General features: G+C 73.4%; 47 protein-coding genes, 2 tRNA genes and 1 pseudogene (1 of these 50 running past the window's edge). 9 read left to right on the forward strand and 41 right to left on the reverse strand.

Annotation, left to right across the window (positions count from 1 at the left end):
- From AOM04_RS02880 to manA, 24 genes are all read right to left on the reverse strand, one after another.
- The coding region (locus AOM04_RS02880; RefSeq protein WP_062461939.1) for a PDDEXK-like endonuclease domain-containing protein at positions 1–3,914 on the reverse strand (3,914 nt) is incomplete at its 3' end.
- Positions 3,915–4,135: 221 nt separating this feature from the next.
- A complete protein-coding gene (locus AOM04_RS02885; RefSeq protein WP_228373594.1) occupies positions 4,136–5,446 on the reverse strand; it encodes an MFS transporter in 1,311 nt (436 codons plus the stop codon).
- A 218-nt stretch (positions 5,447–5,664) separates the two neighbouring features.
- The gene (locus tag AOM04_RS02890; RefSeq protein ID WP_062461946.1) at positions 5,665–6,963 is read right to left on the reverse strand and encodes an MFS transporter; all 1,299 of its coding nucleotides are present in this window, start codon (positions 6,961–6,963) and stop codon (positions 5,665–5,667) included.
- Between the two features lie 80 nt (positions 6,964–7,043).
- Positions 7,044–8,342 carry an MFS transporter gene (locus AOM04_RS02895; RefSeq protein ID WP_062461949.1) on the reverse strand — a complete coding sequence of 433 codons (1,299 nt, stop codon included), beginning with the start codon at positions 8,340–8,342 and terminating at the stop codon, positions 7,044–7,046.
- A gap of 236 nt (positions 8,343–8,578) precedes the next feature.
- On the reverse strand, positions 8,579–9,589 hold the full coding sequence (locus tag AOM04_RS02900) for an amidohydrolase family protein (protein WP_062461952.1): 1,011 nt from the start codon (positions 9,587–9,589) through the stop codon (positions 8,579–8,581).
- Positions 9,586–10,494, reverse strand: coding sequence for an NAD(P)-dependent oxidoreductase (locus AOM04_RS02905; RefSeq protein WP_062461956.1), 909 nt, complete (start codon positions 10,492–10,494; stop codon positions 9,586–9,588). The genes AOM04_RS02900 and AOM04_RS02905 overlap by 4 nt, the downstream gene beginning before the upstream one ends.
- Positions 10,491–11,510, reverse strand: coding sequence for a VOC family protein (locus AOM04_RS02910; RefSeq protein ID WP_082104307.1), 1,020 nt, complete (start codon positions 11,508–11,510; stop codon positions 10,491–10,493). The genes AOM04_RS02905 and AOM04_RS02910 overlap by 4 nt, the downstream gene beginning before the upstream one ends.
- 13 nt (positions 11,511–11,523) lie before the next feature.
- Positions 11,524–12,576, reverse strand: a complete 1,053-nt coding sequence (locus AOM04_RS02915) for a 4-oxalomesaconate tautomerase (RefSeq protein ID WP_062461959.1) — start codon at positions 12,574–12,576, stop codon at positions 11,524–11,526.
- Positions 12,573–13,268: a 4-carboxy-4-hydroxy-2-oxoadipate aldolase/oxaloacetate decarboxylase gene (locus tag AOM04_RS02920; protein ID WP_062461962.1), complete on the reverse strand. Its 696-nt coding sequence runs from the start codon at positions 13,266–13,268 to the stop codon at positions 12,573–12,575. Before AOM04_RS02920 ends, AOM04_RS02915 begins: the two co-directional genes overlap by 4 nt.
- A gap of 1 nt (position 13,269) precedes the next feature.
- Positions 13,270–14,148: an ABC transporter ATP-binding protein gene (locus tag AOM04_RS02925; RefSeq protein ID WP_082104308.1), complete on the reverse strand. Its 879-nt coding sequence runs from the start codon at positions 14,146–14,148 to the stop codon at positions 13,270–13,272.
- Positions 14,149–14,934: an ABC transporter permease gene (locus AOM04_RS02930; protein WP_062461965.1), complete on the reverse strand. Its 786-nt coding sequence runs from the start codon at positions 14,932–14,934 to the stop codon at positions 14,149–14,151.
- A complete protein-coding gene (locus AOM04_RS02935; protein ID WP_082104309.1) occupies positions 14,931–15,767 on the reverse strand; it encodes an ABC transporter permease in 837 nt (278 codons plus the stop codon). Before AOM04_RS02935 ends, AOM04_RS02930 begins: the two co-directional genes overlap by 4 nt.
- A gap of 73 nt (positions 15,768–15,840) precedes the next feature.
- Entirely contained in the window at positions 15,841–16,863 is a 1,023-nt protein-coding gene (locus AOM04_RS02940; protein ID WP_082104310.1) for an ABC transporter substrate-binding protein, read from the reverse strand.
- Positions 16,864–16,995: 132 nt separating this feature from the next.
- On the reverse strand, positions 16,996–17,622 hold the full coding sequence (locus AOM04_RS02945; protein WP_062462381.1) for a GntR family transcriptional regulator: 627 nt from the start codon (positions 17,620–17,622) through the stop codon (positions 16,996–16,998).
- A gap of 297 nt (positions 17,623–17,919) precedes the next feature.
- Positions 17,920–19,224, reverse strand: a complete 1,305-nt coding sequence (locus AOM04_RS02950) for an ROK family protein (RefSeq protein ID WP_062461970.1) — start codon at positions 19,222–19,224, stop codon at positions 17,920–17,922.
- Between the two features lie 77 nt (positions 19,225–19,301).
- Positions 19,302–20,480, reverse strand: a complete 1,179-nt coding sequence (locus tag AOM04_RS02955) for a lycopene cyclase family protein (protein WP_062461973.1) — start codon at positions 20,478–20,480, stop codon at positions 19,302–19,304.
- Positions 20,481–20,482: 2 nt separating this feature from the next.
- Complete coding sequence (locus tag AOM04_RS02960) at positions 20,483–22,786, reverse strand: heavy metal translocating P-type ATPase (protein WP_062461976.1); 2,304 nt, start codon at positions 22,784–22,786, stop codon at positions 20,483–20,485.
- A gap of 57 nt (positions 22,787–22,843) precedes the next feature.
- Positions 22,844–22,919, reverse strand: a tRNA-Arg gene (locus AOM04_RS02965).
- Between the two features lie 107 nt (positions 22,920–23,026).
- A complete protein-coding gene (locus tag AOM04_RS14205; protein ID WP_082104311.1) occupies positions 23,027–28,816 on the reverse strand; it encodes a discoidin domain-containing protein in 5,790 nt (1,929 codons plus the stop codon).
- A 377-nt stretch (positions 28,817–29,193) separates the two neighbouring features.
- Positions 29,194–30,180 (reverse strand): aldo/keto reductase, encoded by a 987-nt coding sequence (locus tag AOM04_RS02975; protein ID WP_062461979.1) that lies wholly within the window; start codon positions 30,178–30,180, stop codon positions 29,194–29,196.
- Positions 30,181–30,452: 272 nt separating this feature from the next.
- The gene (locus AOM04_RS02980; RefSeq protein WP_228373595.1) at positions 30,453–31,205 is read right to left on the reverse strand and encodes a C40 family peptidase; all 753 of its coding nucleotides are present in this window, start codon (positions 31,203–31,205) and stop codon (positions 30,453–30,455) included.
- 151 nt (positions 31,206–31,356) lie between these two features.
- Positions 31,357–32,040: a metal-dependent transcriptional regulator gene (locus AOM04_RS02985; protein ID WP_062461987.1), complete on the reverse strand. Its 684-nt coding sequence runs from the start codon at positions 32,038–32,040 to the stop codon at positions 31,357–31,359.
- Positions 32,037–33,365 (reverse strand): UDP-glucose dehydrogenase family protein, encoded by a 1,329-nt coding sequence (locus tag AOM04_RS02990; RefSeq protein WP_062461990.1) that lies wholly within the window; start codon positions 33,363–33,365, stop codon positions 32,037–32,039. The genes AOM04_RS02985 and AOM04_RS02990 overlap by 4 nt, the downstream gene beginning before the upstream one ends.
- A gap of 27 nt (positions 33,366–33,392) precedes the next feature.
- Entirely contained in the window at positions 33,393–34,607 is a 1,215-nt protein-coding gene (manA, locus tag AOM04_RS02995) for a mannose-6-phosphate isomerase, class I (RefSeq protein WP_156160574.1), read from the reverse strand.
- Positions 34,608–34,650: 43 nt separating this feature from the next.
- Between manA and serC the strand changes: the two genes are divergently transcribed.
- Both serC and AOM04_RS03005 read left to right on the forward strand, forming a co-directional pair.
- The gene (gene serC, locus AOM04_RS03000; RefSeq protein WP_062461997.1) at positions 34,651–35,775 is read left to right on the forward strand and encodes a phosphoserine transaminase; all 1,125 of its coding nucleotides are present in this window, start codon (positions 34,651–34,653) and stop codon (positions 35,773–35,775) included.
- The gene (locus tag AOM04_RS03005; RefSeq protein WP_082104312.1) at positions 35,772–36,593 is read left to right on the forward strand and encodes a CAP domain-containing protein; all 822 of its coding nucleotides are present in this window, start codon (positions 35,772–35,774) and stop codon (positions 36,591–36,593) included. Before serC ends, AOM04_RS03005 begins: the two co-directional genes overlap by 4 nt.
- A 13-nt stretch (positions 36,594–36,606) precedes the next feature.
- Here the strand turns inward: AOM04_RS03005 and AOM04_RS03010 are convergent, their stop codons facing one another.
- Genes AOM04_RS03010 through AOM04_RS03020 form a run of 3 tightly spaced genes read right to left on the reverse strand, consistent with a single transcriptional unit; the run spans position 36,607 to position 39,090 of the window.
- Positions 36,607–37,776 carry an MFS transporter gene (locus AOM04_RS03010; protein ID WP_156160575.1) on the reverse strand — a complete coding sequence of 390 codons (1,170 nt, stop codon included), beginning with the start codon at positions 37,774–37,776 and terminating at the stop codon, positions 36,607–36,609.
- Between the two features lie 31 nt (positions 37,777–37,807).
- The gene (locus tag AOM04_RS03015; RefSeq protein WP_062462006.1) at positions 37,808–38,710 is read right to left on the reverse strand and encodes a DUF3027 domain-containing protein; all 903 of its coding nucleotides are present in this window, start codon (positions 38,708–38,710) and stop codon (positions 37,808–37,810) included.
- Positions 38,710–39,090: a cold-shock protein gene (locus AOM04_RS03020; protein WP_062462009.1), complete on the reverse strand. Its 381-nt coding sequence runs from the start codon at positions 39,088–39,090 to the stop codon at positions 38,710–38,712. Before AOM04_RS03020 ends, AOM04_RS03015 begins: the two co-directional genes overlap by 1 nt.
- Positions 39,091–39,305: 215 nt before the next feature.
- Here AOM04_RS03020 and AOM04_RS03025 point away from each other — a divergent pair, with 215 nt between their 5' ends.
- The 3 genes from AOM04_RS03025 to AOM04_RS03035 all read left to right on the forward strand — a co-directional run bounded on the left by AOM04_RS03025 (position 39,306) and on the right by AOM04_RS03035 (position 40,684).
- Complete coding sequence (locus tag AOM04_RS03025) at positions 39,306–40,016, forward strand: HD domain-containing protein (RefSeq protein ID WP_062462012.1); 711 nt, start codon at positions 39,306–39,308, stop codon at positions 40,014–40,016.
- 87 nt (positions 40,017–40,103) lie between these two features.
- Positions 40,104–40,391, forward strand: coding sequence for a WXG100 family type VII secretion target (locus AOM04_RS03030; protein ID WP_062462015.1), 288 nt, complete (start codon positions 40,104–40,106; stop codon positions 40,389–40,391).
- Positions 40,392–40,417: 26 nt separating this feature from the next.
- Entirely contained in the window at positions 40,418–40,684 is a 267-nt protein-coding gene (locus AOM04_RS03035; RefSeq protein ID WP_062462018.1) for a DUF4031 domain-containing protein, read from the forward strand.
- Positions 40,685–41,111: 427 nt separating this feature from the next.
- On the opposite strand, the gene groL is transcribed toward AOM04_RS03035, so the two are convergent.
- The 3 genes from groL to AOM04_RS03050 all read right to left on the reverse strand — a co-directional run bounded on the left by groL (position 41,112) and on the right by AOM04_RS03050 (position 43,901).
- On the reverse strand, positions 41,112–42,737 hold the full coding sequence (groL, locus tag AOM04_RS03040) for a chaperonin GroEL (protein WP_062462020.1): 1,626 nt from the start codon (positions 42,735–42,737) through the stop codon (positions 41,112–41,114).
- Between the two features lie 248 nt (positions 42,738–42,985).
- Positions 42,986–43,600, reverse strand: a complete 615-nt coding sequence (locus AOM04_RS03045) for a LytR C-terminal domain-containing protein (protein ID WP_062462023.1) — start codon at positions 43,598–43,600, stop codon at positions 42,986–42,988.
- 22 nt (positions 43,601–43,622) lie between these two features.
- On the reverse strand, positions 43,623–43,901 hold the full coding sequence (locus tag AOM04_RS03050) for a DUF3263 domain-containing protein (protein WP_062462026.1): 279 nt from the start codon (positions 43,899–43,901) through the stop codon (positions 43,623–43,625).
- Positions 43,902–44,009: 108 nt separating this feature from the next.
- Between AOM04_RS03050 and AOM04_RS03055 the strand changes: the two genes are divergently transcribed.
- Positions 44,010–44,681 carry a uracil-DNA glycosylase gene (locus tag AOM04_RS03055; RefSeq protein WP_062462028.1) on the forward strand — a complete coding sequence of 224 codons (672 nt, stop codon included), beginning with the start codon at positions 44,010–44,012 and terminating at the stop codon, positions 44,679–44,681.
- Positions 44,682–44,701: 20 nt separating this feature from the next.
- Here the strand turns inward: AOM04_RS03055 and AOM04_RS03060 are convergent.
- The 4 genes from AOM04_RS03060 to AOM04_RS03075 form a co-directional block, all read right to left on the reverse strand.
- Positions 44,702–44,777, reverse strand: a tRNA-Thr gene (locus tag AOM04_RS03060).
- Between the two features lie 84 nt (positions 44,778–44,861).
- Complete coding sequence (locus AOM04_RS03065; RefSeq protein WP_062462031.1) at positions 44,862–45,692, reverse strand: DsbA family protein; 831 nt, start codon at positions 45,690–45,692, stop codon at positions 44,862–44,864.
- A 55-nt stretch (positions 45,693–45,747) separates the two neighbouring features.
- Positions 45,748–46,257: a MauE/DoxX family redox-associated membrane protein gene (locus tag AOM04_RS03070; protein ID WP_082104314.1), complete on the reverse strand. Its 510-nt coding sequence runs from the start codon at positions 46,255–46,257 to the stop codon at positions 45,748–45,750.
- Between the two features lie 107 nt (positions 46,258–46,364).
- On the reverse strand, positions 46,365–47,957 hold the full coding sequence (locus AOM04_RS03075) for a serine/threonine-protein kinase (RefSeq protein ID WP_062462034.1): 1,593 nt from the start codon (positions 47,955–47,957) through the stop codon (positions 46,365–46,367).
- Positions 47,958–48,217: 260 nt separating this feature from the next.
- Between AOM04_RS03075 and AOM04_RS03080 the strand changes: the two genes are divergently transcribed.
- Positions 48,218–49,381, forward strand: a complete 1,164-nt coding sequence (locus AOM04_RS03080) for an ABC transporter ATP-binding protein (protein ID WP_062462037.1) — start codon at positions 48,218–48,220, stop codon at positions 49,379–49,381.
- Between the two features lie 223 nt (positions 49,382–49,604).
- Positions 49,605–50,816, forward strand: a pseudogene (locus AOM04_RS03085) (DUF4032 domain-containing protein); the annotation flags it as partial.
- A gap of 436 nt (positions 50,817–51,252) precedes the next feature.
- Here AOM04_RS03085 and rlmB read toward each other — a convergent pair.
- The 5 genes from rlmB to AOM04_RS03110 form a co-directional block, all read right to left on the reverse strand.
- A complete protein-coding gene (rlmB, locus tag AOM04_RS03090) occupies positions 51,253–52,218 on the reverse strand; it encodes a 23S rRNA (guanosine(2251)-2'-O)-methyltransferase RlmB (RefSeq protein WP_062462042.1) in 966 nt (321 codons plus the stop codon).
- Positions 52,219–52,417: 199 nt separating this feature from the next.
- Positions 52,418–53,842, reverse strand: coding sequence for a cysteine--tRNA ligase (gene cysS, locus AOM04_RS03095; protein ID WP_062462045.1), 1,425 nt, complete (start codon positions 53,840–53,842; stop codon positions 52,418–52,420).
- 199 nt (positions 53,843–54,041) lie between these two features.
- Positions 54,042–54,452, reverse strand: coding sequence for a 2-C-methyl-D-erythritol 2,4-cyclodiphosphate synthase (gene ispF, locus AOM04_RS03100; RefSeq protein WP_267127737.1), 411 nt, complete (start codon positions 54,450–54,452; stop codon positions 54,042–54,044).
- A gap of 56 nt (positions 54,453–54,508) precedes the next feature.
- Complete coding sequence (ispD, locus tag AOM04_RS03105; RefSeq protein ID WP_156160576.1) at positions 54,509–55,192, reverse strand: 2-C-methyl-D-erythritol 4-phosphate cytidylyltransferase; 684 nt, start codon at positions 55,190–55,192, stop codon at positions 54,509–54,511.
- Complete coding sequence (locus AOM04_RS03110; RefSeq protein WP_062462055.1) at positions 55,189–55,671, reverse strand: CarD family transcriptional regulator; 483 nt, start codon at positions 55,669–55,671, stop codon at positions 55,189–55,191. The genes ispD and AOM04_RS03110 overlap by 4 nt, the downstream gene beginning before the upstream one ends.
- A gap of 218 nt (positions 55,672–55,889) precedes the next feature.
- Here AOM04_RS03110 and AOM04_RS03115 point away from each other — a divergent pair, with 218 nt between their 5' ends.
- Positions 55,890–56,351: a hypothetical protein gene (locus AOM04_RS03115; protein ID WP_062462058.1), complete on the forward strand. Its 462-nt coding sequence runs from the start codon at positions 55,890–55,892 to the stop codon at positions 56,349–56,351.
- Positions 56,352–56,555: 204 nt separating this feature from the next.
- Here the strand turns inward: AOM04_RS03115 and pstB are convergent, their stop codons facing one another.
- On the reverse strand, positions 56,556–57,335 hold the full coding sequence (gene pstB, locus AOM04_RS03120; protein WP_062462061.1) for a phosphate ABC transporter ATP-binding protein PstB: 780 nt from the start codon (positions 57,333–57,335) through the stop codon (positions 56,556–56,558).
- A 13-nt stretch (positions 57,336–57,348) separates the two neighbouring features.
- On the reverse strand, positions 57,349–57,671 hold the 3' portion of the coding sequence (pstA, locus tag AOM04_RS03125; protein WP_062462064.1) for a phosphate ABC transporter permease PstA. 655 nt of this gene lie beyond the right edge of the window; only the last 323 of its 978 coding nucleotides appear in the window; its start codon lies beyond the right edge, outside the window — the gene reads right to left on this strand; its stop codon occupies positions 57,349–57,351.

The raw sequence follows: 57,671 nt of genomic DNA on the forward strand, positions 1-57,671 counted from the left end.
GGGGCGGGCGTCTCGGGGTCGTCGTTCATGGGCTCATCGTCCGCCTCGGCGGCGGTCGCGTCCAATTCGAGCTCGGCCTGCACCGCGAGGGCGCGGGTCTCGACCTTGTCCGCGAGGATCTGCTCGGCGAGCATGACCGAGATGCCGAGCGTGACGTCGGGGGCCTCGACCGGCGCCGGCTCGGGCTCGGGCAGGTGCTCCTCGACGCGCAGCGCGGTGGTCGCGCCCGTGACCTCGGCGACGGCCTCGAGGTCGAACGCCTCCTCGACGGGCACCCGGATCTCGGACGTCTCGACGCCCAGGTCGAGCGTCGGCTGCTCCCACACGAGCGGCGCCCGCTGCCCTTCGACCGCGTCGACGATCGCGGCGACGGCAGCCTCGGGGTCCATGAACACGTCGAGCGTCCACAGCGACACGACGGTCCAGCCGAGCGCCTCGAGGCTCGCGTACTGGCGGCGCATGCGGTCGCGCACGCTGACGGAGCCGCCGTGGGCGGCCTCGTCGGTGACGACGGCGACGCGGAAGCCCCGGTCGTGGCGGCCGCCGACCACGAGCGGGATCGCGTCCGCGCCCGCACCGTAGCGGACGTGGACGGCGAAGCCCTGGGCGCGGAGTCGACCCGCGATGTCCGCGAGCAGCCAGTCCCCCGGCGCGGGCTCGGGGCGCTCGGGCGGCACGGGGGCGGCCGCGACCGCGACCACCAGCTCGCGCAGGCCGTCGACCCCGTCGCCCTCGGTGCCCTCGGCGATCGCGGCGAGGTCGTCGGCGCCGAGCGCGGTGACCACGGTGAGCCGCTCGTGGCTCGCCACGACGGCCTGGGCGAGCGCGTGCGCGCCCCACTCCTCGGACAGCACGCCCAGGCGCGCGGGCAGGGTGCCCTCGGCGTCGCGCGCGTAGCCGGGCGACAGGATGACCTCGTCGGCGTCGATGCCCGCGGCGTTGCCGAGCGTCACCACGGCGACGGATTCGGCCAGGCGCGCGCCCCGCTCCTCGAGGGCGTCGCGCAGGCGCGCGGCGTGGAGCTCGTTGCCGGCGGCCACCACGACGGTGCGGCGCGGCAGCGCGTGGACGATGCGGTCGGCGTGCTCGACGACGGCGGCGACCTCGGCGCGCGTGGACTCCACGGCGCGGGTGCCGGCCACGGCCGCGCCGCGCGCGTCGAGCACGGTGACGTCGAGTGCGTGCGGCTCGCCGGCCGAGGGCAGCGAGCTGAGCGCGCGGCCGTAGGCGAGGGAGCCGAGCACCCCGCTCACGCGCGGGTCGCGCGGCTGGGGCAGGGCGTGCAGCGGCACGCGCGGCAGCATGCGCGCGAACACGGACACGGCGGAGCGGGTCGCGGACTCCGCGTCTCCGACCACCACGATCTGGCGGGCGCGGGCGAGCGCGGGGACGGTCTCGGCGAGCGCGAGCGACTCAGCGCCGAACACGACCGCGAGGTCCAGGCAACGCGACGGCGGGGCGAGCCGCGACACCTGCTCGGCGGTCGCGAGCGTGATCGGGCGCAGCGCGCTCACGAGCGGCGCGTGGTCGCGCCACAGGTCGCGGTAGGGCGCGTCGGCGCCCTCGACCAGGGTCGCGAACAGGTCGCGCGCGAAGTCGGGGTGGCGGGCGATCGCGATGCGGCGGCGCTCCGCGACGGCGCGCATGAGCGGGCCCACGCGCGCGGCGGCGAAGTCGCGGTCGCGTGCGAGGAACTCCTCGACCACGCGGCCGACGGCGCCCTCCTCGGTCAGGCGCGGGTCGGCCGACACGATCGCGTCGAACGCCGAGGCCCACCACGCGAACTCGAGGTCGCGGCGCACCTGCTCGGCGGACGCGTCGCGCGCGGCGAGCTCGGCGAGCAGCGGGCCCAGGCCTGCGGCGTCGAGGTCGCGCTCGACGGGCACCTCCTCGGCGGCCTCGAGGGTGCCGGGCACGCCCTCCGCGAGGCGCTCGAGCACCTCGCGCACGCGCTCCCACGGCTGGTCGAGCAGGTCGGCCTCGCCCGACACCTGCGCGACGGGCCCGGCGATGCGCGACCACAGGCGCAGCACGTTCTCGATGCGGTCGGCGTAGAGGTCGAAGTCGTCGGGCACCACGGGCCAGCCGCCGGCGGAGCAGTGGGCGCGCCAGCGCAGCGCCTGCGCGTGGGCGGCGGCGAGGTTCTCGTGGAGGTCGTCCTTGGTGCGGCCGGGGCGCAGCAGCTCGACGGCGCGGCGGCGCAGCGCGCGACGGTCGCGGCGCGCGAGCTCGCCCGCCTGCGGCGTGCCGGGCGGCGCGGTGGCGGCCACCAGGTCGTGCAGCGAGCGGTGGAACACCGCGGGCGAGAAGATCTCGAGGGTGTCGCGCAGGTCGGTGAACAGCCCGACCTGCTCGGCCCACGCGGTGATGGTGCGGGCCTCGTCCATGCCGGTCTCGTGCGCCGCGATCTGCGCCTCGGCGCGCATCTTCGGCAGGTGCCGCACCACGAGCGTCGCGAGCGCCTCGTCGAGGCGCGCGCCCTCCGCGGGGTCGGACGTGACCTCGTGCCACCAGGGCACGAGCACGACGGCGGCGGCCTCGGGCGCCGGCGCCTCCTCGTCCGCGGGCGACTCGGGCCGCAGCCGCTCGACCATGGCGAGCGTGACGGACGCGAAACCGTGCTCGGCGACCAGCGCGGCCGCCTCGGCGCCCAGCCGCAGCTGCGTCTGCGGCGCGGGCGCGGTGGAGATGAGCCGCACGACCGCCTGGACGGCGTCGTACGCGCTCACGTCCCAGGGACGATGCGGGCGGTGGAGCGCGTCGAGGCGCGCCTGGAGCTCGTGGCGGGCGTGGAGCAGGCCCTCGCCGGCCCGGCGCAGGTCCTCGTCGTCGACGTCCTCGACGCCCATGGTCATCGACGTGAGCAGGCGGCGCCGGGCGGTCTCGTTCCACGAGGCGACCGCGCCGGAGACGTACGCGTCGGACGCGCCGACGTGGTCGAGGCGCCGGGCGACGGACCGCACCGACTGCTCGGTGCCGCCGACGGCCATGACGGCGCGGCCGGACGCGGCGGCGTCGGCGACGATGGCGGCGACGGTGCCCATGGGGTCGGACCCGGGCGGCGCCTGGAGGAACACGGAGCGGCCGGTGGCGATGAGGTCGAGCGCCGCGAACTCGGCGTCGTCCAGGTCACCGACGCCGCGCTCGGCGAACGGGTCGCGGTCGCCCTGCGGGAACGCCGGGAGCGGCTGCGCGAGCATCGCCTGGGCGTCGCGGTCGCCCGCGGTCGCGGCGAGCACGTCGGAGGCGCCGATGACGGCGTCCATGTCGTCCAGGTCGTCGAGGAGGCGCTGCTCCGGGTCGTCGAACGCGCCCACGAACAGCCGGTCGGCGACGTCGATGCCGGGGAACGCCTCGTCGAGCGTGCGGACGTGCTGCCACAGGGGGCGGGGGTCGAACTCGAGGCCCGGCCCCGCCTGCGGGGCCACGGCGGCGAGCCCGGCGTCGACGCCGCGGGAGCGGGCCTCGGACAGGAACACGGGGTTGACGGCGACGGCGTCGAGCATCGTCAGCAGCATGTCGCCCTGGCGGCCGGGCTCGAAGTGCACGGGCCGCATGACGAGCGGCATCTCGCGACGGCGGGAGTCCTCGTCCCACGCGACGGTGCCGACCACCATCGATGCGGTCCACACGCCGGTCGCGGCCTTGACGCGGTCCGCGCTCTCGCGGATCACGCGCAGGCGGTGCAGGGCCTGGGCGTAGTGCTCGGGGTCGCGGACGAGCGCGGCGAGCGAGGTGGGGCGGCCCGCGAAGAGCGGCGCGAGGCCGCCGGGGTGCGAGCCGCGCAGGTCGACGACGGTGGTCTCGCTCAGCGCGAGGTCCCGCAGGGGCGACACGGTCGCCAGCTGCTGGAGCTGCTCCCGCCATTCGCGAAGGGCGTCCGCGACGAGCGCGCGCCCGATGTAGTCGACCACCGTCCTACGGTAACGGTCGGGTCACGGTGCGAGGGGCCACCACGCCGCCTCGCCGGGCACCGGGAGCGCGCCGCGATCCACGCGAGCCGGACACTCCGGAAAAAGGGACAGTGCGCGCCGACTTTCGCAGCCGACACGCACTGTTGGGAGGATTCTGGGACCCCACCGGGCCCCGCGTCAAACCGGTGGACGAAACCCGATGTTAACGCCCGCATCGTCCCCTATCGGGGGCGACGCAGCGCCTCCCGCAGGGGCGGGACCACCACGCCGGCGGCGGCCATGTCGGCGCGCGCCAGGCGCCGGTTGCGCAGCACCCCGGCGACCCCGATCGCCCACGGGATGAGCAGGGTCGCGAAGGCGACGCGGTAGGCGTCCAGGGAGTAGTCGGTGACGCCGGCGGGCGAGACCGCCTGGAGAGTCACGCCGACGAGCACGATGCCCGCGATGGTCGACACGAAGCCGCCGACGTTGACGAACCCGGTCGCGGCGCCCATCGCCTCCTCGGGGCCGAACGTGCGGGCGTAGTCGAGCGCGATGAGCGACACGGGCCCGCCCGCGCCGATCACCGCCATGAGCACCCCCAGCTCCCACACCGGCCGCGGCGTGTCCGGGACCAGGATCGCCACCCACGCGAGAAGCGTCGCGACGGCGGACGCGAGCACCAGCCAGCTGCGGCGCAGCGGGTGGCGCGCCGTGAACGCGCCCGCGAGCGGGCCGGCAGCCATCTTGGTGAGCGTGATGACCATGAGCAGCGCGCTCGCCTGGCCGAGCGTGAGCCCCTGCGTCGACACGAAGAACGGCACGCCCCACAGCAGCGCGACCGTGTTCGCCGAGCACAGCGACAGGAAGTGCGTCCAGAAGCCCAGGCGCGTACCCGCCGGGCGGGCGGCCGCGCGGATGGACGCGCGCAGGGACGATGCGGGGGCCGGGCCGGGCGACGCGGGCGGCTGGGCGGCGGGCACCCCGATGGCTCGCGCCGCGAGCGCGCCGACCGCGAGCGTCACCGCGGCGAGCACCGCGAAGGTGGCGTCCCAGCCGAGGCCGTGCAGCAGCCAGGCGACCGGGATCGAGGTCGCGAGCTGGCCGGCCTGGCCCACGAGCCCCGTCACCTGCACGAGCACGGGCACGCGGCGCGCGGGGAACCACAGCGGGATGAGCCGGCACGCCGAGATGAAGATGGGGGCGTCGCCCGCGCCGATGAGGACGCGCGCGAGGATCGCGAGCGGGAGCGACGTGGTGACGGCGAGCAGCGCGGTGCCGACGGTCATGAGGACGGCGCCCCCGACCATGAGCCGGCGCGCTCCCCACCGGTCGAGCAGCGCGCCCGAGGGGAGCTGGAGCGCGGCATAGGTCGCGACCTGCGCGACCGCGAGGATCGACAGCCACGCGGCCTCGATCCCGAAGCGGTCGAGCGCGTCCACGCCCGCGACGCCGAGCGCGGTGCGGTTGACGATCGCGACGAAGTACAGCGCCATGCCCGCGACGAGCACGAGCCAGGCGGCACGCGGCGCGCGGTCGGGCGGTGCGGTCACGGGTCCTCCCAGGCTCGCCTCAGGCTAGGCGCGGCGCGGACCGGGCGCGCCGGACCTCGGTCCCGTGCCCCCGTGGCCCCGCCCCCGCCCCCGCCCCCGATTCGCTCAGCACGGTCCCCATGCGGACACGCCGGCCTGGACACGCTCACATGCTCACGGTGCCCGCGTGTCGCGGGTCAGACCGTGCGCAGCAACGCGGCGGGCGGGCGCGCGGCGTGTCAGCCGCGCCGGCGGCGCAGGGACTCGCGCAGCGGCGGGACCACCACGCCCTCCCCCGCCATCGCCGCGCGCGTGCGCCGCCGCGAGGACAGCACGCCCGCGACGCCGACGGCCCACGGGATCACCAGCACGCCGAACGCGAGCCGGTACTCGTCGAGCGAGTACACGGTGGCGCCCGCGGGCGAGGCCACCTGCAGCACGAGCCCGACGGTGAGGACCGACAGGATGGTCGCGCCGAAGCCGCCGACGTTGACGAACCCGCTCGCGGTGCCCATGCGGCGGCGCTCGGTGAACGTGCGCGCGAAGTCGAAGCCCACGGCGGACGCGGGCCCGCCGAGCCCGATCGCGAGCGTGAAGAGCACGAGCTGCCACATGGGCCGCGGGGTGTCGAACGCGAGGAGGGTCGCGAAGGCGACGAACGTGAGCGACGCCGAGCCGAGCACCAGCCACGAGCGCCGCAGCGGGTACCGCCCCGTGAGCCACCCGATGACGGGGCCGCCCGCCATCGCCGACAGGGTGAGGCACGTGAGCAGCAGGCTCGCCTGGGCGGGGGTCTTCTCCTGCGCGGTGACGAAGAACGGCACGCCCCACAGCAGCGCGAGCGTGTTGACGGGGAACAGGGTGACGAAGTGCGCCCAGAAGCCCAGCCGCGCGCCCGAGACGCCGACCGTGCCGCGCACCGCCGCCCACATGCCCTCGGGGGCGTCCGCCGGGCCGTCGGCGGGCGGGTTGCGCAGGCCCAGGCCCGCCGCGACGCCGACCGCGACGCTCACGGCCGCGATGACGGAGAAGGTGGTCGACCAGCCGACGGAGTGCAGCAGGGCGGCCACCGGGATCGCGGTGGCGAGCTGGCCCCCCTGGCCGATGAGGCCGGTCACCTGGACCAGGATCGGCACGCGTCGCGCGGGGAACCACAGCGCGATGAGGCGCGTGGCCCCGATGAAGATGGGCGCGTCGCCGGCGCCGATGAGCACCCGCGCGAGGATCGCGAGCGGCAGCGCGTGGGTGAACGCGAGCGCGGTCTGGCCGAGCGCCATCACCACGAGGCCCGCGGACATGATCGCCCGCGCCCCGTACCGGTCCATGAGCCGGCCCGCCGGCACCTGCAGCACCGCGTACGCCGCGACCTGGGCCACGGACAGCACCGCGAGGCCGGTCGCCTGGATCCCGAAGCGGTCGAGCGCCTCGACGCCCGCGACGCCCAGCACCGTGCGGTTGACGATCGCCACGAAGTAGGCGACCACGGCCGAGCCGTAGACGATCCACGCGGCGCGCGGCGCGCGCTCGTCAAGGCTCATGCGGGTCTCCTCGTGGGGGCGCGGGTCACGCGGCCCGCCGGGTCAGTATCCACCCGGCCGGCGCATCGTCCGGGGACGCGTCAGCCGCGCACCCGCTGGAGCGCCTCGCGCAGGGTCGGCACCACGATGCCGTCGCGCTCGAGGTCGCGGCGCGCGAGGCGGCGGTGGTGGATGACGCCCCACAGCCCGACCGCCCACGGCACCACGAGCAGGGAGAACGCGATCCGGTACTCGCCGAGCGTGTACGTCGCCGCGCCGGGAGGCGACACCGCCTGGAGCGTGAGGCCCACGGTGAGCACCGCGACGATGGTGGCGACGAAGCCGCCCATGTTGACGAAGCCGCTGGCGGTCGCGAGGCGATCCTTCTCGGTGAAGGTGCGCGCGAAGTCGATGCCGACGATGGACACGGGGCCGCCGATGCCCGTCGCGACCATGAGGAGCGCCAGCTGCCACAGCGGCCGCGGGGTGTCGAAGGCGAGCACGGCGGCCCACGCGACCGCGGTGGTGATCGCGGAGCCGAGCACGAGCCACGTGCGCCGCAGCGGGTGGCGCGCGGCGAAGATGCCGGCGATCGGGCCGCTCGCCATCGCGGACACGGTCAGCACGCTCAGCAGCAGGCTCGCCTGCTTCGCGGACACGCCCTGGCCGTCGACGAGGAACGGCACGCCCCACAGCAGGGCGACCGTGTTGGCCATGAACGGCGTGACGAAGTGCACCCAGAAGCCCAGGCGCGTGCCGGCGGGCCCGGTCGCGCCGCGCACGGCGGCCCACAGCCGCTCGCGCTCGAGCTCCTCCTGCGTGGCGGGCGGCCTGCGCAGCCCCAGGCCGGCGCCGACCGCGACCACCACGCCCGCGGCGGCGAGGATCGAGAAGGTCGCCGACCAGCCGGCCGCGTGCAGCAGCGCCGCGACGGGGATGGCGCTCGCGAGCTGGCCGGCCTGGCCGATGAGGCCGGTCACCTGGACCAGCACGGGCACCTGGCGCGGCGGGAACCATTCGCTGACCAGGCGGCTCGCGCCGATGAAGATGGGCGCGTCGCCCGCGCCGATGAGGACGCGCGCGACGATCGCGAGGCTCAGCGAGTGCGCGTGCGCGAGGACCAGCTGGCCGGCGGACATGACGAGCAGCCCCGTCACCATGACCGCGCGCGGGCCCAGCTTGTCGATCAGCCGTCCCGCGGGGATCTGCATGAGCGCGTACGCGCCGATCTGCGTGACGGAGAGCATCGCGAGGCCCGTGGCCTCGATCCCGAAGCGGTCGACGGCCACGGGGCCGGCGACGCCGAGCGCCGTGCGATGCACCACGGCGACGAAGTAGGCGGCCACCGCCGCGACGAACACGATCCAGGCGACGCGCGGCGCGCGTCCGTCGTGGGACATCAATCCTCCAGCTGTCGGACGAGGTCCCCCATCGGCAGGTCCATGAGGACCCCGCCCCAGCAGTATCCACCCGTTCGCGAGCGGCACCTGACCGTCACCCCCGATGCACCCCTCCACACAACGCGACGAATGAATCGTGTCAATGCTGCAACTCCCGGCACGAACCCCGAGAGCAGCGGTCACCAACGCAGAATCCGTGTGGAGAGGCGCATCGGGGCGCCACGGTGGCGAGGCGGTCACGCCCGCGCGAGCGCCGCCGCGAGCCGCGGATAGACCCGCATCGCGTTGCCCGACAGCACCGCCTCGCGGTCCGCGTCGCTCAGCCCCGCGGCCTCGACGTAGCGCAGCGTGTCGTCGAAGTAGTGGCCGGTCTCGGGGTCGATCCCGCGCACCGCGCCCACCATCTCCGAGCCGAACAGGACGTTCGCGTGCGGGATCACCGACATCAGCAGGTCGATCCCCGGCTGGTGGTAGACGCACGTGTCGAAGAACACGTTGCCCAGGAGGTGGTCCGCGAGCGCGGGCCTGCCGAGCATGTCCGCGAGGCCACGGTAGCGGCCCCAGTGGTACGGCACCGCTCCCCCGCCGTGCGGGATCACCAGGCGCAGGGCCGGGAGGTCGGCGAACAGGTCGCCCTGGAGCAGCTGCATGAACGCGGTCGTGTCGGCGTTCATGTAGTGCGCGCCGGTCGCGTGGAACGCCGGGTTGGCGGACGCGGAGACGTGGATCATGGCGGGCAGGTCGTGCGCGACGAGCGTCTCGTACAGCGGGTACCAGTAGCGGTCGGTGAGCGGCGGCGCGGTCCAGCGGCCGCCGCTGGGATCGGGGTTGAGGTTGACGCCCACGAAGCCCTCGGCGACGCGCCGCTCGACCTCGCGCACCGCGGCGTCGAGCCCCTCGCCCGGCGCCTGCGGCAGCTGGGCGACGCCCGCGAACACCCCCGGGAACAGGCCGACCACGCGCGCGATGAGGTCGTTGCATGCCTCCGTCCACGCCACCGAGGTGGACAGGTCCCCCAGGTGGTGGCCCATCGCGGAGGCGCGCGGCGAGAAGATCGTGAGGTCCGCGCCGCGCTCGCGGATGAGCCGCAGCTGGTTGGACTCGATGGTCTCGCGGATGTCCGCGTCGGGGATGTCCGGATAGGCCGGCGCGGCGACGCCCTCCTCCCACGCCGCGAGCTGCGCCTCGCGCCATGCGGCGTGCGCGGCGGGCGCGGTCGTGTAGTGCCCGTGGCAGTCGATGATCACGCGTCCACCTCGGCGTCCAGGCCCGCCGCCGCCCGCACGGCGTCGACGAGCCCCACGGTGGACGATGCGGGGAGCACCTCCCCGTAGCGCGCCGCCCACCGCTGCCGCTCGACGGTGGCGGTCGCCATCCACGGCGTCACCCCCGCGTCGGCGACGGTCGCGGCGGCCTCCTCCATCTCCTCCGCGCGCCGCACCCCGTGCTGGAGCGAGCGGGACATGAAGTAGCCGGCGATCGCGTCCCAGTCGGCCTCGGGCAGGATGTTCGACAGCGAGTCGAGCACGTCGCGCTCGACGCCGTACGCGCGGGCCGCGAGCAGCGACTCCGACAGCAGCGCCTCGAGCCCCTTGACCACCACGGAGCGGCACAGCTTGGTCGCGGCGGCCACCCCGATCTCCTCCGAGCCCGCGGTCGCCCCGACCAGCCCGTAGGACGGGGCGTCGACCAGGAACGATGCGGCGTGCGGCCCGCCGAGCAGGAACGGCGAGGCGAGGCGGCGCGGCTCGATGGGCGACATCAGCGCCGCCTCGACGTAGCGCCCACCCGAGGCCTCGACCGCCGCGCCGGCCTCGCGCTTGTGGCCCGGCGAGCTCGAGTTGAGGTCCACGAACCACGCGCCAGGCGCGAGCCCCACGGCGGCGGACGATGCGGCGGCCACGGAGTTCATGGCCGTCACCGCGGACACCACGAGGGTCGCGCCCGCGACGGCCTCGACCGCCGAGGCCGCCGGCGTCACGCCCAGGGCGCGGGCGTTCGCCGACGCGCGCGACGCATCGTCCCCGAAGGCCGTGTCCCACGCCGCGATCTCCGTGACGCCGAGCGCCCGCAGGTCCTCGACGAAGACCCGACCCACCTCGCCGAGCCCGATGAGGGCGACCCGCGGCGCGCCCGCCCCGGCGCCGGTCATCGCCGCGCGTCCCCGCTGGGACGCTTCCCCAGCATCCCGGTGGGCCGGTAGACGCGGTCGTCCTGCCCCTCCATGGGCGGGGTGCCGTGCGTGTGGAACGTCTCGATGGTGCCCAGCCCCCACGCCTGCCCGCGCCTGCGCTCGGGCTCCGTCCACGTCACCAGCGGCCAGTCGGGCGCGAGCACCAGGCGGGTGAGCGGGTTGCACAGCTCGATGCGGTTGCCGCCCGGCTCGAACACGTAGAGGAAGAAGGTCTGCTGGATGGCGTGCTTGTGGGGGCCGGTCTCGATGTGGACGCCCTGGTCGAGGCACAGGTCGGCGGCGCGCAGGATCTCCTCCCGCGTGTCGGTGGCGAACGCGAGGTGGTGGAGGCGGCCCGAGCCGCCGGTCCAGTCCTCGGTGTAGACCACGTCGTAGGACTTCTGCCCGAACGAGACCCACTGCGCGGCGATGCGGCCGTCGTCCATGCGGATCTGCTCGGTGGGGCGCGCGCCGAGGAGGTCGACGTGGAACGACGACGCCTCGAGCGGGCGCGCGGCGAGGAAGTTGATGTGGTCGAAGCGGCGCACCCCGACGCCGCGGTTGGGCTTGGCCTGCGCCTGGTTCTTCAGCCCCGCGGCGAGGTTCTCGGGGGCCTCGTACCAGACGGTGTCGTAGTACAGCGCGATCTCGTGGCCGTCCGGGTCGGCGGTGACGAACGTGCGGCCGCGCCCGGCGACGCCGTCCTCCCACTCCCCGGTCCCGCCCGCGTCGAGGATCGCGGTGACGCGCGCCTCGAGGGCCTCCTCGCTGGCGGCGCGGAACGCGGTGCGCCGGATCCCGGCCTGCGGGGCCTGGCACGCGATGATCGAGCACTCCTCGTAGTCGTCGTACGCGCGCAGGAACGCCATGCCGTCGACGCGGCGCACCTCGGTCATGCCGAGGATGTTCTCGAAGAACCACACGGTCGCGTCGAGGTCGGGCGTGTTCAGCATCGCGTAGCCGAGGTGGGCGATCCAGCCGCGGGGTGCGGGCATCGTTGCTCCTTCGTCAGGGCCGGGGGAAGACCCGGCCGTCCATGATCATGCGGGCCGTCCGGACCACCCGCGCGGGCCCCACGCCGGTGCGGTCGCCCGCGGCGGGGTCGACGTGAAGGTCCAGGTAGCCGGTGGGGTGCTCGACGCGCAGGGGGGCGCCTGCGGCCGGCGCGACGGCGAGCCCGTCGGCGACCGTGCCGGGCACGCGCACCGCCGCGGCCACGGACGAGGCGCCGAGCACCCCGATGGCCTCGTGGACCCGGAACGGGATGAAGCTGCGCGTGCGGATCGCGCCGCCCGCGGCGGGCGCGGACACGAGCACGATCTTGGGCGTGGTGGTGGTCTCGGGGGTGCCGTCGATGCCCATGAGCGGGAACGCGGCGGCCCGGATGCGCACGATGCGCTCCACCAGGGCGGCGTCCGCCTCGAGGTCGGCGGGCGCCTCCCCCCCGGACAGCCCCAGGTCGGCGGCGCGCACGAGCACGGACTTCATGCCGTTGTCGATGAGCGTGGCCTCGACCCCGTCGAGCACGTCGACGGGACGGCCGGTGGGCAGCAGCGCGCCGGACGATCCCTCGAGCGCGACCTCGATGGGCGCCGCGGTGCCGGGCACCCCGGAGATCGCGGCGTCCCCCGCATAGGTCACCTCGCCGCCCGGGGTGCGGACGGTGAGGGCCGCGATCGCGCCCGTGTTGACCAGCCGCACGCGCACCTCGGTGGCGCCGTCGCGCGCCGGGACCAGCCCGCGGTCGATCGCGAACGGCGCGACCGCCGCGAGCATGTTGCCGCACGTCTGCGAGGTCGAGACCACCGCATCGTCCACCACCACCTGGAGGAACAGGTAGTCGACGTCGGCCGTCGCGTCCGGCGACGGGCTCACGACGGCGACCTTGCTGGTGAGCGGGTGCGCCCCGCCCAGGCCGTCGATCTGGCGCACGTCGGGGCTGCCCATGATGCGCAGCAGCAGGCCGTCGCGCGCGGCGGGGTCGGCGGGCAGGTCGGAGGCGAGGAACACGGGGCCCTTCGAGGTGCCGCCGCGCATGAGCGCGCAGGGGATGCCGGTCATGCGGGCCCGGCCTCGGGGTGGCGGCGGTAGGTCACCCCGAGCTCGGCGAGCACGGGGCGCATGCCGTAGCGGTCGAGCCCGAGCTCGCCCGCGAGGAACGCGTCCCGCGTGGCCTCCTCCTTGGCGAGGCGGGCGCGCGAGGCGTCCAGCGCATCGTCCGCCCGCGCGCGCGGGACCACCACGATGCCGTCGTCGTCGGCGACCAGGATGTCGCCCGCATCGATGACCTGGCCGCCCACGATCACGGGCACGTTGACCGCGCCTGGCGTGTTCTTGACGGTGCCCATGACGTTGATGTGGCGCGCCCACACCGGGAAGCCCATGTCACGCAGCTCCTGCGTGTCGCGCACCCCGGCGTCGATGATCGCGCCGGCGACGCCGCGGCGCTGCAGGCCCGTCGCGAACAGCTCGCCGAACATGCCGTGCGAGGACGGCTCGCGGGTGGTGACGACGAGGATGTCGCCGGGCCCGCACTGCTCGATCGCCGCGTGGATCATGAGGTTGTCGCCGGGCCAGCTCATCACCGTGACCGCCGTGCCCGCGAGGCGCGCCCCCTGCTGGATGGGGCGCAGGTCGGAGATCTGGCCGGTGCGGCCCATCGCCTCGTGCACCGTCGCGGCGCCGATGCGCGAGAACGCGTCGACGGTCGCGCGCGGCGGCCGCGGCGGGTCGGTGAGGATCACCGTCTCCATGTCAGGCGCCCCCGCCGGGCAGGGGCGCGTCGGGCCGGTCGCCGCGCTTGGCGCGCTGGATGAGCGCGTAGACGTGGCCGCGCAGCTCGCCGAAGCGCGCGTCGGAGCGGGTGGTGAGCTGGTCGCGCTTGGCGGGCAGGTCCACGCGCACGTCCTCCATGAGCACGGTCGGGCGGTTCGACAGGACGATGACGCGCTCGCCCAGGTAGACGGCCTCGTCGATGTCGTGGGTGACGAAGAGCACGGTGACGCCGAGGCGCTTCCACAGGGAGCGCACCAGGTCCTCGAGCTCGGCGCGGGTCTGCGCGTCGACCGCCGCGAACGGCTCGTCCATGAGGAGCACGGTGGGCTCGTACGCGATCGCGCGGGCGATCGCGACGCGCTGCTGCATGCCGCCGGACAGCTGCCACGGGTGCTGGTCGGCGGCCTCGGTGAGGCCCACCTCCTCGAGCGCCGTGAGCGCCTTGGCGCGCCGCTCCACCTTGCCCAGGCCCTTCTCCTTGAGGGGCAGCTCGACGTTCTGGCGCACCGTCATCCACGGGAACAGCGAGCGGCCGTACTCCTGGAACACGACCGCCATGCCCTGAGGCGGGCCCGTCACGGTCGCGCCGTCGAGGACCACCTCGCCGGAGGTGAGCTCGAGCAGGCCCGCGATCGAGCGCAGCAGGGTGGTCTTGCCGGCGCCCGAGGGACCCACGACGCACACGAGCTCGCCCTTGCGGATCGAGAAGTCGAGGCGGCGGATCGCCTCGACCTGGGGGCGCCCGGGGGTGTCGTACGTCTTCTGGACGCCGCGCAGGTCCAGGGCGACCGCATCGTCCCGCGCGGGGGTCTCCCGCTCGGGTCGGAGCGAGGTCAGGGGGGCCTTCAGGATGGACATCTACTCTCCTCGCTCGATCTGACGCTGCCCCTGGTACCAGGCGAGCATCCGGTTCTCGACGGCGCGGAAGAGCGCCGCCAGCACGACTCCGATGAGGCCGAGCACGATGATGCCGGTCCACATCTGGGGGATGGCGAAGCTCCTCTGGAACTGCACGATCGCGGCGCCGAGGCCGCGGTTGGCCCCGAACAGCTCCGAGATCACCATGAGGATCACGCCGATGGACAGGGCCTGGCGGGCGCCCGCGAAGATGCGGGGGCTCGCGCCGGGCAGGACCACGAACGTCAGGCGGCGCCACGTGCTCAGCCGGTAGCTGCGCGCCGTGTCGGTGAGGGTCGGCTCGAGGCCGCGCACCCCCTCGACCGTGTTGAGCAGGATGGGCCACAGGCAGCCGAGCGCGATGGTGAGGACCTTGCCGAGCGAGCCGGTGTAGCCCGCGAACAGGGCGATGATCGGCACCATCACGGGCGGCGGGATGGCCCGGAAGAACTCGAGGACGGGCTCGGACAGCGCACGCAGGCGGGGCATGAGACCGATCGCGGTGCCGAGCACGATGCCGACGATCACCGCGAGCGCGTAGCCGATGGCGAGCCGCGTGAGGCTGGGCACCACGTCGCCGACGAAGCGGTCCCACGTCCACGTGGTGGGGAACGTCTGGATGATCTTCTGCAGCGGCGGCCAGAACGGGCTGGTCGAGTCCGCGGACGCGACCCACCAGGCGGCGAGCAGGACGATCGGCAGGCCGAGCGCGATGGCGGCGCGGCGGGCCAGGGCGACGATGCTCATGCGGCCTCGCTCCTCACGGACGGGTGCCACCACAGGGCCTTGCGCTCGACCACGCGGGCGAGCAGGTTGACCGCGACGCCGATGAGGCCGACCACGATGACGAGCGCGTAGGTCTCGGCGACGGCGCCGGAGCTCTGGGCGACGCCGATGTCGCGGCCGAGGCCGGGGACGCCGATGACGAGCTCGGCGGTGATCTCGAGGATGAGCGCGACGGCCGCCGCGAGGCGGAACGCGGTCATGATGTACGGCAGCGCGGTCGGGTAGATGACGCTGCGGGCGACGCGCAGCGGCCCGAAGCGGTACGAGCGCGCGGTGTCCCGCGCGACCGGGTCCACGTCCGCGACGCCGTAGAGCACCTGGACCAGCACCTGCCAGAACGCCGCGTAGAGCACGAGCAGGAACGCCGACGCCGGCTTGGTGCCGTACATGAGCACCACGAGCGGGATGAGCGCGACCGACGGGATGGGGCGCAGGAACTCGATGGTGGAGCGCGTCACGGCCCGCAGCCACGGCAGGCTGCCGATGACGAAGCCGGCGAGGATGCCGAGCGCCATCGCGGCGCCGAGGCCCACGGCCCAGCCGCGCACGGTCAGCCACAGGGACTGCCAGAAGTCGGCCTCGCCGAGCAGCTGGAACAGCTTCGCGTACATCTCGCTGACCGGGGGAAGGAAGGCGGGGTTGACGATGCCGGTGCGGGAGAGCGTCTCCGCTCCGACCAGGACGATCGCGACCCCGAGGACGCCGAGCCAGGCGTCCGGGCGGCGCCGGCCGCGCCGCGCGCGGGGGGTGCCGCGTGTCGCGGCGGGTGCCAGCGTGGCTGGGCTCGAGCTCACGGGTGCTCCGAATCTTCGTCGATTCCAGGGGGTGGTGCCGGGGCCGCGGCTCGCGCCGCGGCCCCGGCCGGGATCACTTGAGCGCCGACAGGTCGGGCACCTCGGTGAGGAAGCCGTCGGTGACGGCCAGCTGGGCGAGCAGGTCGACGCTGTTGGAGTCGATCGTGCTGGGCCACTTGGGCAGGACGACCGCCTGCTGCGTGGCCTCGTCCATGCTCGTGTAGGTCGCGAGCACCGCCCGGACGGCGTCGGGGTTGGAATTCGCGTAGTCGAGCGACTTCTCCATGGCCGCCTTGAAGGCGTCCACGACCGCGGGGTCCGACGACGCGTAGTCGGCGGACGTGAAGTACTCGGCGATCATGAGGTTGGGGTCCGTCAGCGCGTAGTTCGAGCCGAGGTTGGTGAGGTCCTGGCCCGTGCCGACGGTGAGGAACGGCTCGACGACCTGGCCGGCGTCGACGTCGCCCGACACGATCGCGGGGACGATGTCGGGGAACGCGAGCTCGACGTAGGTGATGGTCGACGGGTCGCCGCCCGCGTCGGTGACGGCCTTGTTGATGGTCGACGTGTTGATGTTGTTGAGCGTGTTGACGGCGACCTTCTTGCCCTCGAGGTCCTTGTAGCCCGAGATGCCGGAGTCCGCCTTGACGAGCACGCCGCCGAAGTCCTTCATCTCGTCGCCCGTCGTGGACACGCCGGGCGCGACCGCCTGGATCCCGAGGGCGTTGGACTGGGCGAGGATCAGGGACGTCGTGTTGCTGAAGCCGAACTGGAACTGGCCGCTCACCACGCCGGGGACGATCGCCGCGCCGCCCTGGGCGAGCTCGAGGGTGACGTTGAGGCCCTCGTCGGTGAAGAAGCCCTCCTGCACGCCGAGGTAGATGGGCGCCACGTCGAGGATGGGGATGACGCCGACCGTGATGTCGGTGGGCTCCATCATCGCGCCGGACGAGGCCGACTCGCTGGGCATGGAGCCGGACGACGACTCCGTGGTGCTCGGGCTGTCCGAGCTGCACGCGGCGAGCGCGAGGACGCTCACCGCGGCCATCGAGCCGAGCGCGGCACGCAGCCGAGCGGACGGGGACTTGATCTGCATGGACTCCTCCTTGAGACCTGCACCCTCACCCTTGAAGGTGCCGCACGGCCACCGTAGCAAGATTGTTGACAATCTTGTAGACGATATTGGCAACTTTTCGGTCACGATGCGCGCGGCCGGCCCGCGCGGGCCTCACCCGATGCCGCGGAGGGCCTCGATCACCGACCCGATGTGCGCCCTCATCGCCGCCTCGGCACCGTCGGGGTCGCGCCCGACCACGGCGTCGATGATCGCCTGGTGCTGGTGGACCGACACCTTCGAGCGGCCCGGCACGCGCGACAGCGCGAACTGGTGGCGGACCATCTGGCCGTGGAGCTGGGCGATGATGCCGCTGGCCTTCTCGTGGCGCGCGATGTCGCGCAGCGAGGAGTGCAGGCGCGCGTTGAGGTCGCTGTAGAGCGCGAGCTCCCCCGCCGCCACCGCGTCGTGCATCTGGCGCCCGATCGCCTCGAGCCCCGTCGCCTCCTCGTCGCTCACCCGCTCGGCGGCGCGGCGCGCGATGAGCCCCTCGACCACCTGGCGGACCTCGGTGATCTCGCACGCCTCCTCAAGCGATATCTCGCGGATGCGGGCGCCGACGTTGCGTTGCCTCTCGACCAGGCCGTCGGCCTCGAGCGCCTGCAGCGCGGCGCGGATCGCGAAGCGGCTCGCGTCGAACGCCTCGCAGAGGTCACTCTCGACCAGGCGCTGCCGGGGCGCGAACTCGCCGCGCAGGATCGCGGCCCTCAGCTCGTCCAGCACGCGGGGATCGGCGGCCATGAACCCTCCCTCCGGCGCGACGGCCACACTGCCTCGCGCACGACCAACAATATTGTCGACAATACAGGCACGGACGCGGAGACCGGCGTGGCGCGCGCCGCATGGGCCAGCTGTCTCCGCGCGCCGCGTGCGCCAGCTGTCTCCGCGCGCCGCATGCGCCTCTCCACACATCGCGCGGGATGAATCGTGTCAACTCTGCAACTCGCGCCATGAACCCCGAGAAGAGCGGTCCCCGATGCAGATCGTGTGTGGAGAGGCACATCGGGGCCAGGGTCAGGGACGGGACGCGCGGCGCGGTCAGGCGACCGGGACCGTCGCCGTCGCAGGGCTCGAGACGACGGGCACGAGCGTCGGGTCGTCGAACATCGGCGTGAGGCCGTGACGCGCGGCACCCATGAGCCCGGCGCGGCGGCCCAGCCGGCTGCTCTCCACCACGAGGGGCGCGAGGCGCTCGGTGCGCGGCGCGAGCTGCATCTGGATGCCGGGCTCGAGCCAGCGGCGCAGGCCGGCAAGGTAACCGCCGAGCACGAGCGTGGTGGGGTTGACCACGTCGTACACGGAGCGGACGGCCGCGCCCACGATGTCTCCCGCGCGCAGCGCCACGTCGACGGCGCGCTTCTCGCCGCGGTCGAGCCGCGCGCGCAGCTCGTCGAGCGCGGCCTGGCGGCCGCCGAGCTCGGCCAGTTCGGTCAGGCGCGCCGACGTGAGGAGCGCATCGGCACCCACGTATGCGTTGAGGCAGCCGTTCGCGCCGCAGGCGCACGAGCGTCCGCGCCAGTCGACCGTGACGTGGCCGATCTCGCCGCCGTAGCCGCGGCCGCCCTGGAGGATCCTGCCGTCGGCGACCACGCCGCCGCCGATCCCCGAGGTGACGGATCCCTCGAGGTAGAGCATGACGTCAGGGCGCGGCTGCGGCAGCGCGGCGTGCTCGGCGAGCGCCGCCGCGTTGGCGTCGTTGATGACCTCGATCGCGAGCCCGGCGGGCGCGCCGGCCGCGCGGATGAGCGTGACGAGCTCGAGGTGGCCCCACCCGAACTCCGCCGTGTCGGCGATGCGGTTGTCGCGTCCCACGGGCCCGGGCACCGTGACGACGCAGGCGAGCAGCACCCCTCCGTGCTCGCGGGCCGTGGCCTCGCCGTTGGCGATGAGCGCCGCGACCGCGTCGGCGCAGTCGCCGGGCTGGCCCCACGCGAGCGTGACGCCGCGCGTCGACGAGTCGAGCAGCAGGCCGGCGCTCGAGTACAGCTCCGCCGTCACGCGGGTGCGCTCGATGCGCACCGCGAGCGCGACGCAGCGGTCGGGCACCTGGGCGACGGTGACGCGCGGACGCCCGCGGCCGCGCGCCTCGCCGGAGGCGCCGTGGACGTCGCGGACCAGCCCGCGGGACTGCAGGTCCGCGACGAGGTTGGTGACCGAGGCGGCGGCCATGCCGGTCGCGTGCTCGATGTCCTTGCGGCTGAGCGGGGCGCCGTCGCGCAGCATGCGCATGACGACGCCGAGGTTGTGGGAACGCAGCGTCGACGGGTCCGCCGCGGCGGGGCCGTGGAGGCGCGCGACGGGGCGCGCCGCGACGTCGCGGCCGCTCGACGGCACCGTTCCCATGGGTCGCAAGGGTACGCGCGTGCACCGCGAGGACGGCGAAGCCCCTGGTCGCGCGCCGGGCGAGCGTGTCGCGGCGGTCACCACCGCGCCACCGGCGCCGCCCAGGCGCGCAGCCGCGAGCGGGCGAACTCGGGCAGCGACGCGACGATCCGCAGCTGCTCGGCGGCGCTCGCCTCCTCGTCGAGGAAGCGCAGGACCCGGTCGACGGGATGGCGCAGCAGCAGGGCCGCGAGCACCTCCTGCGCACCCGCCGGGTCGTCGCGGATCACGCGCAGCAGCGCGCCGTCGAGGACGCGCGCCCACGCGCTCGCCGGCAGCGCGCGCCCGGGGTCGGTCCCGGCCGCGAGCGCCGCGGCGAGGGCGGCCGAGTGGCGCTGGATCCGCGCGAACCCGTACCCGGTGCTGGCCTTGACCATGCCCGCGCGGGCGCCCACGGGGACGACCGCGCCGGCCGCGCGCGCGGCGGGGTGCGCGTCGAGCGGGATGGACCCGCGCTCCCGCGGGACGATGCGGTGGTCGCCGAGCCCGAGGACGTCGCCGAGGTAGGCGTCGAGCGCCTGCGCCGCGTCGACGGGCGCCTCGTCCGCGGCTTCGCCGCCGGGCACCACGAACCGCACGCGTTCGACGAGCGCGCGCCGGGCCGACGACGGCAGCACATACATGAAGGCGAGGCCGTCGGCCTGGTCGGTGCGGAAGTCCATGAGCGTCACGGCGTCGGGGTCGAACGCGTCGGCCTCGGTCTCGATGGTCACGCCGTCCAGCTCGAGGCGCGGACCGGCGTCCGCGGGTCGCGGGGGCTCCCCCGGGCCCACGCCGTCGAGCACCCACCGCGCCGCGATGTCGGCCGTGCCGCCGCCCGGGAGGTCGACGGCGACCGCCGCCCGCGCATCGTCCCCCGACAGGGCGATCGCCCGTCCGGTCAGGCGTCGCCATCCGCGCCGCGCGAGCGCCTCGTCGGCGGCGGACCCGAGCGCGGGGCCGGTGAGCGTGCGGTAGGCGTACGGCTCGAGGGGCATGCGGCGCGCCCAGCGCTCGCCGGCCACCGTCGCGGTCGGCAGCACGCTCTCGGCAATGCGGTCGAGCAGGAGCTCGCCGCGGCTCCACCAGGCCCACGCGCGGCCGTCGAGCGGGCGGGAGGCGTCGTCGACCACGACGAGGTCGCCGTCCCACGCCGACTCCGCGAGGTGGCAGACGAGCGACAGCCCGGCCGCTCCCCCGCCGAGGATGACGGCGTCCGCATGCTCGACGGGGCGCATCGTCACCCTCCCAGGGCCGGGACCAGGCTGAACGCACCCTCGTCCTCCTGGGCGTTGTGCAGGCGCAGCACGGCGTACAAGCCGTAGAGCAGGCGCCGCAGCTCCACCACGTCGTCGGGGCCGGCCGCGTCCTCGCCCTCGCCCACCGCGTCCAGCAGCCGACGCACGCGCGCGACCTGGTGCTCGATCTCCGCGTGGGTGCGGCTGAGCGCCGCGACCGCCTCGTCGCTGCCGAGCGCGCGGGCGACGATCGGCACGAGGCGCTCCTCGTCGGCCCGCTCGTGAGGCAGGACGTCGGTCTCGAGCTCGGAAGCGAGGGCGCGCGCGTCGGCGAGGTCGGGCGCGCCCGCCGAGAGGGCGTCCGCGACCGCGGCGACGCGCTCGACCAGCGGGGCGAGCGACTCGTGCTGGACGCGCAGCGCCGCGAGCGTCGCGCGGTCCGCCTCGGTGAGGGTCGCGGTGCGGGCGGGGCCGGGCAGGACGGCGCGCAGGGCGACGGCGATCGCGAGGATGTCGATGCCCTCCTGGAGGGCCGCCCCGACGGTCGGCGCGAGGTGGCCGAGCGCGGCGGCGACCATCGCGACGAGCGACAGCCCCATGCCCACGACCACGGCCTGGCGCGCGATGCCGCGGGAGCGGCGCGCGACCTGCATGGCGTCGGCGAGCGCCTCGACGCGGTCGACGGTGAGGACCACGTCGGCGGCCTCGGACGATGCGGTGGCGCCGCGGGCGGCGAGCGCGACCCCGACGTCGGCGGCCGCGAGCGCGGGGGCGTCGTTGATGCCGTCGCCCACCATCACGGTCGAGCCGCGCTCCCGCTCCCGGCCGAGCGCCGCGAGCTTGTCCTCGGGCGTGCACTCGGCGATCACCTCGTCGACGCCGACGATCCGCCCGACCATGTGCGCGACGTCGGGGCGGTCGCCCGTCGCGAGGACGATGCGGCGCACGCCGGCCGCGCGCAGCGCCCGGACCATGCGGGGCGCGTCGGGGCGGACGGGGTCCTGGAGCAGCATCGCGGCGGCCAGCTCGCCGTCGACCTCGACGAGGACGCTCATCGAGCCGTCGAGGTCGGCGCGGCGGCGCACCTGGCGGGACCACGGGCCGGGCTGCGGGCCCGCGATCCACGCGGGCCGGCCGACGCGCACGCGGCGCCCGTCGACGGTGCCGGCCACGCCCTGGCCGCGGACCTCGTCGGCCGTCTCGGGCATCGTGAGCGCGAGCACGCGCACGAGCGCCGCCTCGACGATCGGCCCCGCCAGCACGTGCGCCGACACCTGGTCGAGGCTCGCGGCCAGGCGCAGGGCCTCCGCCGCATCGTGCCCCGGCGCGGGGACGAGCCGCGTGAGCGCGGGCCGGCCGCGCGTGAGCGTGCCGGTCTTGTCGACCACCATGACGCGCGCCGCGGCGAGGCGCTCGAGCGCGCCGCCGCCCTTGACCACGACGCCGAGGCGCGCGGAGCGAGACAGGCCGGACACGATCGCGATGGGCGCCGCGAGCAACAGGGGGCACGGCGTCGCGACGACGAGGACCGCGACGGCGCGCACGGGGTCGCCGGAGGCCCACCACGCGGCGCCCGCGAGGGCGAGGGTGAGCGGCACGAACGCGATGGCCCACCGGTCGGCGCTGCGCACGAACGGCGCCGACGCCGCCTGCGCCTGCGCGACCAGGCGCACGAGGGCTGCATAAGTAGAGGTGTCGGCGGTGGTGGTGGTGACGATCTCGAGCGGCGCGCCCGCGTTGACCACGCCCGAGCGGACGTCCTCGCCGGCCGCCCGCTCGACGGGCACGGACTCGCCGGTGAGCGCGGACTCGTCGAGGGTCGCGGCGGCGGTGAGGCGCCCGTCGACGGCGACCACCTCGCCCGGCCGCACGAGCAGGTGCTCGCCCAGGCCCACCTCGCCGACCGCGACCTCCTCGATCCCGGCCGAGGTGAGGCGGCGGGCGGTGCGGGGCGCGCGCTCGGTGAGGAGGCTGAGCTCGCGGCGGGCGCGGGCGTCGGCGCGGGCCTCCAGCACCTGCCCGGTGGCGAGCATGAGGGTGATGATGGCGCCGGCGAGCGGCTCGCCGACCGCGAGGGCGCCCGCGAGCGCGAGCACGGCGATGATGTCGACCGTGGGGCGACGGTGGCGGGCGGCGTCGAGCGTCGACCAGCCGGAGAACGCGAGGCCGAGGACGGTGCCGGCGACCCATAGGACGGTCGCGGCGTCGGGGGCGGAGATCCACCAGGCGACGGCGCCCCCGGCCAGCAGGAGACCCGAGGCGATCAGCACGATCGCCTCGAGATGCCGCCGGACCATCCCGACCATACGGCCACGGTATGCCCGGCCTCCGACACCGAGACGGGGCCTAGGTCACGGGAGGAATGGTGCGCCTGGACAGATTCGAACTGTCGACACCCGCTTTAGGAGAGCGGTGCTCTATCCCCTGAGCTACAGGCGCCTGCACCGGGGTACCGGACCAGGGTACCGGTGCGTGCGGGCCGGGCCGCGCATCGTGCCCCGTCCGGCCGCCGCGGGAAGGGGCGACGGCCGGACGGGGACGGCTGGTCAGCCGGCCGCGACCTCTCCGAGGTCGGCCCAACCGGCCACGCCGGCGGCGGGCTGCACGCCGCGGAGCCAATAGGCGGCCCGCCACACGTGCCCGCCGGCGACCGCGAGGCCGCCGCGGGTGTAGACCATCGAGGCTGTCCACTCGCGCACGGAGCCCAGCGACGTCTCGACCGGCGCGCCGAGCTCCATCCACGGACCCCACGCCTGGCCGGGTGCCTCGTTGCGCGTCCACCACTGGGCCTGCCAGAGCTTGCCCTGGTAGACCACCCGGTCGCCCGCGGTGTAGACGCCCGAGGCGGTCCACGCGGCCGCGTCCCCTGCCGGGGTTGACGCGGCGAACCCGGCCTCGCCCCACGCGCCCGTGGCGCTCGAGCCGGGCACCTCGCCGCGGCTGCCCCACTGCGCCTCGTACGCGGCGCCGCCGTACGAGACGAGGTCGCCCGCCTTGTACTTGGTGGTCGCGGACCAGGCCGGGGGCAGCACGTGGATCACCCGCTGGGCGGAGACCCCCGCGCCGGTCACGGACGCCGTGACGACGACGTCGCCGTACGCGACCCCCGTCACCACGCCCGCCTGCGACACCGTCGCGATCGCCGGGTCCGAGGACGTCCAGACCAGGGTGTCGTCGGCGCCGGCCGGGGCGACGGTCGCCGTCAGGGCGAGGGTCCCGCCCTGGACGATGCGGTCGTCGCCCGCGACGGTCACCGCCGTCGGCGCGGGCACCAGGGTGCCCGGGATCGCGATCTCGGCGATCTTCACGAAGGTGCCCGGCGTCGCGAACACGAGCCGCACGGCCGTCGCCACGACGGGCGCGAAGGTCACGCTCGTCGCCGTCCCGTCCGCCGCGAGCGCGACGCCCTGGGCGCTCGTCGGGCGCCAGGCGCCGTCCGTGCCGCGGTACGCCACGGAGACGCCGCTCGGGCTGCCCTCGCTGTTGGTGAAGGTGACACCGGAGACCCGGTACGCGCTCGCGGCGTAGGCGGTGAACGTCGCACTCGGGCGGGAGGCGTCGGCCGGCCACGTGGACCACACCGTCGAGGTGCTGCGGTCGCACGCGTTGGTCGCCGGGAGGGTCTCGTACTGCGTCTGCCAGAACGAGGCCGCCACGGTCCCGCCGCCGGTGCGGCAGACGTTGGTCGCGCCGGTCCCGGGGATGGTGAGCTCGGGGATCTTGAGGTACGAGCCCGGTGTCGTGAAGGTCAGCCGCAGGCCGGTGGCGCTCACCGTGTCGAACGCGATGTCCGTGCGGACGTTGTTCGCCGCCGGCGCCACGTTCTGCGCGGTGGTCGCCTTCCACGTGCCGTCGGCGGCCTTGTACGCGACGCTCACCCCGGTGAGGTTGCCCTCGGTGTTGGTGAAGGAGAGGCCCGCGATGTCATACGCGGTCGCGGTCTCCACCGTGTAGGTGACGGGCGACTGCCAGCCGGTGTTGGTCCACGTGGACCACGCGGTCCCCGTGCTGCCGTCGCACGCGTTCGCGGCGGGCATGCCGCCGTAGAGCGTCTGCGAGTACGACGCGGAGACGGTCGCGCCGCGGCACACGTTCACCGCGCCGGGCGTGCCGAGGATCTCCACCTCGGAGATCGACTGCCAGGTGTTGGTGTCGGTGTGGAGCTGGAGGCGGATGCCCGACGTCGCCGGCAGCGCGGAGGTGTCGAGCCGCACGACCGGGGCGGCCTGCGACGCGTCCTGCGCGACGGTCGCGGACACCGCGGACGTCACCCATGCGCCGGAGGCGTTCAGGTACTGCACGGTCACCTTCGACGGCCAGGTCGCGCCGCCGTCGGCGTAGGTGTGGACCGCGACCTCGTCGGCGCGCTGCGCCGACGCCCAGGTGAAGGACAGCCAGCTGTCGCGCGGGTAGCCGCTCGAGGTCCAGTCGTCCCAGCCCTTGGCGGACGGGGCGAGGTCGACGAGCGTCCCCGCGAGGGAGGTCCTGCTCGACGCGGAGACCGTCGCGTCGGGCGCGAGGTTGACCGTCGCGTAGTCCCAGACGGTGACGGTGCGGGTGAACGTGCGTCCCGGGCCGAAGCCGTCCCCGGCCGCGAGCGTGCCCACGATGCTGTGGGCGCCCACGGTGGACAGGCCGCTGGTGTCCCAGGTGACCGGCGCATCGTCCGTCACGCCGCCCACGGTGACCGCGACGGTGCTCGGGAGGACGGCGTCGAGGTCGGCGCCGCGCCGGATGGTCTCCGGGAGGCGGTCGTCGGTGACGGTCCAGACGCCGTCACCGTCGCCCTTGTCGTCCCAGTAGGACGCGTCCCAGCCGTCGCCCCACCGCGTCGGGTCCTCGGCGGCGGGGTTGCGCATCTCGAGCGCGCCGCCCTCGCCGAACGTCATGGGCAGCCACACGTAGGTGGAGTCGGACTCGCCGGCATCCCACCTGTCGCCCATGTAGACGTAGTGGCCGTCGCCGAGCGTGAGGACGTTCGTGGACTGCGACCCGAACGTGGTGCGGCGGGTGTCGCCGACGGACAGGAGCCCGTCGCCACCCTCGGGGATGGCGCTGTAGGCGACGTTCTCGTACGCGTCGTCCGCCTTCACGCCGCGGATCCACGAGCCGAGGATCGAGTCCGACGTGTAGTAGGTCTGCGGGTTCGGGTCCCAGCCCGTCGCGCCCGACGCGACGACGTAGAACTTCCCGCCGTGCTCGAACATCGCGGGCGCCTCGAGGACGCCGCACTCCTTGACGATCTGGAAGTCCTGCCCGCGCACCGGCGCGTGCGCGGTGCCGTCGGCGAACAGGTAGGGGTACTCGCCGGACTCGGAGTACTGGATGCCCACGCTGTCGGTCGTGGTCGTGTGCTCGACGTTGGTGTAGTCCGCGTCGAGCTTGGCGATGTACAGGGACCGGTTCTCCTCGGAGGAGTAGACGATGTACGCCGTGCCGTCGTCGGCCTGGAAGACCGTCATGTCGCGGGCCTGGCCCGGCACGGCGGCCGTGGTGCAGGCCTGGTAGCTCGCGCGGTTGTACATCCGGTACGCGCCGACGAGCTTGAACGGGCCCGTCGGGCTGTCGGAGACGGCGACGCCGGCCAGCGAGCGGGCGTAGGTGCTGCCGCCGGGCGTGACGCGCCCGTCGGAGTGCCACCACATGACCCACTTCTTGGTCTGGGCGTTGTAGAGCACCTTCGGGCGCTCGAAGATCGACGTGTAGTCGGCCGCCTGCTGCGTGTTGAGGTAGTAGTTCAGGTCGTCGATCTTGGCCGTGTCCGGGGTGCCGGACGCGTCGACCGTGCCGTAGAGGCTCGCGAAGTACGGCTGCGTGAGCTCGCCCTTGGACGCGACCGAGCGCAGGGCGCGGCCCTCGTAGGTCCAGTTCATGGTGTCGGTCGAGCGGTAGACCGCGACGCCGGGGCTGTTCCAGTAGCCGTTGGTGCGGTCCTCGCCGTACCAGTAGTAGACGGTCCGGCCGTCCTCGCTGCCGGTGACCACGTCCGAGGCGTCGACGCCGAGCTCGTCGGCGGAGACTGCCACGATCTGCCCGCCGTGCGCCTGGATGTGGCGGCCGTCGGTGTCGTACCAGAAGGGCTGGAAGTAGTCGTCGGCGGACTTGCCCGGATCGGCGAGAGCGCTGTAACGGACGTAGGTCGGCGGGTCGTCGGTGCGGGGCACCCCGTCGCCGGAGTCGTCGACGGCGCCGGCACCCGGTGCGGCGAGCGTCCAGGTCTGGTTGCCGCCGCCGTTCGAGGTCCACAGGCCCACGGCGGTGCCGTCCGCGCTGGACTGGCCGTTGACGTCGAGCACCCGCTCGCCGTCGACGCTCAGCAGGGAGAACGTGGACCCGTCGGTGGTCGAGGGGATCCACTGGAGCGACGTGTCCGCCGCGGCGTCCGCCACGGCGGCGTCGACGAGCGCCGCGCTGCCGGCGACGGTGCCGAGGAGCCGGCCGTCCCCGGACTCGAGCGCGATGCGCTGACGGTTGGTGCCCTCGCCCGACATGGTGTGGACCGTCCACGACTGGGCCGCGACCTTGCTGGTGACGCCCTTGGTGATGGTCAGCGCGTCCCCGGTCGCGGTGAGCGGCTTCGAACTCTGGACGCCCGCGAGCTGGACGGTGTCGCCGTCGCGGAACGCGGGTGCGTCGGCGGCGACGCCGGAGACGCCCGAGACCACGAAGGTGGTGACGGACTTGGCGGGCACATGCACGACCGCGGAGCGCGAGGCGGCGTCGACGGCCACCGGAGCACCCTCGACGAGCGCGTTCGCGGTCGGGTCCGCGACCGTCGACTCGGTGGTGACGATCGGGGTGACGGTGGCGCCCGCCGCGATCGCTCCGAAGCCGGACAGGTCGAGCGTGACGTCCTCGGCGTCGGTGCCGTCGTTGACGTGGACCAGGGTGACGCCGTCGCCGTCCGCGGGGATCGCGGCGGTGGTCGCCGCATCGTCCGTCGGGACCAGGTGGTCGCCCGGGTGGATGTAGTGCGTGAAGTTGCGCGCCGTGTTGTACGTCGAGTTGGTAAGGATGCGGCACGAGGGGTCCGCGTCGCCGTCCGCGAGGCGTCGCACGGAGTCGCCGTCGGCGTTGCAGTCGAAGTCGACGAAGACGCTTCCCCAGTTGAGGTTCTCGACCTTCTGCATGTTGTAGAGGTCCTCGACGGGCTGCCAGAAGGTCCAGTCGCTGGGCTCGAGCTCGCGCAGGTCGTCGACCATGTGGGACGCGAGGCCCAGCCCGTTGTCGATGTTGACGGTGTTGAAGCCGGTGCCGTCCCAGTCGCCGCCCACCTCGCTCATCGACAGCGGCTTGTCGGAGGCCTTGGCGATGTCGCGGGCCACGAGCCGGCCGGAGGTGCCGTACGTGTGGACGTTGAGCTGCGTGACCGCGGCCTTCGACTCGACGCTCCACGTGTTCCAGTTGGTGGCGAAGATCGACGGGTTCGTCTCGTCCATCGCGGCGATGCCGACGTCCGTGGTGGTGTCGGGCCGTGCGAGGCGGTCGCGCAGCGCCTTGATCATGGCGTCCTGCGCGGAGGCGCCGATGTGCGCGCCCTCCTGGCGGCTCGCCGTCGTGGGCCAGCCGTTCGCGCCGAGCGTGGTGGACCAGTAGCTGGTGTTGGGCTCGTTGAACGGGTCGAGCGTGTCGAACGAGATGCCCGTGTCCGCCTCGAGGCGCTCGACGACGTTGACGAGGTAGCCGGCGAAGGCGTCCATGTCCGCGGCGGCCAGCTGCTCGGTCGAGCCGTTGCCGATGCCGCCCGACACGAAGCCGCTCTGCGTGAGGAAGTACGGCGGCGAGTTGGAGAACGCCTCCCAGCGGGTCACCTTGTCCTTGATGGCGTTCACCCACCACCGCTGGGACTGGTCGGCGTCGAGGTTGTACGCGGCCGGGTCGTCCGGGTCCCAGGCCGCGGCGTAGCGCGCGCGGTCGGCGTAGGTCGAGGTGATGGGCCCCTGCGCGTCGCTCGCGCCGAGGTCCGGGTTCCACCAGCCCTCGACGGCGCCGCCAGGGCGCAGGTAGGCGGGCACGTCCGTCGCGTTGCCGCCGCCGATGTTGTAGCGGGCGATGTTGAGCGCGAGCCCGTCCTGCCCGAAGACCTTGTCGACCAGCTCGTCGCGCACCGCGTCGGGGTAGCCGCCCGTCGCGTTCGCGAACCACACGAGGCTGGTGCCCCAGCCCTCGAACGCGTCGCCCTGGTAGGCGGGGTTCGGCGTGATGGTGACGGGCGTGCCCGTCTCCGCGGCGACCGCGGGTGCCGCCGCTCCCGCACCCGCGACGAGGCCGCCGGCCGCGAGCGTGCACGCGAGCGTGCACGCGAGCGTGGAGCTGATGATCCTGCGAGACGACATTGTCTCTCCCCTGTCCGTTCGCTGCCTCATCGCAGCGATCACGCCCCGCGGATGTTTACGCAAACAATCGCGGGTTGCTGCGATGCTAGGGGAAGCCCAAGGCTGCCGCAACCCGAGATGAGGCATATCTACCAGGCATTGCGCCTGTGACCGCTCCGAGTCTCGCGGGTTCTCAGGCGCGGGCGCGGTGCCGTCACGGGGCGGCGCTGTTCACGTGAACGGGGGCCGTACGCGGGCGCCACAGGGCACCCTTCCAGGGGTGATGGCCGCGCGCGTACGGCACGGGAGCGGCGCATCGTCCCCACCGAAGGTTCGGGACGCTCAGTCCTCCGAATCGCGCGCCATGCCGCGTCTCGGGACGCTCAGTCCCCCACGGCTCAGAACACCGAGTGGACGTGCTCCCGGCAGTACGTCTCATAGATCCGCTCGAGGCGGTCCATGGTCTCCGCCGGCAGTTCCGGGAACTCGGCGGCGGCCGCGTTGGACTGCGCCTGCGACACCTTGGAGGCGCCGGGGATCATGGTGGCGACGCCGATCTGCGCGAGCCAGCCCAGCGCCATCTGGGCCGTGGTCCACCCGGCAGGCGTGAGCGCGGCGACCTCGCGGGCCGCGGCGACGCCCACCTCGAACGGGATGCCCGAGAACGTCTCGCCGATGTTCATCTTCGAACCGTCGCGGTTCCACGTGCGGTGGTCCTCGGGCGCGAAGGTGGTGTGCTCGTCGTACTTGCCGGACAGCAGGCCCGACGCGAGCGGCAGGCGCGCGATGATCCCGACGCCGCGCTCGGCGGCCAGCGGCAGCACCCGCTCGAGCGGCTTGCGGCGGAAGATGTTCACGATGATCTGGATGGTCGCGAGGTCGGGCTGCTCGAGCGCGGCGAGCGCCTCGTCCACGAGCTCCACCGAGACGCCCCAGCGCGCGATGCGGCCCTCAGCGACGAGGGTGCGCAGGTCGTCGTACACGCGGCCGTCGGAGAACACCGGCGTGGGCGGGCAGTGCAGCTGCACCAGGTCGAGCGTGTCGACGCCGAGGTTCTCGCGCGACCGGTCCGTCCAGCGGCGGAAGTTGTCGAGGCTGTACTCCTCGGGCGTGTGCGGGTTCGCGCGGCGGCCCATCTTGGTGAACACCACGAAGTCGTCGCGGTCCTCGCGACCGGCGAGGAAGCGACCGATCGCCCTCTCCGAGCGGCCGTCGCCGTAGACGTCCGCGGTGTCGAACAGCCGCGTGCCGGCGTCGGCGGCGGCGTTCAGGACCTCCTGGGCGGTCTCGTCGCCCACCGTGGCCCAGTCGCCCCCGAGCTGCCAGGTCCCCAGACCCACCAGCGAGATCTCACGTCCAAGGTTCGGCACCATCGTCGACTTCATGGGATCTACCGTAACCGCCACGGGACGATGCGGCGGACGGCTCGGGCGCGCCGCCTCACCGACCGCTCGCGCCGCCTGGCCGACCGCTCGCGCCGACCAGGTTCCACACACGGACGCGGATGAATCGATCCATCTCTGCAACTCGCGCGGCAACACGCGAGTGGAGCACTCGCGGGTGCAGATCGCGTGTGGGGGGCGGTCGGCGGCACACCGCCCCCAGACACTGCGAGGGCCGCCACCTTGCGGTGACGGCCCTCGCGGAGCGCATGTGATCAGGTGACGCGGATGTACGTCGGGCTGGACTGCCAGATCGCGCGGAACTGGACGGTCAGGCCCGGCTTCGGGGCGTCGATCTGGAGGTTCGGGCCGGCGTAGATCGCCACGTGGCCCGGGGTCACGATGATGTCGCCCGGCTGCGGCGTCGACACGCGCGTGCCGATCGACCAGTACGCGGCCGAGGAGTGCGGCAGCGAGATGCCGAGCTGGCCGTACACGTACGACACGAAGCCCGAGCAGTCGAAGCCCGAGGGGCTCGCGCCACCGGAGACGTAGGGCACGCCCACGTACTTCGAGGCCTCGGCGATCACGGCCGAGCCGGAGATCGCGGCCTGGACGTTGGCCGACGGCTGCACCGGCGCCGCGACGGCGGTCGCGCCGCTCGACGTCGACGTGCCCGTCGAGGTGGAGGTCGACGTGGAGTCGGACGTCGTAGTGGTGGTCGACTCGGTGGTGGCCTGCACGACGGGCTCGGGCTCGGGGGCCGGCGGCGGCGGGACCTTGACCTTCACGGTCGGGGTGTCGATCGTGTACGCGTCCTTGTCGGAGGCGGTGGTGACCGCGGGGATGTCCGCGAGATCGGCGGTGTAACCGGCGTAGGCCGCGGCGTCGAGGCGGGTGCCGGAGGTGGAGCTGTCATCGGTGACCAGGGCCGCTGCGGCGGCTCCGGTGAGGGGGACCACGACGAGCGCTGCGCCCGCCGCTGCGGCCACCGCGCGCGTCTTGGCGCGCATGTATCCGTACTTCAAAGAATTTCGTTCCTTCCGCGCCCCGTGCGCGTCGATGTTTCTGCACCCCTACGCTCGCGTCATCTTCGAGCGTTTCCTCTTGTGAGGGGCACGGTGGAGGAGGTCTCCATGCCTTGAAGGCCGTCTGTTGTTATCGAAAATTTATCAAAGTTCACTGAGAAGGCAAGCCGAAGATGTGACGAGCCTGCTCGGGCGCCAGGATCCCCCTCCGCGAGCCCACCCTGATCTCGACCCCCTCGGGCACCTCCGCGACCGTCACCGTCGCGCCTGGAAGAAGGCCGTTCTCGACCATCTCGCGCAGCAGCTGGAGGTCCGCCTGCGGGTGCTCGCCGATCCTGGTGACTGTGACCTGCGCCACACCGGCGTCCAGGAGGGCCGTCAGGCGGCGCTCGCCGGGGGTCTCGGGGGCCCCGGCGACGCCCAGCTCGGCGAGCCCCGGGATGGGGTTGCCGTAGGGCGAGACGGTGGGGTTGTCGAGCAGCTCGAGGAGGCGTCGCTCGACGCGCTCGCTCATCACGTGCTCCCATCGGCACGCCTCGTCATGGACGTGCGCGAGGTCGAGGCCGATCACGTCGGTGAGCAGCCGCTCGGCCAGGCGATGCTTGCGCATGACGCGCATCGCGGTCTCCTGGCCGAGGGCCGTCAGCTCGAGGTGGCGGTCCTCCGACACGACGACGAGGCCGTCCCGCTCCATCCGCGCGATCGTCTGGGACACCGTGGGGCCGGCGTGGCCCAGGTGCTCCGCGAGGCGGGCGCGCATCGGGGTGACGCCGTCCTCGATCAGCTCGTAGATGGTGCGGAGGTACATCTCCGTCGTGTCGATGAGGTCGCTCACGACGCGTGGCGTCCCATGCCCAGGTAACGCCAGCCGGCCTCGATCCACCGCTCGGTGGGCAGGCAGTTGCGGCCGTCGATGATGACCTTGCGGGCGGCGAGGTCCGCGACGCCGTACGGGTCGAGCTCGCGGAACTCCTTCCACTCCGTCGCGACCACGATCACCTCGGCACCCGTGACGGCGTCCGCGGCGCTCTCGGCGAAGCTCAGGGTCGGCCACACCTTCGCGGCGTTGTCCATGCCCTGCGGGTCGAACACGCGCACGTCCGCACCCGACAGGTGCAGGCGGCCCGCGATGTCCAGGGCAGGCGAGTCGCGGATGTCGTCGGACTCGGGCTTGAACGCCGCACCCAGGACCGCCACGCGACGGCCCTTGAGCTCCCCGTCGAGCTCACGCTCCACCAGCTGGATCATGTGGGAGCGGCGACGCATGTTGACGTCGTCGACCTCACGCAGGAACGTCAGCGCCTGGTCCACGCCGAGCTCACCCGCACGCGCCATGAACGCACGGATGTCCTTGGGCAGGCAGCCGCCGCCGAAGCCCAGGCCCGCGCCGAGGAACTTGCGGCCGATGCGCTCGTCGTGACCGATCGCGTCCGCCAGCTCGAGCACGTCCGCACCCGCCGCCTCGCATACCTCCGCGATCGCGTTGATGAAGGAGATCTTGGTCGCCAGGAACGCGTTCGCTGACACCTTGACCAGCTCCGCGGTGGGCAGGTCCGTCACCAGGAACGGCGTGTCACGCGAGATCGCGTCGGCGTACACCTCGCGCGCGACCTCCTCGATGCGGCCCGGACGGTCCTTGTCGATGCCGATGACCAGACGGTCCGGACGCAGCGTGTCCTCGACCGCGAAGCCCTCGCGCAGGAACTCGGGGTTCCAGCCCAGCTGCGCGTCGTCGCCCACGGGCGCCAGCTCGCGCACCCGCGCCGCGAGCCGCGCCGCGGTGCCCACCGGCACGGTCGACTTGCCCAGGATCACCGCGGGGCGGGTCAGCAGCGGCGCCAGCGTGTCGATCACGGCGTCCACGAACCGCATGTCGGCCGCGTTCTCGCCCTTCTTCTGCGGCGTGCCCACACCGATGAAGTGCACGTCGGCGAACTCGGCCGCCTCTGCCGGGTCCGTCGTGAACCGCAGCCGGCCCGACTCGACATGCTTCTGCAGCAGCTCGGGCAGCCCGGGCTCGTAGAACGGGACCTCGCCACGCTTGAGACGCTCGATCTTGTCCGGGTCGATGTCGACACCGATGACCTCGTGACCGAGCTCGGCCATGCCGGCCGCGTGAGTGGCACCCAGATACCCGGTACCGAAGACGGAGATGCGCATAGTCATGCGCCCCAGGTTAGTGCGTCGTCACACGGCGCGGGACGGGACCTCCACCACGGCGGCGGACCCGACGGCGTCGACGACCAGGCGGCCGTCGGTGTGCGCGACGAAGGCCGCCTCGCCGCGGGCGAGCGTCACGCTGCCCCGTTCGCCGTGGACGGTGGCGGTGCCGTCGACCGCGAGGACGATGCGCGGCCCGGGTGCGAACGCGGCGGTCCCGCGCTCGACGACGCTGAGGTCGAACTCGTCGACCGGGGCGGGGTACCTCGTGACGGGTCCCACGCGCTCCGGGACCACCACCGGCGGCGGCAGCGGCGTGCCGTCGGTGAGGTGCACGAGCAGGTCGATGTCGACCGCCTTGGGGGTCAGCCCCGCGCGCACCACGTTGTCGGAGTTCGCCATGATCTCGACGCCCACGCCCGACTGGTAGGAGTGGATGACGCCCGCGCCGGTGAAGCACGCCTCGCCGGGCTGGAGGCGGACCACGTTGAGCGCGATCGCGACGAGCGCGCCCGGGTCGTCCGGGAACTCGAGCGCGGCGGCGGAGGCGACCGCGAGGGACTCGGGCACGCCGGAGCGCCCGCCCACCTCGACGAGCGCCTCGAGAGCCGCGGGGGCGTCGGGGTCGCGCAGCACGGACTGGACGAACTCGCCCAGCGCGACGGTGGGCTCGGTGGCGTTCGCGAGCGCCTCGGCCCAGCGCCGCGTGCACGGCCGGCCGAGCCACACGAGGTCGTGCGCCACGGCGGAGGCCGGACGGAAGCCCGCCAGCAGCGTCATCGGGGTGAGCGCGACGATCATCTCGGGCTTGTGGGAGCGGTCCTTGAAGGCACGATGCGGCGCGTCGAGCGGGACGCCGTGGCGGTCCTCCGCGCGGTACCCCTCCTCCGCCTGCGCCAGGGTGGGGTGCACCTGCAGCGACAGCGGCTTCGCGATGGCGAGCATCTTGAGGAGGTAGGGCAGGCGCTCCCAGCGCGCGACCAGGCCCGGACCGAGCATCGCCTCGGGGGCGCGCGAGATCAGGGTGTCGAGCGGAGCTGACTCGCCGGGGTGGAGCCCCGCCTCGTCGGCGCCGTCGTGGTGCGCTGCGGTCGCGATCGCGGGCGCGCTCGGATGAGCGCCCCACCACGCCTCGGCGACAGGGTCGCCGGATACGGCGCGGCCCACGAAGTCCTCCAGGACCTCTGTCATCCCCCAGGCGTACCGCTGAACTGTCGGCTCGAGTCGATACACGGCCGCCATGATGCCAGCAAAACGTCGTCAGGACCGCCACTACAGTGAGGCCATGACCGACATCATCGCCATCCCGAGCGGTCTGCTGCCGCGCGACGGGCGCTTCGGATCCGGCCCCTCGAAGGTCAGCGACGCCCAGCTCCAGGCCCTCGTGGCCAGCCAGCCGCGGGTGCTCGGCACCTCGCACCGGCAGGCCCCCGTCAAGGACGTCGTGCGCGACATCCGGACCATGCTCGGGGAGCTCTACTCGATGCCCGAGGGCTACGAGGTGATCCTCGGCAACGGCGGCTCGACCATGTTCTGGGACGCCGCGGCGTTCTCCCTGGTCCGCGAGCGCGCCCAGCACAGCGCATTCGGCGAGTTCGGCTCGAAGTTCGCGAAGGCGACGGACCTCGCACCCCACCTCGGCGCATCGTCCCTCCGCACCGCCCCCGCGGGCGAGGCGGTCCTGCCCGAGGCCGAGGACGGCATCGACGTCTACGCGTGGCCCCACAACGAGACCTCGACGGGCGTGCGCGTGCCCGTGCTGCGCCCGGCCGGGATCGGCGACGCCCTCACCGTCGTCGACGCCACGTCGGCGGCGGGCGGCGTCCGCGTCGACATCGCGCAGGCGGACGTCTACTACTTCGCCCCCCAGAAGAGCTTCGCCTCGGACGGCGGCCTGTGGTTCGCGATCGTCTCCCCCGCCGCGATCGCGCGCATCGAGGAGATCGCGGCGAGCGGCCGGTGGATCCCCGAGTCGCTGTCCCTCAAGGTCGCGCTCGACAACTCGCGCCTCGAGCAGACGCTCAACACGCCCGCGGTCGCGACGCTCGTGATGATGCGCGCCCAGCTCGAGTGGATGCTCGCCGGCGGCGGCCTCGAGTTCGCGGCGGCCCGCTCGGAGCGGTCGTCGGGGATCCTCTACGACTGGGCGGGACGAACCGGATGGACTGAGACATTCGTCACAAACCCTGACCTGCGCTCGCCCGTGGTTGCGACCATCGATCTGCACCACTCCGTGGACTCGGCCGAGCTGCGCCGCCACCTGCGCGCTCAAGGGGTTGTCGATATCGACCCATACAGGAAGCTCGGCCGCAATCAGGTCCGCGTGGGTGTCTACCCCGCGGTGGATCCCGAGGACGTCGAGTCCCTGGTGCGGTGCATGGACTACCTCGTGGAGAGATTGCTGACATGACTGAAGAGCAGGATGTGCTGGAGCGCACCCGCCGACGTCGTCGTCACGCTCCGGCCATCCTGCTCGGTGGGCTGCCGGTCGTGATCGCGTCGACCGCCTTGGCGGGCGCCTACACCTTCGTCCCCGCCTCCGCCTCCTACGCGAACGGCGCCGTCGACGTGCCCGCGGTCACCGGCGAGCAGCCGACCGCCGCGCCGTCGATCACGGCCGCGGAGGACGCCTCGGACTCGTTCGAGGCGCACCCCGTCACCGTGAGGCCGGCCCCCCAGCCCAAGCCGACCCCCACCGCGACCGCCGCCGCGACGCAGGCCCCGGCCACCGCATCGTCCACCGCGACGCGGACCACCGCGCCCGCCGCGACGACGACCTCGACGCAGGCCGCCCCGGCCGCCGTCGACTTCCTCGCCTACTGCGCGCACCCGCAGGCGCCCTCCTCGACGTCGAGCGTGAGCGGCCTGCTGAGCGCCGTCAACGCCGAGCGGGCGAAGGCGGGCATCGCGCCGCTGAGCTGGTCCGGCTCGCTCGCCTCCGCCGCGGCCTCGTGGTCGCGGACCATGGCCGCGCAGGACTCCGCCACCTCCGCCCCGGCGGACGCGCTGGCGCACAACCCGAACCGCCCAGGCGCGGAGAACGTCGGCGTGATCTACCGCTCCACGGGCATGACGGAGGGCTCCGCGATGGGCAAGCTCCACGTCAACTGGGTGTACTCGGCGGGCCACTGCGGCAACCTCATGAACCCGGCGTACACGCAGATGGGCGCGGGCGCCGCGGTCACCGACGACGGCACCACCTGGTACGCCACGGAGGAGTTCCGCTGACGGTCGGGCAGCGTCAGTCGTCGCGGTGAAGGTGCGCGGGCGGCCTGCGGGGCACCCACGCCCAGAACCCGCCCGTGGTCGCGATGCCGATCCCGCCCACCGCGAAGTACCCGAGCGGCAGCGCGACAAGCGCGCCGAGCGACACGAGCGCGGGCCCCGCGAGCCCGCCGGCGTCCTGGAGGATCATCCAGATCCCCGTGAACACCGAGCGACCCCGCTCGGGAGCGACGTCCGCGCCGAGCGTCATGACGAGGCCCGACCCCCACCCGTTGCCGATGCCGAGCAGCAGCGCCGCCGCGGTCACCTGCGCGACGCCGTGCGTGAACGGCAGCGCGATGAAGCCCGCGGCGAGCAGCAGCGAGGACGGGATCGCGGTCCACAGGCGCCCGCGCCGGTCCATCGTGCGGCCGGCGGGATAGAAGAGGAGCATGTCGATCCCCGCCGAGATCGAGAACACGAGCGTCGCCACCTCCGGGCTGAGCCCCACGTGCGACGCCCACAGCGGGATCACCGCGATGCGCGCCTGACGCAGCGCGCCGGTCGCCACCACCGTGATGCCGAGAGTCGCGAGCAGGTGCCGGTGCTCGCGCGCGACCTCGCGCAGCGCGACCCGCTCGCGCGGGCGGACGATGCGCCGGTCGCCCCGCATGCCGACCACCGCGAGCACGGCCATCGCCACGAGCACGCATGCCGCGCCGAACCAATACGTGGCGGACAGGCCGAAGGCCGCGATGAGCGCGGCCCCCACCAGGGGGCCGATGAAGTTGCCGATGCGCCAGATCCCCGCGAGCGACGTCATCGACCGCGCGATGAACGCGGGCGGGATGACGCCCAGGATCTGGTCCTGACGGGCCACGTGGTACGACGCGTGACCCAGGCCGATGAGGATCGCGCCGGCCATGAACACGCCCAGGTCGGGCGCGGCGGCCGCCACGAGCGAGCCGGCGGCGAGGACGCCCAGCGCGATCAGGGCAGCGTGCGCGGAGCCCCGACGATGCGCGAGCGCGCCGCCCAGCGCCGAGCCGGGCAGGCGGCCCAGCTGGTACGCCGCGACGGCGAGCGAGCCGAACACCGCGCCGTGGCCCATGTGGACCACGCTGAGCGCGAGCTCGGGCAGCATCGCGCCGATGCCGATCTCGGCGATGAAGGTGGGCACGTAGGCGCGCGCCGCGAGCGCGCGCACCACGCGCCCCGAAGGAGCCGGGGCGGGCGCCTCAGTCAGCCTGAGGCTCCTCGCCCTCCTCCTGCTCGGGCATGGGCTCCTCGACGGCCGCCTCCGCGGCGACGGGCTCGGGCTTGACGGGCTCGGGCTCGACGGCCTCCGCGGCGGGCGCCTCCGCCTCGGGCTCGGACACCGGCTCCGGCTCGGGCTCCGGCGTGAGGTCGACGGGCACGGCGACCTCGTTCTCGAAGACCGGGTCGGCGTCGGGCCACTGCGTGGCGCCGCGCTCGACATCCGTCTCGGAGTGGGCGCCGCAGCCGTGGTCGACGCTGACGACGCGGCCGTCGTCGGGCGACCACTCGTTCGCGCACGCGCCGAAGCGCAGGCGCATCGAGCCGGTCAGCGGGATGAAGAACGCGCAGGTCGAGCACGGCGAGGTCGACGCGATCGCGGACGCGGCGGTCGGGCCGTGCGAGCCGCGGTACCAGCGGTCCGCGACGTCGACGCGGCCGTCCTGGCTGAGCACGCGGGCGCGGCCCAGGCCGAGCTCCCAGTTCGCGACGCGGTCCTCGTCCTCGTCGCCGGTGGCCTCGAAGCCCTGCACCAGCCGGGCGTCGCCGTGGATGTACGGCAGCACCATCGAGGGCTCGAGGTCGCCCGGGCGGACACGGTCGGCCCACGGCACCCACGCGGGGGCGAGCAGCGCATCGTCCGCGGGCACCAGGTGCGCCTCGCAGACGGTCGCCTGCTTCTGGCGGGGCGCGCGCGCGAGCGTGACGGACCAGACCCAGCCGCGGTAGCCGGGCATGGTGCACTGGAACAGGTGGGTGACGAGGCGGTCCTCGACGACCGTCGCGGAGAGGTGCTCGCCGACGACCGATGCGTCGTCGGCGGCCTCGACGGCGGCCTCGCGGGCGAGGTCGACGGCGGCGACCAGCACGGCGTCCTTGGCCATCAGGCGTCCAGCTGGTCCGCGACGGCCCGCAGCACGGCGGCCACCGGCTTGGCCTTGGCGGGCTCGGGGTAGCGGCCCTTGCGCAGCGTGGTGGAGACACCGTCGAGCATCTTGATGAGGTCCTCGACGATGACCGTCATCTGGTCGGCGGGCTTGCGCAGGTTCGCGGCGATGGACGGCGCGGGCTCGAGGACGGTGACGTTGAGCGCCGACGGGCCGCGGCGGCCGTCCGCGACGGAGTACTCGACCTTGGCGCCCGGCTTCACGGTGGTGCCGGCGGGCAGGGCCGAGGCGTGGAGGAAGACCTCCGAGCCGTCCTCGCTCGCGATGAATCCGAACCCCTTGTCGGAGTCGAACCACTTCACCTTTCCAGTGGGCACATCTACCTCGTTCGTCGTACGGGCGCCGCGCTTCGGTGCCCCGCACGATTCTAGCCGGACCCTGCGACGCTCGGCCCCGGCGCTCCGCTCGCCCCGTTCAGGACCCCGGGACGATGCGCGGGTCGGGCGCCGCGCGGGAAGGGGCTTTGCATCGGGTGCGGCGTTGTGGGCAGACTGGGCGTGTAGAGGGAAACCCGGAACCACTCGAGGTGACAATGCCCACGGCCACGACGCCCGCCTGGCTGCTCCCCGCGTACGTGCGCGAGGCGGTCGCGGTGGGTGCGAGCGCACCCGAGGAGCAGGTCTCCGAGGCCGGCGCCCGCCTGCTCGCGCGGTGGATGAACCCCGCGCGTCGCTTCCACGACGTCCGCCACCTCGTCGAGCTGCTCCAGCGCGTGGACGAGCTCCAGCAGGAGACGCGCCTGCCGCACTGCGTGCGGCTCGCGGCCTGGTATCACGGCGCGGTGTTCTCCTCGGACTCCGAGTCGGCGTACGCGAACCGCGGCGGCGAGGACGAGGACGCGAGCGCCGAGTACGCCCGCATGGAGCTGCGCGACCTGGGCGTGCCGGACCTCAAGATCGAGGCCGTCGCGGCGATGGTGAAGGGACTGTCCCGCCACGTCGCCACCCCGGACACCCCCGACGCCGCGGTGCTGTCGGACGCCGACCTCGCGATCCTCGCGTCCGACCCGCAGCGCTACAAGACGTACCTGCGCGACGTGCGCGAGGAGTACGCCGAGATCCCCGACGCGCGCTTCTACACGGCGCGGCGCGCGATCGTCGCGAAGCTGCTGGGCCGCGAGCGCCTCTACACGAGCCCGCTGGGCGCCACGTGGGAGTCGCAGGCGCGCCAGAACCTCACGGCCGAGCTCGCGCGGCTCGACAAGGCGATCGCGGCGATGTCCACGGCCGCCGACGCCGGCTGATCCCTCCACCGCTCGCGCGCGGGTCCTCGCGCACCGCGCCGCAGGGTTCCTAGCCTCGGGTCACCGAGCCCACCCGAGGAGGACACCATGGAGTACCACGTCGACGCGGCCGAGGTCTCGGCCGCCTCCGCCCGCGCCGCCCGGTCCGCGGACGCCATCCGCGGCGAGGTCGCGGCACTGATGTCGCAGCTCGTCGCGCTGGACGCCACGTGGCAGGGCTCCGCCGCCGCGGCGTTCGCGGACGTGCGCGAGCAGTGGCGCGGAGCGCAGGCGCACGTCGAGTCGGCGCTCGACGCGATCACGGGCGCCCTCGCACACGCCGCGCGCTCGTACGAGGAGGCCGAGGCGACGGCATCCCGGCTGTTCGCCCGGTAGAGGACGCGCGGCCCTACGCTCGGAGGGTGATCCTCCTCGACCCGCCGCTGTGGCCCAACCACGGGCGCATCTGGGGGCACCTCGTCTCGGACGCGTCGCTCGAGGAGCTGCACGCGTTCGCCGCGCGCGCCGGGATGCCGGAGCGCGCGTTCGACCGCGACCACTACGACTACCCGGCGGACATGCGCGACGCGCTCGTGGCCCTCGGCGCCGTCGAGGTGTCGACGCGCGAGCTGATCCGCCGCCTGCGCGGCTCGGGGCTGCGCGTCACGGCGGCGCAACGGCGTTCCTGAGCACCGCGTTCTCCCCCGGCCGCCTCCCCTGGCCTTCCTCCACACGGATTCTGCACTTGCGCGCGCCCTGGTCGGGCGATGCAACGGGAGTTGCATCGCTGAATCGCTTCATCGGGAGCGGTGTGTGGATAGAGGTCACACGCGGCCCGGGCGGAGGCGAACCGCGGGCGGACCCGTAGCGGGCGGACCCGCGCCGAGCGCACCCGCGCCGCGGGCAGAACTTTGAGAATCACCACCGACAACCGGCGGCGCTCCGGGGTGGAAGCTCAAAGTTGACGCAGCGGGCGCCGCGGGCCGGCCCGAGCCGCCACACCGCCACACCGCCACACCGCCAACCCACCCACGCATGCGGAAGGCCCCCGCCCCGGAACGGATCCGGAACGGGGGCCTTCGCGGTGAAGCGATCGGGCCCGGCGGCCCTCAGGGCTTAGAAGCCCATGCCGCCCATGTCGCCACCGCCGGCCGGCATGGCCGGCTCGGGCTCGGGCTTGTCGGCGACGACGGCCTCGGTGGTGAGGAACAGCGCCGCGATGGACGCCGCGTTCTGCAGCGCCGAGCGGGTGACCTTGACCGGGTCGTTGACGCCGGCGGCGAGGAGGTCCTCGTAGACGCCGGTCGCCGCGTTGAGGCCGTGGCCGGTCGGGAGACCCTTGACCTTCTCCACGACGACGCCGCCCTCGAGGCCGGCGTTGACGGCGATCTGGCGCAGCGGCGCGGTGATCGCGGCCTCGACGATGCGGGCACCGGTGGCCTCGTCACCCTCGAGCTCGAGCGAGCCGAACGCGGTGGTGCCGGCCTGGATGAGGGCCACGCCACCACCGGCGACGATGCCCTCCTCGACGGCGGCCTTCGCGTTGCGGACGGCGTCCTCGATGCGGTGCTTGCGCTCCTTGAGCTCGACCTCGGTGGCCGCGCCCGCCTTGATGACGGCGACGCCGCCGGCGAGCTTGGCGAGGCGCTCCTGGAGCTTCTCGCGGTCGTAGTCCGAGTCGGAGTTGTCGATCTCGGCGCGGATCTGGCGCACACGGCCCTCGAGCTGCTCCGGCGAGCCGGCGCCCTCGACGATCGTGGTCTCGTCCTTGGTCACGACGACCTTGCGCGCCTGGCCGAGGAGCTCGAGGCCCGCGTTGTCGAGCGAGAGGCCGACCGACTCCGAGATCACGGTGCCGCCGGTGAGGATCGCCATGTCCTGCAGCATCGCCTTGCGGCGGTCGCCGAAGCCGGGCGCCTTGACGGCGACGGCCTTGAAGGTGCCGCGGATCTTGTTCACGACGAGGGTCGCGAGGGCCTCGGACTCGACGTCCTCGGCGATGATCGCGAGCGGCTTGCCGGTCTGCATGACCTTCTCGAGCACCGGCACGAGGTCCTTGACCGAGTTGATCTTGGACTCGACGAGCAGCACGTAGGCGTCCTCGAGGACGGCCTCCTGGCGCTCCGGGTCGGTGACGAAGTAGGCCGAGAGGAAGCCCTTGTCGAAGCGCATGCCCTCGGTCAGCTCGAGCTCGAGGCCCAGAGCCGAGGACTCCTCGACGGTGATGACACCCTCCTTGCCGACCTTGTCCATCGCCTCGGCGATGAGCTCGCCGATCGCGGGGTCGCCGGCGGAGATGCCCGCGGTCGCGGCGATCTCGTCCTTGGTCTCGACCTCCTTGGCGGCGGCGAGCAGCTCGGCGGTGACGGCCTCGACGGCCTTCTCGATGCCCTTCTTGAGGGCGATCGGGTTGGCGCCGGCGGCGACGTTGCGCAGACCCTGCTGCACGAGCGCCTGGGCGAGCACGGTGGCGGTGGTGGTGCCGTCACCCGCGACGTCGTCGGTCTTCTTGGCGACCTCCTTGACGAGCTCCGCGCCGATCTTCTCGAAGGGCTCCTCGAGCTCGATCTCCTTGGCGATGGAGACGCCGTCGTTCGTGATGGTGGGGGCGCCCCACTTCTTCTCGAGCACGACGTTGCGACCCTTGGGTCCAAGAGTGACCTTGACGGCGTCGGCGAGGGCGTTCATGCCCCGCTCCATGCCGCGGCGGGCCTCCTCATCGAAGGCAATGATCTTTGCCATGGGGGTAGTACCTCTTCCGATGGATGTCGGTCCCCCACCGCCCGCGACGGACGATGCGCGGCCCGGCGTTCCTGTCACGCCGCACCGAGCACCTCGGCGGAGAACCCTAGGTCTCTTAGCACTCGGGCAGGCCGAGTGCTAACGCCGATTCTGGCACTCTCCCCCGCCGAGTGCAAACGGCTCGGAGGGTGTTCGCCGAGGGCGTGCCGCGCATCGTCCCGTGCGAGGCACGACGCGCGCGCGACGCGTCAGGGAGCGGTGACCAGCTGGACCTCGACGTCGACCGCCGTGGTCGGGGTGCCCTGCACCACGGTGTCGATGCCGAGCAGCGACGCGACCTCGTTGGCGGTGTCCGCCATGTCGTCGCTCGCGTACACGACCTGGTTGGCCGAGGGCAGCGAGCCGGTGAGGTTCGCGGCGGTCGGGGCCCCGAAGCCGGCGTCCGTGAGGATCTGCGCCTCCTGGGCGGCGAGGCCCTGGATGCCGGAGCCGTTGAGCACGGCGGTGGTCGCGTCGTAGTTGACCACCGGGGTGGGCGTGACGGACGGCTCGGGCGACGCGGTCTCGCTGGGCTCGGGGCTCGCCGAGGCGGACGGCGAGGCCGATGCGGAGGCGGACGCGCTCGGCTCCGCGCTCGTCGAGGCGCTCACGCTCGGGCTCGTCGAGGCCGACGGCTCGGGCGTCGCCTTGCCGGTGTTCCACAGGAGCTGCGCGGCCACGAACGCGAGGAGGCCGGCGACCACGAACACGACGACCGGGATCAGCGCGATCTTCCACCACGGCCGCGGCGCGCGGTGCACGCCGACGGGGCCGCCCTTGCCGGCGATCTGGTCGAACTCGTCCTGCGGATACTCGGTCGTCACGGGCACACCCTACCTTCGGAGCTCACGCTTCCCCATCGAACGAGGATCGGCCGCGACGACGCGTCGCCCTCATCCGGCGCAGGCGCTGGACCAGCATCGGGTCGTGCGCGAGCGCGGCCGGGGAGTCGATGAGCGAGTTGAGGACCTGGTAGTACTGCGTGGCGGTGAGGCCGAAGTCCTCGCGGATGGCGTCCTCCTTGGGACCCGCGAAGCGCCACCAGCGCCGCTCGAAGGCGAGGATCGCGACGGAACGCTCGTCGAGCGCGGCGTCGTCGGCCACGCGGGCTGCGGTCGCGTCCATCGGTCCTCCTCTCGGTGGATCCACGGTACCCGCGCGCGGCGCACCCCCCGGACAGGCGCGCGGCCACGCCCGGGCGGCCGGCGCATCGTCCCTCGCTAGGGTGGCGCCGTGGACGATGCATGGCGCACCCGGGTGGCCCCCGACTGGGCCGCGACGCTCGCGTCGGCGGGACCGACCCTCGACTCGCTCGCGGCCTTCCTGCGCGCGGAGACCCGGTCCGGCCGCGGCTACCTGCCCGCGCCCGAGGCGGTGCTGCGCGCCTTCACGCTGCCGCTCGCTGAGGTGCGCGTGCTGCTCGTGGGCCAGGACCCGTACCCCACGCCGGGCGACCCGGTGGGGCTGAGCTTCTCCGTGCCGCCGGGCCACCCGATGCCGCGCTCGCTGGTCAACATCGCGCGCGAGCTGCGCGAGGACACGGGCGAGGTGCTCGCCTCGGGCGACCTCCTGCACTGGCACGCGCAGGGCGTCATGCTGCTCAACCGCGTGCTCACGGTCACCCCGGGCGAGGCGGGCTCGCACCGGCGGCGCGGCTGGGAGGACGTGACGCGGCTCGCGATCGAGGCGCTCGCCGCGCGCGGCGGGCCGCTCGTGGCGCTGCTGTGGGGCCGCGACGCGCAGGCGCTCGCGCCGCTGCTGGGCGACGTGCCGGTGGTCGCGAGCGCGCATCCGTCGCCGCTGAGCGCGTCGCGCGGGTTCCTCGGCTCGCGGCCGTTCTCGCGGGTGAACGCGCTGCTCGCGGAGCAGGGCGCCGAGCCGATCCGCTGGGGCACGCCCGCCTGATCCCACGGGGACCCGCGAGTTGGAGCTGGCAGCGGGACTCGAACCCGCAACCTTCGCTTTACAAGAGCGCTGCGCTACCGATTGCGCCATGCCAGCCTGGGGCCGCCAGGATACCGGCCCCGGATGCGCGAGCGCCGCACCCTCCCGGACGGGACGATGCGGCGCTCGACGCGGCGGGGCCTACTTCTTCAGGCCCTCGATGTAGGACTTGAGGGCGCCGGCCTGGCTCCAGTCGACCTTCGGCGACGAGGAGTCGCTCTGGTTGTTGATGATGACGCCGTCCGCGAACTTGCCGGTCGCGGAGATGCGGATGGTCGGCGTGCCCTGCATGCCGTCCTGCGAGGCCTGGTCGGTCGCGGCGGTCGCCCACTTCTTCATGTCGGAGCTGTCAAGCTTGCCCGCGACGTCCGTGGGGACGCCCGCGTCGATCGCGATCTGCTTGATCTGGTCGTCGGACAGGCCGTCGGAGTTCTCCGCGGGCTGGTTCGCGAACATGTCCTTGACGAAGTCGTGGAACGCCGCGGGCGCGTCGTTCGCGACCACGCCGGCCGCGCCGGCGGAGCGGGTCGAGAAGTTCGTGCCGTTGGACGCGCGGTCGAGGATCGAGATCGGGTGGTAGTACAACGCGATCTCGCCGGACTCGCGCATCGTGTCGAGGTCGTCGGCATTGATCTGCTCGAACTGGTTGCAGATCGGGCACATGAAGTCGAAGTAGATGTCGACGCGGGTCGCGTCGGTCGGGACGTCCTCGCCCACCACGCCGCCCGAGCCGACCGGGATGCCGCCGGTCGCGTCGGCCGCGGCGGGGGCCGTCGCGCCGTCCGCGCCGAGCGGCTGCACCTTGCTCTGGTTGACGATGAAGAAGATGAGGCCCGCGAACAGCGCGAGGCCCACCACGGACCCCGCGATGATCATCACGGTGGTGCGACGCTCCTTGGCACGCACCTCCGCCTGGGCCTTCGCCTTCGCGGCCGCGCGCGCGTCGCCGCCCTTGTTGGTCTTGCTCGACATCGATTCTCCAGGTGTCGGTGATCCGGGGGTGTAAGGGAAATCTAGACGATGCGGCTCAGGCGGCCCGCATCCACTCGTCGACGGAGAAGCGCGAGCGCGGCCAGATGAGCAGGTACGTGCCGAGCGCGACGAATCCCGCGCGCTCGAGCATGTGCAGCGGATAGTTGGTGGTGCCCTCGGCCACGTCGCCGCCACCGCCGAAGCAGCCGCAGTCGATCGAGTAGCCCTTGGCCCACGCCCACGCGACGCCGAACACGAAGCCGGCCATCATGATCAGCCACACGATCGAGGACAGGCGCGTGAACAGGCCCAGCAGCAGGAACACCGCGAGCAGCAGCTCGAAGAACGGCAGCAGCGTGCCGAACAGCGGCACGATCGCCTCGGGCAGGATCCGGTAGGCGCGCACCGCGATGATCGACTGGGGGATGTCCATCATCTTCGGGATCGCCGCGGCGATGAGGATGCCCGCCATCGACAGGCGCACCACCAGGCTCAGCCACGGCTGCAGCGTGCCCCAGCGCCCGACCGGGGCCTCGTTCTCGACCTCGACCGCGTCAGTGCTCATCGTCTCGCTCCTCAGTCTCGCGCACGCTCACCGTACTGCCGGCGCGCGTCGCCGTCTGCCCGCCCAACGTCCCGGTCAACGCGGGTGTTCCTGGCACCTTGCCCGGGTCACGAGGTCGACAGCGGCGCATCGCGCAACGGCCACCACCACGGCTCCACCCCGACCCACAGGGCGATGGCGGACACCAGCACCGCCGTGACGGCCACGAGGATCCACGCGGCGCGCAACCCTCCCGTGGGCGACACGGCGGCCGCCATGCGGTGCGCGCCCTCGCGGGTGCCTGCCATGTACGGCCCGAAGGCCAGGGCGAGCTCGGCGACGAGCATGCCCGCGGCGACCGCGAGCGCCTCCTCCAGGTAGGAGGAGGCGAAGTCGACCACCCCGGCGCCGATGAGCTGCCACAGCGCGAGCGTCGCGCCCGCGCCGAGCGCCGCCGCGAGCAGGATCGCGGGCACGGACTCCCCCGCCGCTCGCAGCACGTGCCACGGCAGGCCGATGGTCTGCACCACCGTGTCGGAGGTGCGCCGGCGGCCGCGCCGCGCCACCGCCGCGTCGAGCGCGACGGCGCGCCGGTACACGCCGCGGGCGAGGACCGCGAGCGCGACCACGGCGAGGAACACGAGCAGGGGCGCGAGCGGCGCCGCGACCACGGCGACCAGCCCGGCGAGGGCGAGCAGCACCCGCCGGCGGGGCGCGGCGGGCGCGGCCTCCGGCTCGTGCTCCTCCCAGCCCTCCCCCGCATCGTCGAGGGCGTCGTCCCACGCGACCGCCGCATCGTCCTCATGGCCGGCGACCTCCTGGCGCCCGCTCGGCAGGACCGCGGTGGCGTCCGGGTCCTCCCACACGGCATCCATCACGACGGTGGGGGGTGCCGCGATGGGCGCGACCGCGGTGGGCGGCAGGGCCGGCATGACGGCGGTCGCGCCGCTGAGCGCGGCGACCACGTCGCGCATCCCGGGGCGCGCCGCGACGTCGCGGCCGAGCGCGGCACGCACCGCCTGGGCGCCGGGCACGTCGGGCAGCGACACGTCCGCCTCGAGCGTGCGGCTGATCGCGCCCGTGCCCGAGCCGAACGGCCCGCGGCCCGTCATCGCGAACGCGACGGTCGCGGCCCAGGACCAGCGGTCGGCCTGGACGCCCGGCTCGGCGCCGTCGATCACCTCGGGCGCGACGTATCCGGGCGTGCCGCTCACCAGCCCCTCGCGCGTGAGCCGCGTGTCCTCGGTCCGATGCGCGAGGCCGAAGTCGATGAGGACGGGCCCGCCGGGGCCCATCATGATGTTCGACGGCGTGACGTCGCGGTGGACCACGCCGGCCGCGTGGACCGCCTCGAGCGCGGACGCGGTGCGCTCCGCGAAGGCCGCGAGGTCGCCGCCCTCGAGAGCGCCGTGGTGGTGGACGTGGTCGAACAGGGTCTCGCCGGCCACGAGCTCGAACACCACGAACGTCTCGTCGTCGTCGAGCTCCGCGTCGAGGATGTGCGGCACCGCGGGGTGGCGCAGCGCCTGCAGCGCGCGCACCTCCCTCTCCAGGCGGGCCGCCGCGACGTGGTCCTGGCGAGCGTCGACGAGCTTGAGGGCGGCCTCGTGGCCGCCCTCGTCCGCGACCCGGTAGACCGACCCGGAGCCGCCGGACCCGAGCCGTCCGAGCACGCGGTAGCCACCGACGATGTCGCCCACCTCGCGCTGAAGCCCGGCCATGCCCTCAACCTACCGGCCCGGTTCGCAATGACAGATGTGACGGCTGGGGCGCATGAGGTCGCCCCAGCCTTCACACCCGATCACTCCCGTCACATCTGTCATTGGAAATCGGCGCAGGGAGGGGGTCCCAGGTCCCGGACGAGGTGTGAGAGTATGGCCGGGCCGGGCACCTGCCCGGCGTGTCAGTGTGGACACACACAACGGCATTTCTTCACTACGGATCGTCCGGCACGTACCTGCCGGTGAAGGGAAACACGGCCATGGCCACCGTTACCTATGACAAGGCGTCGCGGATCTACCCCGGCACCGAGCGTCCCGCCGTGGACGCGCTCGACCTCGAGATCGCCGACGGCGAGTTCCTTGTTCTCGTCGGCCCGTCGGGCTGCGGAAAGTCCACGTCGCTGCGCATGCTCGCCGGCCTCGAGGACGTCGACAAGGGCGCCATCTACGTGGGCGACCGTGACGTCACGCACGTCCAGCCCAAGGACCGCGACATCGCGATGGTGTTCCAGTCCTACGCGCTCTACCCGCACATGACCGTCGCGGACAACATGGGCTTCGCGCTCAAGATCGCCAAGGTCGACAAGGCCACGATCCGCGAGCGCGTCGAGGCCGCCGCGAAGATCCTGGACCTCACCGAGTACCTCGACCGCAAGCCGAAGGCCCTCTCGGGTGGTCAGCGTCAGCGCGTCGCCATGGGTCGCGCGATCGTCCGCCAGCCGCAGGTGTTCCTCATGGACGAGCCGCTGTCGAACCTCGACGCCAAGCTCCGCGTCCAGACCCGCACCCAGATCGCCGCCCTCCAGCGCCGCCTGGGCACCACCACCGTCTACGTGACGCACGACCAGGTCGAGGCCCTCACCATGGGTGACCGCATCGCGGTCCTCAAGGACGGCGTCCTCCAGCAGGTCGGCACCCCGCGCGAGATGTACGACACCCCGGCGAACGTCTTCGTCGCCGGCTTCATCGGCTCGCCCGCGATGAACCTCTCGACGTTCCACGTCCAGGACGGCCACGCGCTGGTCGGCCCGGCCAAGGTCCAGCTCGAGCGCGACACGATCGCCAACATGTCGGACGCCGACCAGGGCAACGTCGTGCTCGGCTTCCGTCCCGAGTCGCTCGACCGCGTGTCCCCGAACACCGAGGGCGCCATCCCGGTCGAGGTCAACGTCGTCGAGGAGCTCGGCTCCGACGCGTTCGTGTACGGCCAGCTCCCGGCGCCGCTCGCGGTCCAGGGCGGCGACGACATCGTCACCGGCGGCGGCCAGGTCATCGTCCGCGTCGACCCCCGCGACGTCCCCGGCAAGGGCGACACCGTGTGGGTCACCATCCGCCCGGGCGAGCAGCACGTCTTCTCGTCGGCCACGCAGCAGCGCATCTCGACCCACGCGGTCGTGACGGCGGCCTCGAAGGGCCTCGCCTAAGCATCATCCGAGAGGGCGGTCCCGGTTCGCGCCGAGGCCGCCCTCTCGGCATGTCCGGGGACGATGCGCGGGCCGCCCGGACGCGGTTCGCTCAGCACGGTTCGGCGCGCGACACACGGGCTGAACCCGCGCATCGTCCCGTGGCACGCGGCGTGTCGCCGCCTGGACCGTGCGCAGCAAAGCCCGCGCGGGCGTCCCGGCGCGGCGTCGTTACGCTGGACCCATGCCGCACATCACCGGGGCCGCCGATCCTGCACTGATGGAGCTCCCGTGGGAGATCCCGCTGTCCGCCTGGCCGGAGGACCGCATCGCCGCGCTGCCGCGGGGCCTGTCGCGTCACGTCGTGCGCTTCGTGCGGCACGGCGCGAACGTGCTCGCGGTCAAGGAGACCAACCGCGAGATCGCGTACCGCGAGTTCCAGATGCTGCGCGAGCTCGAGCGCATGGAGGCGCCTTGCGTGCACGCCGTCGCTGTGGTGACGCAGCGGCGCACGCCCACGGGCGAGGAGCTGTCGGCGGCGCTCGTGACCGAGCACCTCGCGTTCTCCCTGCCGTACCGCGCGCTGTTCTCGACGGCGCTGCGCAAGGGCACGCTCAACCGGCTCATCGACGCCCTGTCGGTGCTGCTGGTGCGCCTGCACCTCAACGGCTTCTACTGGGGCGACGTGTCGCTCTCGAACGCGCTGTTCCGCCGCGACGCGTCGGAGTTCTCCGCCTACCTGGTGGACGCGGAGACCGGCGACCTGCACGACGCGCTGACCGACGGGCAGCGCAGCTACGACCTCGAGATCGCGACCACCAACATCATCGGCGAGATCCTCGACCTGCAGGCCAACGAGGACCTCGACGAGGGCATCGACCCGTTCAAGATCGGCGAGCGCCTCGAGTCGAAGTACGCGAAGCTGTGGGCCGCGCTGACGGAGACGGAGACGTTCGACAAGAACGTGCCGTTCCGCGTCGCCGAGCGCGTGCGCGCCCTCAACGACATGGGCTTCGACGTCGGCGAGCTCGACATGCTCTCCACCCCCGACGGCCAGGGCCTGCGGATCCGCCCGAAGGTGGTGGATGCGGGCTTCCACTCGCGCCGCCTCATGCGCCTCACGGGCCTCGACGTCCAGGAGAACCAGGCGCGCCGCCTGCTCAACGACCTCGACGAGTTCCGCGCCGTGCGCGCCGGCCACTACGACGACGAGGCCTTCGCCGCCCACGAGTGGCTCACCACCATCTTCGAGCCGACGGTGCGTGCCGTGCCGCGCGAGCTGCGCGGCAAGCTCGAGCCCGCCCAGGTGTTCCACGAGGTCCTGGACCACCGCTGGTACCTGGCCGAGTCCGCGGGCAAGGACGTGCCGATGCCGGTCGCGACCGCGTCCTACGTCAAGAACGTGCTGCCGCTGCGCCCCGACGAGCGCGCGGTGCTGGGCCGCTCCCTCGCGGAGATGACCGCGGAGCTGCCCGCGCTCACGGACGAGGTGGGTACCGAGTTCGTGCCGCGCGACCCGTTCGAGAACGACAACACGTACGCCTGGGGCGAGGTGCCGGTGCCCGACCCGGCCGACGCGCCGCCGCCCACCGTGCGCCGCCAGTCCACCCGCGTTCCCGCGCCCGAGCGCTCGCCGCTGTCGGGCGAGCTCGCGGAGCGCGACCGGCGGGCGTCCGACGCGGCCGACGCCGAGGCCGGCGAGCAGGAGGCCGCGGAGGAGTCGGGCTTCTGACCCGAGCGGCGCTGCGCCGATTCGCTCAGCACGGTCCGGGCCGCGACACGCCGGGCCGACCGGCGCATCGTGCCCCGCTGCCCGGCATGTCGGATCGACAACCGTGCTGAGCGAAACCGCGCTCAGCGAAACCGCGCTCAGCGAAACCGCGCGAAGCCCGTCAGGCCCGTGCGGCCGCCTTCGACGCCTCGTACAGCGCGATCGACGCCGCGACGGAGGCGTTGAGGCTCTCCGTGGTGGCCGCGATCGGGATGGACGCGACCTGGTCGCAGGTCTCGCGCACCAGGCGGGACAGGCCCTGGCCCTCCGCGCCGACCACGATGACGAGCGGGCCGTCGAGCAGGTTCGACTCGTGCAGGTCCACGTCGCCGTCGCCGGCGAGGCCGAGCACGAAGAGCCCCTGCTTCTTGTACTCCTCGAGCGTGCGGACCATGTTGACCGCGCGCGCGACGGGCAGGCGCGACGCGGCGCCCGCGGACACCTTCCACGCGGCGACGGTCATGCCGGCCGCGCGGCGCTCGGGGATGAGGACGCCGGACGCGCCGAACGCGGCCGCGGAGCGCACGATGGCGCCGAGGTTGCGGGGGTCCTGGATGCCGTCGAGCGCGATGATGCGCACCGGCGACGGCGCCTCGAGGAGGTCCTCGGGGTGCGCGTACTCGTATGGCGGCACCTCGAGCGCGACGCCCTGGTGGGGCGAGCCGTCGGCGAGCGCGTCGAGCGTCGCCTTGGTCACCTCGCGGACGGTCACGCCGTGCTCGACGGCGAGGGAGACGATCTCGGTGACGCGGTCGTCCGCGTCGATGCGGTTGAACACGCTGAGCATGGTGGCCGCCATGCCCTCGCGCAGCGCCTCGAGGACGCTGTTGCGGCCGACCACCAGGTCGACGGCGCGCGAGGTGCGGTCCCGCGGGGTGGACCTGCCGGCGCGCTGGGGCTGCTTCGCGGCCTCCTTCTCGGCGCGCGCCTTCGCCTTGTGAGCCTTGTGGTACGGCCGGTCCTCGGCCTTCGGAGTGGGGCCCTTGCCCTCGAGCGCCTTGCGACCGTGGCCGCCGGTGCCGACCTTCGCACCCTTCTTGGAGCCCGCGTTACGGGTCGCGCCGCGGCGCTGAGAGTTACCTGCCATGCCTACAAGGGTAAACGGCGCGCGGTGTCCCCCGCGTCTCGAGGGCCCCGCGGCTCGTCCCTGACCTCCCTCCACACGCCCACCCGCGTGTGACCGTCACCACGCTGCACTTTCCCGCGCATCGGCCGAGTGGAGCCGTCACAGGTGCAGATGGCGTGTGGAAAGCGGTCGGCGGAGGCGGAGGCGGCGGCGCGGCGGGCTACCCCTCGGCGGCCAGGGACCACTTGGCGCCGTCGGCCGCGTCCGCGATGACGATGCCCGCGTCGGCGAGGCGGTCGCGGATCGCGTCCGCGGTGCCCCAGTCCCTGGCGGCGCGCGCGGCGGCGCGGGCGTCGATGTCGGCCCGCACCAGCGAGTCGAGCGCGCGCATCGCGGCGTCGGACGAGCCTGCCCTCTCGCCTGCCCACTCGGGCGCGGCGGGGTCGAGGCCCAGGACGTCGAGCATCGCCCGAGCGGACAGCAGCGCGGCGGCGACCGCCGCATCGTCCCCCGCGGTGAGCGCGGCGTTGCCGGCGCGCACGGTCTCGTGGATGACGGCGAGCGCGCGCGGCACGCCCAGGTCGTCGTCCATCGCGTCGACGAACGCCTCGGGCAGCTCGGCGGCGGCGACGGCCGCCGACGACACCGCGCCCACCCGCTCCGAGGCGCGCGCGACGAAGCCCGTGAAGCGGCCCCACTGCGCGGTCGCCTCGTCGAGCGTGGAGGCGGAGTACTCGAGCATCGAGCGGTAGTGGACGGCCGCGAGCGCGAGGCGCAGCGCGGCGGGCTCGTGGGCCTCGAGGACCTCGGACACCAGCAGGCCGTTGCCCAGCGACTTCGACATCTTCGCGCCCGACTGGGTCACCCACGCGGAGTGCATCCACAGGTGCGCGAAGCCGTAGCCGGCGGCGCGGGACTGGGCCTGCTCGTTCTCGTGGTGCGGGAAGCGCAGGTCGAGGCCGCCGCCGTGGATGTCGAACTCCTCGCCCAGGTAGCGGTGCGCCATCGCCGAGCACTCGATGTGCCAGCCCGGGCGGCCCGGTCCCCAGGGGGAGTCCCACGAGGCGGTCTCGGGCTCGTCGTCCTTGCGGGCCTTCCAGAGCGCGAAGTCGTGCGGGTCGCGCTTGTCCTCGACGGGCGAGTCCTGCGCGGGCGACAGGTCGTCGAGCGCCTGGCGCGTGAGCGAGCCGTAGCCGTCGAAGGAGCGCACGTCGAAGTACACCGAGCCGGCCTGCTCGTAGGCGTGGCCGTTGTCGATGAGGCGCGCGATGATCGCGAGGATCTCGGGGATGTGGCCGGTCGCGCGCGGCTCGGCGGCCGGGGGCTTCACGCCGACCGCGGCGTACGCCGCCTGGAACTCGCGCTCGAAGCGCAGCGCCCAGGCCCACCACTCGACGCCGGCCTCGGCGGCCTTCCAGAGGGTCTTGTCGTCGATGTCGGTGACGTTGCGGACCAGGGTGACCCGGTAGCCCGTGCGCTCGAGCCAGCGCTGCAGCACGTCGAACGCGACGGCGCTGCGCAGGTGGCCCACGTGGGGGGAGCTCTGGACGGTGGGTCCGCACAGGTAGATGCCCACCTTGCCCGGGTTCATGGGCGCGAACTCGCGCTCCTCGCGGGTGGCGGTGTCGAACAGGCGGAGGGTCACGCGCCCAGGCTACCGGTCGCCACGTCCCAGCACCCCTCGCGCGGCTCGGGACGGTGAGTCCTCAAGAATCGCGTCCTGGAAAGGTCCGGGGACGCTCAGTCCTTCGAGCACGCGCGACCCCCGACCGCGCAGGAGGACTGAGCGTCCCGAAATGCGTGCGGCGACCGATTCTTGAGGACTGAGCGTCCCGACGCGGAGGTCAGGCGACCGCGATGAGCGCCGTCGCGATCGCGGCGATGCCCTCGCCGCGGCCGGTGAGCCCCAGCCCGTCCGTGGTGGTGCCCGCGACCGTGACGGGCGCGCCGCACGCGGCCGACAGCGCGGCCTCCGCCTCGGCGCGCCGCGGCGCGAGCTTGGGACGGTTGCCGATCACCTGGACCGCGACGTTGCCGATCTCGAACCCGGCGGCCCGCACCAGCCGCGCGCTCTCCGCGAGCAGCGCGGTGCCGGCCGCGCCGGCCCACTCGGGGCGCGAGGTGCCGAAGTTGGATCCGAGGTCCCCCAGCCCCGCCGCGGACAGCAGCGCGTCGCACGCGGCGTGCGCGGCGACGTCGGCGTCGGAGTGCCCCTCGAGGCCCCGCTCGCCCGGCCACTCGAGCCCGGCGACCATGAGCGGCCGGTCGCCGCCGAACGCGTGGACGTCCACGCCGATCCCGGTGCGGATGTTCACATGGCCTCCTCGAGAGCGGACGCGGCCGCGAGGTGCTCGGCGAGCGCGAGGTCGCCCGCGTGGGTGATCTTGACGCCGGCCTCGTGGCCCTCGGTCGCGACGACGCGGTAGCCGAGCGCGCGCGCCAGCGACGCGTCGTCCGTCGCCTCGGACCCGCCGCGCGCGTGCGCGTCGAGCAGGACGGACGCGCGGAACGCCTGCGGCGTCTGGACGATGCGGAATCCGGCGCGGTCGACCGGCTCGCCGAGCGCGCCGTCGGGTCCGGGCGCGGTGACGAGCGTGTCGACCACCGGCACCACGGGGATGGCGCCGTCCGCGCCGGCCTCGATCGCCGCGGCGACCGCGCGCATGGTGGGCACGGGCTGGAAGGCGCGCGCCGCATCGTGCACCAGGACGATGTCCTCGGGCGCGAGCGCGAGCGCCGCGAGCCCCGCGTTGACCGAGGCCTGCCGCGTGTCAGCGCCGGGCACGATGCGGGCGTCGAGCCCCGCGAGGGCGCGTGCGAACTCCTCGAGATGGGTCGGCGGCGCCGTCACCACCACGGAGGCGGCGACGCGCGCGATGCGGCGCACGGCATGCACGACGAGCGGTTCGCCCGCCACGACGACGAGCGCCTTGGGAAGGGAGGACCCGAGCCGGGTCCCGTAGCCCGCGGCCGTGACGACGGCCGCGACGGTCACGAGGCGAGGACCTCGTCGAGACGGGTCTCGGCGGCGGCCTCGTCGCACTTCTCGGCGAGCGCGAGCTCCGAGACGAGGATCTGGCGCGCCTTGTGGAGCATGCGCTTCTCGCCGGCGGACAGGCCCTTGTCGGTGTCGCGGCGGGACAGGTCGCGGACGACCTCGGCCACGCGGATCACGTCGCCGGAGGCGAGCTTCTCGACGTTGGCCTTGTAGCGGCGCGACCAGTTGGTCGGCTCCTCGATGTAGGGCTCGCGCAGCACGCCGAACACCTTCTCGAGGCCGGCCTGGTCGACGACGTCGCGGACGCCCACCAGGTCGACGTTCTCCGCCGGGACCTCGATGGTCAGGTCACCCTGCGCCACCTTGAGCTTGAGGTAGATCTTCTCCTCGCCCCTGATGATGCGCTTCTTGATGTCCTGGATCTGGGCCGCCCCATGGTGGGGGTAGACGACGGTCTCGCCAACGACGAAGTTCATGGTGGAGGAATACCCTTCTCGACGGAACTCCATTCTACCACTTGGCATTTCCGCAATAACAGGTGCATCTTGCCTGGCAGCGGGCCGTTGGTCCCGTCGGGGCCATTTTCCGGGCATCCGGTGCCGAAAACCGGGTGCGGGACCTCCCGGCCGGCGGTGGCTCCCCGGCACGGCGAGCCACTATCCTTCGAGTGACGTCACCCCGGAAAGGTCCCCCCGTGAAGCACCCCGTTCGCCTTCTGCCGCTCGCCGCGATCGCGCTCGTCGCGTCCGGCTGCAGCGTCGTCAACCCGATCACCACGCACAAGGACTACAACGCGTCTGACGGCATCACCGTGGAGGTGGGCGACGTCAAGGGCATCAACCTCCTCGTGGTGACGGAGGCCAAGGACTCCCCCGCCGTGCTCGTGGGCACGCTGCACAACTACGGCACCGAGGACGTCCAGGTCTCGGCGTCCATCGACGGCTCGGGCATCACGACCATCGACGTGCCCGCGGGCGCCTCGGTGACGCTCGGCGGCCAGGACGCCGAGGAGCACGTCGAGGGCACCTCGACCGCCGCCCCCGGCCTGGTCCAGCCCGTGACCCTCCAGACCGACGCCACCGGCCAGGTCAGCGCCGACGTGCCCGTGCTCGACGGCACGCTCGAGGAGTACGCCTCGGAGCTCGACGGCCTGTAGGCCGCGCCCGACCGACCCACCCAGGCGCCGCATCGTCCCCCGGACGATGCGGCGTTCTGCTGTCGCGGCACGCTGACCGCGTGACCCTCACCCACACGGATTCTGCACTCGCGCGCCCCTTGGTCGGCGTATGCGACGCGAAGTGCAGCCCTGACACGATTCATCCGCGCTCCCGTGTGGGTCACGGTCACGCGGGAAGGCCGATCAACCGAAGCGGCCCGAGATGTAGTCCTCGGTGGCCTTCTCGGACGGCGTGGAGAACATGGTCGCGGTGTCGTTCATCTCGATGAGCTTGCCCGGCTTGCCGGTGCCCGCGATGTTGAAGAACGCGGTGCGGTCGGAGACGCGGGCCGCCTGCTGCATGTTGTGCGTGACGATCACGATCGTGTACTCGTCCTTGAGCTCCTGCATGAGGTCCTCGATCGCGAGGGTCGAGATCGGGTCGAGCGCGGAGCACGGCTCGTCCATGAGCAGGATGTCGGGCTTGATCGCGATCGCGCGCGCGATGCACAGGCGCTGCTGCTGGCCGCCGGAGAGCGAGGAGCCGGGCTTGTCGAGGCGGTCCTTGACCTCCTCCCACAGGTTGGCGCCGCGCAGCGAGGACTCGACCAGGTCGTCGGCGTCCGCGCGGGAGATGCGCTTGTTGTTGAGCTTGACGCCCGCGAGGACGTTCTCCGCGATGGACATCGTGGGGAACGGGTTGGGGCGCTGGAACACCATGCCGACGTGGCGGCGCACGGCCACCGGGTCGACGCCGGCCTCGTAGAGGTTGACGCCGTCCATGAGGACCTCGCCCTCGACGCGCGCGCCGGGGATGACCTCGTGCATGCGGTTGAGCGTGCGCAGGAAGGTGGACTTGCCGCAGCCGGAGGGGCCGATGAACGCCGTGACGGACTTCGGCTCGATCGCGAGGGAGACGTCCTCGACCGCCAGGAAGTTCGAGTAGTAGACGTTGAGGTTGTTGACGTCGATGCGCTTGGTCACGTGAAGAAGTCCTTTACCGGCCGGTCTTCGGGGAGAAGTAGCGAGAGATGAGGCGCGCCAGGAGGTTGAGCGCCATGACGATGAGGATGAGCACCAGGGCGGCGGCCCACGCGCGGTACTCGGTGATGTCGGACACGCAGGGCACCGAGGGGTCGTTGCAGGGCTGCGAGCCCTTGCGCCACTCGGACACGATGTACACCGGCAGCGCCATCATGCGTCCGTCGAAGATGTTGAAGTTCATCGAGTCGGACACGCCGACCGCGACGAGCAGCGGCGCGGTCTCGCCGATGACACGCGCGATCGCGAGCGTGACGCCGGTGGTGATGCCGGCGATCG

It is taken from the genome of Demequina soli, from assembly GCF_000971195.1.
In the GTDB taxonomy this organism is placed as follows: Bacteria; Actinomycetota; Actinomycetes; order Actinomycetales; family Demequinaceae; genus Demequina; species Demequina soli.

Coding starts and splice junctions, on each gene's coding strand:
- AOM04_RS03070 (WP_082104314.1), bottom strand. CDS start 46,257: ATGAGCACTGACGCGGTCGAGGTCGAGAACGAGGCCCCGGTCGGGCGC.
- AOM04_RS02910 (WP_082104307.1), bottom strand. CDS start 11,510: ATGCCCGCACCCCGCGGCTGGATCGCCCACCTCGGCTACGCGATGCTG.
- AOM04_RS03065 (WP_062462031.1), bottom strand. CDS start 45,692: ATGTCGAGCAAGACCAACAAGGGCGGCGACGCGCGCGCGGCCGCGAAG.
- AOM04_RS02890 (WP_062461946.1), bottom strand. CDS start 6,963: ATGAGCCTTGACGAGCGCGCGCCGCGCGCCGCGTGGATCGTCTACGGC.
- ispF (WP_267127737.1), bottom strand. CDS start 54,452: ATGGTCGCCGGGCTCGAGTGGCCGGGCGAGCGGGGCCTCGAGGGGCAC.
- AOM04_RS02955 (WP_062461973.1), bottom strand. CDS start 20,480: ATGCGCCCCGTCGAGCATGCGGACGCCGTCATCCTCGGCGGGGGAGCG.
- AOM04_RS02905 (WP_062461956.1), bottom strand. CDS start 10,494: ATGACCGGCGCCGGGGCGGGCGCGCCGCGGGTCGCCCTCATCGGGCTC.
- AOM04_RS03030 (WP_062462015.1), top strand. CDS start 40,104: ATGGAGTACCACGTCGACGCGGCCGAGGTCTCGGCCGCCTCCGCCCGC.
- AOM04_RS03025 (WP_062462012.1), top strand. CDS start 39,306: ATGCCCACGGCCACGACGCCCGCCTGGCTGCTCCCCGCGTACGTGCGC.
- AOM04_RS02915 (WP_062461959.1), bottom strand. CDS start 12,576: ATGACCGGCATCCCCTGCGCGCTCATGCGCGGCGGCACCTCGAAGGGC.
- serC (WP_062461997.1), top strand. CDS start 34,651: ATGACCGACATCATCGCCATCCCGAGCGGTCTGCTGCCGCGCGACGGG.
- AOM04_RS02895 (WP_062461949.1), bottom strand. CDS start 8,342: ATGTCCCACGACGGACGCGCGCCGCGCGTCGCCTGGATCGTGTTCGTC.
- AOM04_RS02940 (WP_082104310.1), bottom strand. CDS start 16,863: ATGCAGATCAAGTCCCCGTCCGCTCGGCTGCGTGCCGCGCTCGGCTCG.
- groL (WP_062462020.1), bottom strand. CDS start 42,737: ATGGCAAAGATCATTGCCTTCGATGAGGAGGCCCGCCGCGGCATGGAG.
- AOM04_RS03015 (WP_062462006.1), bottom strand. CDS start 38,710: ATGGCCAAGGACGCCGTGCTGGTCGCCGCCGTCGACCTCGCCCGCGAG.
- AOM04_RS02925 (WP_082104308.1), bottom strand. CDS start 14,148: ATGTCCATCCTGAAGGCCCCCCTGACCTCGCTCCGACCCGAGCGGGAG.
- manA (WP_156160574.1), bottom strand. CDS start 34,607: ATGGCGGCCGTGTATCGACTCGAGCCGACAGTTCAGCGGTACGCCTGG.
- AOM04_RS02960 (WP_062461976.1), bottom strand. CDS start 22,786: ATGGTCGGGATGGTCCGGCGGCATCTCGAGGCGATCGTGCTGATCGCC.
- AOM04_RS14205 (WP_082104311.1), bottom strand. CDS start 28,816: ATGTCGTCTCGCAGGATCATCAGCTCCACGCTCGCGTGCACGCTCGCG.
- AOM04_RS03110 (WP_062462055.1), bottom strand. CDS start 55,671: ATGAACTTCGTCGTTGGCGAGACCGTCGTCTACCCCCACCATGGGGCG.
- AOM04_RS02930 (WP_062461965.1), bottom strand. CDS start 14,934: ATGAGCATCGTCGCCCTGGCCCGCCGCGCCGCCATCGCGCTCGGCCTG.
- AOM04_RS02975 (WP_062461979.1), bottom strand. CDS start 30,180: ATGAAGTCGACGATGGTGCCGAACCTTGGACGTGAGATCTCGCTGGTG.
- AOM04_RS03080 (WP_062462037.1), top strand. CDS start 48,218: ATGGCCACCGTTACCTATGACAAGGCGTCGCGGATCTACCCCGGCACC.
- AOM04_RS02990 (WP_062461990.1), bottom strand. CDS start 33,365: ATGCGCATCTCCGTCTTCGGTACCGGGTATCTGGGTGCCACTCACGCG.
- AOM04_RS03005 (WP_082104312.1), top strand. CDS start 35,772: ATGACTGAAGAGCAGGATGTGCTGGAGCGCACCCGCCGACGTCGTCGT.
- AOM04_RS02920 (WP_062461962.1), bottom strand. CDS start 13,268: ATGGAGACGGTGATCCTCACCGACCCGCCGCGGCCGCCGCGCGCGACC.
- AOM04_RS02950 (WP_062461970.1), bottom strand. CDS start 19,224: ATGGGAACGGTGCCGTCGAGCGGCCGCGACGTCGCGGCGCGCCCCGTC.
- AOM04_RS03050 (WP_062462026.1), bottom strand. CDS start 43,901: ATGGACGCGACCGCAGCCCGCGTGGCCGACGACGCCGCGCTCGACGAG.
- AOM04_RS02945 (WP_062462381.1), bottom strand. CDS start 17,622: ATGGCCGCCGATCCCCGCGTGCTGGACGAGCTGAGGGCCGCGATCCTG.
- rlmB (WP_062462042.1), bottom strand. CDS start 52,218: ATGGCAGGTAACTCTCAGCGCCGCGGCGCGACCCGTAACGCGGGCTCC.
- AOM04_RS03075 (WP_062462034.1), bottom strand. CDS start 47,957: ATGGCCGGGCTTCAGCGCGAGGTGGGCGACATCGTCGGTGGCTACCGC.